Origin of the sequence: Streptomyces sp. NPDC096152 (assembly GCF_044763235.1) — a bacterium.
GTDB lineage: Bacteria > Actinomycetota > Actinomycetes > Streptomycetales > Streptomycetaceae > Streptomyces.
The window spans coordinates 111,589-169,259 of the sequence record NZ_JBIWFW010000002.1; the positions used below are offsets into that span (position 1 = coordinate 111,589).

The 57,671-nt window shown below is 72.4% G+C and carries 42 protein-coding genes (2 of these 42 only partly in view); 19 read left to right on the top strand and 23 right to left on the bottom strand.

The annotated features are described in order from the left end of the window. The 4 genes from ACIQ9G_RS06015 to ACIQ9G_RS06030 all read right to left on the bottom strand — a co-directional run. On the bottom strand, positions 1 to 430 hold the 5' portion of the coding sequence (locus ACIQ9G_RS06015) for a crotonase/enoyl-CoA hydratase family protein (protein WP_403606981.1). Its footprint begins 335 nt before the window's first position; only the first 430 of its 765 coding nucleotides appear in the window; the start codon lies at positions 428 to 430; its stop codon lies beyond the left edge, outside the window. Positions 431 to 511: 81 nt separating this feature from the next. After that, on the bottom strand, positions 512 to 2,899 hold the full coding sequence (locus tag ACIQ9G_RS06020; RefSeq protein ID WP_403606985.1) for a trypsin-like peptidase domain-containing protein: 2,388 nt from the start codon (positions 2,897 to 2,899) through the stop codon (positions 512 to 514). Between the two features lie 69 nt (positions 2,900 to 2,968). Continuing rightward, the gene (locus ACIQ9G_RS06025) at positions 2,969 to 3,319 is read right to left on the bottom strand and encodes a trypco2 family protein (protein ID WP_403606987.1); all 351 of its coding nucleotides are present in this window, start codon (positions 3,317 to 3,319) and stop codon (positions 2,969 to 2,971) included. Positions 3,320 to 3,455: 136 nt separating this feature from the next. Further along, positions 3,456 to 4,430 (bottom strand): YbhN family protein, encoded by a 975-nt coding sequence (locus tag ACIQ9G_RS06030; RefSeq protein WP_403606989.1) that lies wholly within the window; start codon positions 4,428 to 4,430, stop codon positions 3,456 to 3,458. A gap of 156 nt (positions 4,431 to 4,586) precedes the next feature. Here ACIQ9G_RS06030 and ACIQ9G_RS06035 point away from each other — a divergent pair, with 156 nt between their 5' ends. Beyond that, positions 4,587 to 6,518 carry an ABC transporter ATP-binding protein gene (locus ACIQ9G_RS06035; RefSeq protein ID WP_403606991.1) on the top strand — a complete coding sequence of 644 codons (1,932 nt, stop codon included), beginning with the start codon at positions 4,587 to 4,589 and terminating at the stop codon, positions 6,516 to 6,518. On the opposite strand, the gene ACIQ9G_RS06040 is transcribed toward ACIQ9G_RS06035, so the two are convergent. The 6 genes from ACIQ9G_RS06040 to ACIQ9G_RS06065 form a co-directional block, all read right to left on the bottom strand. Beyond that, a complete protein-coding gene (locus tag ACIQ9G_RS06040) occupies positions 6,515 to 6,883 on the bottom strand; it encodes a cupin domain-containing protein (RefSeq protein ID WP_403606993.1) in 369 nt (122 codons plus the stop codon). The genes ACIQ9G_RS06035 and ACIQ9G_RS06040 overlap by 4 nt on opposite strands. A gap of 96 nt (positions 6,884 to 6,979) precedes the next feature. Next, positions 6,980 to 7,618: a vitamin K epoxide reductase family protein gene (locus tag ACIQ9G_RS06045; RefSeq protein ID WP_403606995.1), complete on the bottom strand. Its 639-nt coding sequence runs from the start codon at positions 7,616 to 7,618 to the stop codon at positions 6,980 to 6,982. Continuing rightward, positions 7,615 to 8,397 carry a respiratory nitrate reductase subunit gamma gene (gene narI, locus ACIQ9G_RS06050; protein WP_403606997.1) on the bottom strand — a complete coding sequence of 261 codons (783 nt, stop codon included), beginning with the start codon at positions 8,395 to 8,397 and terminating at the stop codon, positions 7,615 to 7,617. Before narI (ACIQ9G_RS06050) ends, ACIQ9G_RS06045 begins: the two co-directional genes overlap by 4 nt. Beyond that, entirely contained in the window at positions 8,394 to 9,200 is an 807-nt protein-coding gene (gene narJ / locus ACIQ9G_RS06055) for a nitrate reductase molybdenum cofactor assembly chaperone (protein WP_403606999.1), read from the bottom strand. Before narJ (ACIQ9G_RS06055) ends, narI (ACIQ9G_RS06050) begins: the two co-directional genes overlap by 4 nt. Next, positions 9,197 to 10,732 carry a nitrate reductase subunit beta gene (gene narH, locus ACIQ9G_RS06060; protein WP_403607001.1) on the bottom strand — a complete coding sequence of 512 codons (1,536 nt, stop codon included), beginning with the start codon at positions 10,730 to 10,732 and terminating at the stop codon, positions 9,197 to 9,199. Before narH (ACIQ9G_RS06060) ends, narJ (ACIQ9G_RS06055) begins: the two co-directional genes overlap by 4 nt. 1 nt (position 10,733) lies before the next feature. Further along, complete coding sequence (locus ACIQ9G_RS06065) at positions 10,734 to 14,480, bottom strand: nitrate reductase subunit alpha (RefSeq protein ID WP_403607003.1); 3,747 nt, start codon at positions 14,478 to 14,480, stop codon at positions 10,734 to 10,736. A 431-nt stretch (positions 14,481 to 14,911) separates the two neighbouring features. Here ACIQ9G_RS06065 and ACIQ9G_RS06070 point away from each other — a divergent pair, with 431 nt between their 5' ends. The 8 genes from ACIQ9G_RS06070 (at position 14,912) to narI (ACIQ9G_RS06105) (ending at position 25,123) form a co-directional block, all read left to right on the top strand. After that, entirely contained in the window at positions 14,912 to 15,796 is an 885-nt protein-coding gene (locus tag ACIQ9G_RS06070; RefSeq protein ID WP_403607005.1) for a DUF2249 domain-containing protein, read from the top strand. A gap of 52 nt (positions 15,797 to 15,848) precedes the next feature. Then, positions 15,849 to 16,151, top strand: coding sequence for a hypothetical protein (locus ACIQ9G_RS06075; protein ID WP_403607007.1), 303 nt, complete (start codon positions 15,849 to 15,851; stop codon positions 16,149 to 16,151). Positions 16,152 to 16,281: 130 nt separating this feature from the next. Beyond that, on the top strand, positions 16,282 to 17,529 hold the full coding sequence (locus tag ACIQ9G_RS06080) for a nitrate/nitrite transporter (protein WP_403607009.1): 1,248 nt from the start codon (positions 16,282 to 16,284) through the stop codon (positions 17,527 to 17,529). Positions 17,530 to 17,548: 19 nt separating this feature from the next. After that, positions 17,549 to 18,025, top strand: a complete 477-nt coding sequence (locus ACIQ9G_RS06085; protein ID WP_403607011.1) for a hemerythrin domain-containing protein — start codon at positions 17,549 to 17,551, stop codon at positions 18,023 to 18,025. Positions 18,026 to 18,241: 216 nt separating this feature from the next. Continuing rightward, positions 18,242 to 22,039, top strand: a complete 3,798-nt coding sequence (locus tag ACIQ9G_RS06090) for a nitrate reductase subunit alpha (RefSeq protein WP_403607013.1) — start codon at positions 18,242 to 18,244, stop codon at positions 22,037 to 22,039. A gap of 2 nt (positions 22,040 to 22,041) precedes the next feature. Continuing rightward, positions 22,042 to 23,715 (top strand): nitrate reductase subunit beta, encoded by a 1,674-nt coding sequence (narH, locus tag ACIQ9G_RS06095; protein ID WP_403607015.1) that lies wholly within the window; start codon positions 22,042 to 22,044, stop codon positions 23,713 to 23,715. Beyond that, positions 23,712 to 24,356: a nitrate reductase molybdenum cofactor assembly chaperone gene (narJ, locus tag ACIQ9G_RS06100; protein WP_403607017.1), complete on the top strand. Its 645-nt coding sequence runs from the start codon at positions 23,712 to 23,714 to the stop codon at positions 24,354 to 24,356. Before narH (ACIQ9G_RS06095) ends, narJ (ACIQ9G_RS06100) begins: the two co-directional genes overlap by 4 nt. Then, positions 24,353 to 25,123 carry a respiratory nitrate reductase subunit gamma gene (gene narI, locus ACIQ9G_RS06105; RefSeq protein WP_403607019.1) on the top strand — a complete coding sequence of 257 codons (771 nt, stop codon included), beginning with the start codon at positions 24,353 to 24,355 and terminating at the stop codon, positions 25,121 to 25,123. The genes narJ (ACIQ9G_RS06100) and narI (ACIQ9G_RS06105) overlap by 4 nt, the downstream gene beginning before the upstream one ends. A 120-nt stretch (positions 25,124 to 25,243) precedes the next feature. On the opposite strand, the gene ACIQ9G_RS06110 is transcribed toward narI (ACIQ9G_RS06105), so the two are convergent. The 10 genes from ACIQ9G_RS06110 to ACIQ9G_RS06155 all read right to left on the bottom strand — a co-directional run bounded on the left by ACIQ9G_RS06110 (position 25,244) and on the right by ACIQ9G_RS06155 (position 40,867). After that, positions 25,244 to 27,769 (bottom strand): SpoIIE family protein phosphatase, encoded by a 2,526-nt coding sequence (locus ACIQ9G_RS06110; protein ID WP_403607021.1) that lies wholly within the window; start codon positions 27,767 to 27,769, stop codon positions 25,244 to 25,246. Positions 27,770 to 27,793: 24 nt separating this feature from the next. Further along, positions 27,794 to 28,840 carry a histidinol-phosphate transaminase gene (locus tag ACIQ9G_RS06115; protein WP_403607023.1) on the bottom strand — a complete coding sequence of 349 codons (1,047 nt, stop codon included), beginning with the start codon at positions 28,838 to 28,840 and terminating at the stop codon, positions 27,794 to 27,796. Between the two features lie 3 nt (positions 28,841 to 28,843). Continuing rightward, positions 28,844 to 29,863 (bottom strand): 3-oxoacyl-ACP synthase III family protein, encoded by a 1,020-nt coding sequence (locus ACIQ9G_RS06120; RefSeq protein ID WP_403607025.1) that lies wholly within the window; start codon positions 29,861 to 29,863, stop codon positions 28,844 to 28,846. Further along, positions 29,860 to 30,513 carry an SRPBCC family protein gene (locus ACIQ9G_RS06125; protein ID WP_403607027.1) on the bottom strand — a complete coding sequence of 218 codons (654 nt, stop codon included), beginning with the start codon at positions 30,511 to 30,513 and terminating at the stop codon, positions 29,860 to 29,862. Before ACIQ9G_RS06125 ends, ACIQ9G_RS06120 begins: the two co-directional genes overlap by 4 nt. Further along, the gene (locus ACIQ9G_RS06130; RefSeq protein ID WP_403607029.1) at positions 30,485 to 32,236 is read right to left on the bottom strand and encodes a thiamine pyrophosphate-binding protein; all 1,752 of its coding nucleotides are present in this window, start codon (positions 32,234 to 32,236) and stop codon (positions 30,485 to 30,487) included. The genes ACIQ9G_RS06125 and ACIQ9G_RS06130 overlap by 29 nt, the downstream gene beginning before the upstream one ends. Then, positions 32,233 to 33,249 (bottom strand): GlxA family transcriptional regulator, encoded by a 1,017-nt coding sequence (locus ACIQ9G_RS06135; protein WP_403607031.1) that lies wholly within the window; start codon positions 33,247 to 33,249, stop codon positions 32,233 to 32,235. The genes ACIQ9G_RS06130 and ACIQ9G_RS06135 overlap by 4 nt, the downstream gene beginning before the upstream one ends. A 256-nt stretch (positions 33,250 to 33,505) precedes the next feature. Further along, positions 33,506 to 34,645 carry an ABC transporter substrate-binding protein gene (locus ACIQ9G_RS06140; protein WP_403607033.1) on the bottom strand — a complete coding sequence of 380 codons (1,140 nt, stop codon included), beginning with the start codon at positions 34,643 to 34,645 and terminating at the stop codon, positions 33,506 to 33,508. Between the two features lie 238 nt (positions 34,646 to 34,883). After that, the gene (locus ACIQ9G_RS06145) at positions 34,884 to 37,667 is read right to left on the bottom strand and encodes a SpoIIE family protein phosphatase (protein WP_403607035.1); all 2,784 of its coding nucleotides are present in this window, start codon (positions 37,665 to 37,667) and stop codon (positions 34,884 to 34,886) included. A gap of 466 nt (positions 37,668 to 38,133) precedes the next feature. Continuing rightward, a complete protein-coding gene (locus ACIQ9G_RS06150; protein ID WP_403607037.1) occupies positions 38,134 to 39,519 on the bottom strand; it encodes a rhodanese-like domain-containing protein in 1,386 nt (461 codons plus the stop codon). 118 nt (positions 39,520 to 39,637) lie between these two features. Next, on the bottom strand, positions 39,638 to 40,867 hold the full coding sequence (locus ACIQ9G_RS06155) for an FAD-dependent oxidoreductase (RefSeq protein WP_403607039.1): 1,230 nt from the start codon (positions 40,865 to 40,867) through the stop codon (positions 39,638 to 39,640). 487 nt (positions 40,868 to 41,354) lie between these two features. Between ACIQ9G_RS06155 and ACIQ9G_RS06160 the strand changes: the two genes are divergently transcribed. Together ACIQ9G_RS06160 and ACIQ9G_RS06165 are read left to right on the top strand one after the other, a co-directional pair. Then, entirely contained in the window at positions 41,355 to 42,770 is a 1,416-nt protein-coding gene (locus tag ACIQ9G_RS06160; protein WP_403607041.1) for a DEAD/DEAH box helicase, read from the top strand. A 213-nt stretch (positions 42,771 to 42,983) separates the two neighbouring features. After that, on the top strand, positions 42,984 to 43,226 hold the full coding sequence (locus ACIQ9G_RS06165) for a DUF5302 domain-containing protein (RefSeq protein WP_403607043.1): 243 nt from the start codon (positions 42,984 to 42,986) through the stop codon (positions 43,224 to 43,226). A gap of 148 nt (positions 43,227 to 43,374) precedes the next feature. Here the strand turns inward: ACIQ9G_RS06165 and ACIQ9G_RS06170 are convergent, their stop codons facing one another. Continuing rightward, a complete protein-coding gene (locus tag ACIQ9G_RS06170) occupies positions 43,375 to 43,806 on the bottom strand; it encodes a peptidoglycan-binding protein (protein ID WP_403607905.1) in 432 nt (143 codons plus the stop codon). An 11-nt stretch (positions 43,807 to 43,817) separates the two neighbouring features. On the opposite strand from ACIQ9G_RS06170, the gene ACIQ9G_RS06175 reads away from it, so the two are divergent. Both ACIQ9G_RS06175 and ACIQ9G_RS06180 read left to right on the top strand, forming a co-directional pair. Then, positions 43,818 to 44,042 carry a hypothetical protein gene (locus tag ACIQ9G_RS06175; RefSeq protein ID WP_403607045.1) on the top strand — a complete coding sequence of 75 codons (225 nt, stop codon included), beginning with the start codon at positions 43,818 to 43,820 and terminating at the stop codon, positions 44,040 to 44,042. Between the two features lie 172 nt (positions 44,043 to 44,214). After that, positions 44,215 to 46,884 carry a WD40/YVTN/BNR-like repeat-containing protein gene (locus ACIQ9G_RS06180; protein ID WP_403607047.1) on the top strand — a complete coding sequence of 890 codons (2,670 nt, stop codon included), beginning with the start codon at positions 44,215 to 44,217 and terminating at the stop codon, positions 46,882 to 46,884. A gap of 82 nt (positions 46,885 to 46,966) precedes the next feature. On the opposite strand, the gene ACIQ9G_RS06185 is transcribed toward ACIQ9G_RS06180, so the two are convergent. After that, complete coding sequence (locus ACIQ9G_RS06185) at positions 46,967 to 47,182, bottom strand: hypothetical protein (protein WP_403607049.1); 216 nt, start codon at positions 47,180 to 47,182, stop codon at positions 46,967 to 46,969. Between the two features lie 743 nt (positions 47,183 to 47,925). Between ACIQ9G_RS06185 and ACIQ9G_RS06190 the strand changes: the two genes are divergently transcribed. The 6 genes from ACIQ9G_RS06190 to ACIQ9G_RS06215 all read left to right on the top strand — a co-directional run bounded on the left by ACIQ9G_RS06190 (position 47,926) and on the right by ACIQ9G_RS06215 (position 55,823). Then, positions 47,926 to 48,111, top strand: a complete 186-nt coding sequence (locus tag ACIQ9G_RS06190; protein WP_403607051.1) for a hypothetical protein — start codon at positions 47,926 to 47,928, stop codon at positions 48,109 to 48,111. A 225-nt stretch (positions 48,112 to 48,336) separates the two neighbouring features. Then, the gene (locus ACIQ9G_RS06195) at positions 48,337 to 51,192 is read left to right on the top strand and encodes a peroxidase family protein (protein WP_403607053.1); all 2,856 of its coding nucleotides are present in this window, start codon (positions 48,337 to 48,339) and stop codon (positions 51,190 to 51,192) included. Between the two features lie 13 nt (positions 51,193 to 51,205). Beyond that, positions 51,206 to 52,579 (top strand): hypothetical protein, encoded by a 1,374-nt coding sequence (locus ACIQ9G_RS06200; protein ID WP_403607055.1) that lies wholly within the window; start codon positions 51,206 to 51,208, stop codon positions 52,577 to 52,579. 92 nt (positions 52,580 to 52,671) lie between these two features. Continuing rightward, positions 52,672 to 54,381: a thiamine pyrophosphate-binding protein gene (locus tag ACIQ9G_RS06205; protein ID WP_403607057.1), complete on the top strand. Its 1,710-nt coding sequence runs from the start codon at positions 52,672 to 52,674 to the stop codon at positions 54,379 to 54,381. Between the two features lie 327 nt (positions 54,382 to 54,708). After that, positions 54,709 to 55,131, top strand: coding sequence for an aspartate 1-decarboxylase (panD, locus tag ACIQ9G_RS06210; RefSeq protein WP_403607059.1), 423 nt, complete (start codon positions 54,709 to 54,711; stop codon positions 55,129 to 55,131). Positions 55,132 to 55,133: 2 nt separating this feature from the next. Further along, the gene (locus ACIQ9G_RS06215; RefSeq protein WP_403607061.1) at positions 55,134 to 55,823 is read left to right on the top strand and encodes an aspartate/glutamate racemase family protein; all 690 of its coding nucleotides are present in this window, start codon (positions 55,134 to 55,136) and stop codon (positions 55,821 to 55,823) included. 646 nt (positions 55,824 to 56,469) lie between these two features. Here the strand turns inward: ACIQ9G_RS06215 and gndA are convergent. Next, positions 56,470 to 57,671, bottom strand: the 3' portion of a protein-coding gene (gene gndA, locus ACIQ9G_RS06220) for an NADP-dependent phosphogluconate dehydrogenase (protein WP_403607063.1). Its footprint extends 238 nt past the window's final position; the window shows 1,202 of its 1,440 coding nt (coding positions 239-1,440); its start codon lies off the right edge, out of view; its stop codon occupies positions 56,470 to 56,472.

Sequence of the window (57,671 nt, forward strand, 5' to 3'; positions counted from 1 at the left end):
GCAGCCGTACCGTGCCGCCGTCGATCAGGGGCACGCCCCAGCGGCGGCAGAACACGCCGAACACGGCGTCCTCCTCCGCGACCCGCAGATCGCACCAGAGCGCCAGCTCCAGCCCCCCGGCCACGGCGTGCCCCGCCACCGCCGCGATCACCGGCTTCGACAGCCGCATCCGCGTCGGCCCCATCGGCCCGTCCCCGTCCTCCGCGACCCGGTTGCCCCGATCGGTCCCGATCGCCTTCAGGTCCGCCCCCGCGCAGAACGTGCCGCCCTCGCCCCACAGCACCGCCACCCGGGCCTCGGCGTCGGCCTCGAACGCCCTGAAGGCGTCGGCGAGTTCGGCGGCGGTCGGCCCGTCCACGGCATTGCGGGCGGCGGGCCGGGAGAGGACGACCGTGGTGACAGGGCCCTGACGCTCGATGCGCACCGGCATGGGGAGTCCCTTTCGTCGGGTGGGGGCAGCACGCTACCCCCGTGCCCGCCGTGATTCCCCGCGCGGGCCCCGCGTGCGGGCTCAGAGGCCGCCCAGGTCGGGGAATCCGGGGCCCTCCCTCGGCCTGGTGGGGTGCGGGTCGAGGTGGGGCTCGGGGTCGGGGTCGGGGCCGGTCCAGTGGGTGGTGCGGGGAGGCGCGGAGGTGTGGAGGCCGTCGAAGGCGTCGTCCTCGAACTCGTCCACTTGCCAAGCAGTGCCCGGCGTGCCGCCCGGCCGTGGGCCGGGCGGCCTGCCGCCGGGCGGGAGCGGGTCGTCCGGGTCGCCGGGTCCACCCGGGCCATCCGGATCGCCGGGGCTTACAAAGGCGTCCGGCGCCTCCGGTTCGTCCGGGGGCGGCCAGTCCCCCAGCAGGTCGTCCAGGCGGTCGGCCACCTCCCACCGGTCGGCCCGTTCCTCTGGCGACAGGGTCGTCCCCGCCCCGCGAATCGCGTCCCGGACCCCGCCCAGCCACGCGACCGGGTCTTCGGCCGCGGGTGCCGCCAAGGCGGCGGCGAGACCCAGGCCGACAGGCGAGTCCGCCACCGAGTCCCTTGCGACATCGGCCAGATGGGGGCGGCGGGAGGCGCCCAGCAGCAGCGTCTCCAGACCGCGCCTGCGCTGATGGAGGTTCAGCTCCGGGGCGGTGAGGACCGAGCGGGTCAGGCCCCGGTCCTGAAGCTCGGCCGTTCCGATCAGATGGGCGGACAGGGCGTGCGGGCCGAGGCGGCCCCACTCGGCGTCGTGGGAGGGGTACAGGCTCTTCAGCAGATGGTGCAGCAGGCTCAGCCGCTCGGGGTCCGCCTGGTCCGTTCCCCAGTGCCGGTAGTGCGCCTGCCGTCCCGCCGCGACCGCGGCCGCGGCCTCCCGGACGTCCCGCCCGCCGACCAGCGCCTGCGTGACGACGAGCGACCGGACGAGGCGGCGGGTCTCGGGAGTGACCGGCAGCCCGAACACCTCCGCGCCACGCATCCAGTAGCGCGCCTCGCGGTCCAGGACCACCTGGTACGGCCGGATCGCACGCTGCTCGTCACTTCGCTCGAACGCGCTGATCGCGGCCGCGCACGCCGTCAGGCCGAGGGAGAACGGGTCCCGGTCGCCGGTGGGGGGCAACGCGTCAAGGGTCGGGGCGATCAGGTCGTAGAACGGGCTGCCGCCGTACAGCCGTTCCGCGAAGGCGCGCGCCGCTTCGCCCAGAAAACGGCCCTCCGGCTCGGTGCCGCCCGGCTCAAGTTCCCCTAGGGCGAGCACATTTCCGTCGTCCGAGAGGAGCCCCTTGTTGCGGCACTGACCGACCACCTCCTCCCGCCACACCGCCCCGTTCCGGCACAGCAGGAGGAGCCTCACCCGGACACGGCGCCGGTAACCCGCAAGTTCCGCCAGGAGCAGTTTTCGCCAGGCCGGTCGCGTCTCCGCGTAGTCGACGACCAGCAGGAGGTGGCGGGCGCTGGTGGTGAGAGGGTGCAGGGCGGGGGCCGGCGAGGCGTCCGGGGGTTCGGTGCGCAGGAACGCCGTCACCCACCCGTGGCCGAGGCGCCGTCCGATCTCGACGGCGAGCCGCGTCTTGCCGGCGCCCATCGGGCCCGTGACCATCATGACGTCGACGGCGCAGTCCGAAGTGGCCCACCCGGTGAGCCGTTCGAGGGCCGCCTCGCGTCCCCGGAACGGCACCGTGCGGGTGCGGGGGTGAAGGAGGTGGGAGACCGACGGCGCGTTGTCGTTCGCCGCCGTGAGAGAGCGCGGCGCGGGACACGGCGGGGCCTCCGCCAGCGGTTCGAGCTCGACCGATTCGAGCTCTGGCACCGTCCCGCCGGCCGTTCGCAGCGCGTCCTGGAAACCCTCGTCCCGCAGCAGCAGGCAGACCGGTACGGCGTTGACCCGCGAGGCGTGGAACCCGTCGGGGACGCTGCGCAGGACGGCGGTGAGGAGCGGTCCGCAGAACACGGCCGCGCCGGACATTCCGCTCCAGTCCCGGCGGCGTTGCAACGGCGTCAGGTTGATCTGGTAGCGGCGACTGAACCTCAGGGTGCAGGCGTCGACGGTTCCGGCCACGCCCATCGAGTCCCGGCCGCGCGGCGTCGCCTGCACCTGAGGAAAGCCCAAGACCCCGCACCGGACGGGGTGTTGTGGATCCGCGCCGGTGAGTTCCCCGAAGCGGACCGGGCCGCCCGGCGGGGGATCGGCCGCCACGGCGAGCAGCGCGGCGTCCAGGTCGCCGTCGTACCAGACCACGCGGGCCGCGGTCCAGTCGGCACCCTCCCGCATGTACCGGACCTCGACCGACGGCGGACCACCGCCTGCGTCACGCTCCGCCAGGATGTGCCCCGCGGTGAGCACCAGCCCCGTGGCGATCTCGTACCCCGATCCGTAGGATCCCCCGCCCTCACCGGTGTCGTTCCAGACCTCCACGACGCAGGTCGCGTCGAACGCCATGACGTTCCCCCTCGGCCTCGATCCGCCCTGGGCCGCGACCCCGGCGGCCTCACCCCCCGGCGGGTCCGCTCAGTCGCCGCCCGGCCGCCCCGGCCGGCCGTGGGGCAGGTGATCGGCCACCGGCAGTTCCCGCCCCGCCTCGTCCGTCACCCGGAACCGGATGGTGACGTGCTGGGCGACGGTCCCCGCCGACTCGCCCCCGGCCTCGGCCGACAGCACGTAGGCCTTCACCGCGCCCCCGCGCTTCTTGCTGCGCCGCAACTCGACCGTGAAGTCGAGCACCACCTCGTCCGGGACGAACCTGACCTCGCTGCCGGCGCCCGTGCTCCGCGCGGCGACGAGCCCCGCGCGCACCGCCGCGATCGCCTCCGACAGTTCCGTGCCGTCCGGTTCCATGCCGGCCCCCTCGTGAACTGCCATGCCTCTGCGCTCCATTGTGGGGAAACGGGACAAGGCCACCAGAGGGCGAAACCCGCCATGCCGGACGAGCCGGACGAGCCGGACGAGCCGGACGAGCCGGACGAGCCGGATGAGCCGGATGAGCCGGACGAGCCGGTCAAATGACTTTCAGTCGCACCAGTGCCCCGAGCGTCAGGGCCCCCGGCAGCAGTGGCAGCCAGACGGTGATGAGGCGGAAGGCCAGGACGACCGCCGTGGTGAGCGCGGCCGGTCCGCCCGCGGCCACCAGGGCCACGACCAGGGCGGCGTCGACCGAGCCGAGACCGCCCGGCGTGGGCACCAGGGCGACGGCCACCGTCGCCGCCAGGTACGCCAGCGCTATGTGCGCGGGCGGTACCGGCAGGCCCAACGCCCGCCCCACCAGGGCCAGTCCGGCCGCCTGCAGCGCCGGAAAGGCGAAGGAGCCGCCCCACAGGGCCAGCGCGCGGGCCGGCCGGGCGTGCACCGAGCGGGCCTCGCCCAGCGCGGTGCGCAGGAACCCGGACACCGCCCCGCGCAGCCGCCGTACGCAGACCAGCGCGCCGGACGCGACCAGCAGGACCGCGCCCGCGGTGAGCAGCAGCGGCCCCCTCGCGCCCGTCGGCAGCAGCGAGCCGAGCCGCAGCGCGTCCGGGAAGGCCGCGAACAGCACGGCCAGCAGGGTCAGCCGGCCGATGGTCTCCGCGAGCAGGTACAGGGCGAGCGCGGCGGAGGAGCGGGCGAGCGGCACCCCGCACACCGCCAGGAAGCGCAGGTTCACCGCGCTCGCGCCGAGGCCGGTGGGCAGCAGGTGGTTGGCGGCTCCCGCGGCGAACTGGGTGGCGAGCAGCCGCCGTCTGGGCAGCCGTTCGACGACGGCGCCCTGCCGGGTGAACGCGGCGGCGACCCAGGTCAGGCAGGTGGCACCGGCCGCGGCCAGCAGCCACGGCCACTCGGCGCTCCTCAGATGACCGAAGCCCTCGGCGAGGACGGAGCGGTGCCGCGCCGCGACCAGCAGCACGAGCAGGAGCGGGACCAGGCACAGGACCTGGCGGACGGGGAGGCGCCGGGGCGCGCGTCCCGGCGGGAGTTCGGGGAGCTGGAGCGCTGTCACGTCCGCATAGGTTCTCCGGGCCGCGCCAACGGCGGGTGGCGGGGGCACGGACGGCGGTTTACCGGGGGACAGCGGGTGGGGGAGTGGAGGCATCGGGTGGTCCTTCGCGGCACACACGTTGACCTCAACGATGCTTGAGGTCCTAGGTTCTCTCCCATGAGCATGGAAACCACCGCATGGACGCAGCTGCACAGCGTCATGACCGCCCAGCAGGAGCGCCGCCCCCTCGCCCGCGCGACGCTGCGCCGCATCGGCGCGTTCGCCCGCCCGCACCGCCGCCGGATCGCCCACTTCGTCCTCCTCGGGGTGGTGACCGCGCTGCTCGCCGTGGCGACCCCCGTGCTCGCCGGCCGCGTCGTCGACGCGATCGTGTCGGGGGGCGACCGCGGCACGGTCGTACGCCTGGCGCTGCTCATCGCGCTGATCGCGGTGGCGGAGGCCGCGCTCGGCATCCTCGGCAGACGCCTGTCGGCGACGCTCGGGGAGGGGCTCATCCTCGATCTGCGGACGGCAGTCTTCGATCATGTGCAGCGCATGCCGGTCGCGTTCTTCACACGCACTCGTACGGGAGCGCTCGTCTCCCGTCTCAACAACGACGTCATCGGCGCCCAGCGCGCGTTCAGCAACACCCTGTCCGGGGTGGTGAGCAACGTGGTCACGCTGCTGCTCACCCTCGCCGTCATGCTCACCCTGTCCTGGCAGATCACCCTGCTCGCGCTGGTGCTGCTGCCGGTGTTCGTGGTGCCGGCCCGGCGGATGGGCAGCCGTATGGCGCGGATGCAGCGGGAGGCGGCCACCCTCAACGCGGCGATGGGCACCCGGATGACCGAGCGTTTCTCCGCTCCCGGCGCCACCCTGGTCAAGCTCTTCGGCCGCCCCGAGGAGGAGTCGGCGGAGTTCGCCGCCCGCGCCCGCCGGGTACGGGACATCGGCATTCGCACGGCCACGGCCCAGTCGGCGTTCATCACCGCGCTCACCCTGGTGTCCTCCCTGGCGCTGGCCCTCGTCTACGGCCTCGGCGGCTGGTTCGCGCTGCGCGGCACCCTGGAGCCGGGCGCCGTGGTGTCGCTGGCGCTGCTGCTGACCCGGCTGTACGCGCCGCTGACCTCGCTCGCCGGAGCGCGCGTGGAGGTGATGAGCGCCCTGGTGAGCTTCGAGCGGGTCTTCGAGGTGCTCGACCTGAAGCCGCTGATCGAGGAGCGGCCGGACGCCCGCGCGGTGCCGGACGGCCCGGTGGCGGTCGAGTTCGACGACGTCCGCTTCGGCTACCCGTCCGCCGACAAGGTCTCCCTGGCCTCTCTGGAGGAGGTGGCGAGCCTCGACGGCCGCAGTGGAGCCGAGGTCCTGCACGGCCTGTCCTTCCGCGCCGAACCCGGGCAGACGGTCGCCCTCGTGGGCTCCTCCGGCGCCGGCAAGTCGACGATCGCGCAGCTGCTGCCCCGGCTCTACGACGTCGACGAGGGCGCCGTGCGCATCGGCGGCGTCGACGTGCGCGACCTGAGCGCGGCCTCCCTGCGGGCGACCCTCGGCATGGTCACCCAGGACGGCCACCTCTTCCACGACTCCGTGCGCGCCAACCTGCTGCTGGCCCGCCCCTCGGCGACCGACGAGGAACTGTGGGACGCCCTGTGCCGCTCCCGCCTCGACGACCTCGTCCGCTCCCTGCCGGACGGCCTCGACACCGTCGTCGGCGAGCGGGGCTACCGGCTGTCCGGCGGTGAACGGCAGCGGATGACCATCGCCCGGCTGCTGCTCGCCCGGCAGCGGGTGGTGATCCTCGACGAGGCGACCGCGCACCTGGACAACACCTCGGAGGCGGCGGTGCAGGAGGCCCTCGCCGAGGCGCTGGCCGACCGCACCGCGGTGGTGATCGCGCACCGGCTGTCCACCGTGCGCGCCGCGGACCTGATCCTGGTGGTCGAGGCCGGCCGGATCGTCGAACGCGGCACGCACGAGGAACTCCTGGTGGCGGACGGCCGGTACGCGGAGCTGTACCGCACGCAGTTCGAGCAGCACCCGGACGGGGCGGCGGGCGTCGCCGTGGCCGGGGATGCGGATGTCGCCGTGGCCGGGGAGGCGGTGGCCTAGAGCGCTTCGGTGTCGGCGTCGGGGTCGGCGTCGCCGGGCGCGGAGGGCTCCGGGACGGGCAGCATGGTCAGGAGCATGACGCTGGGCTCGACGGCGCGCACGGAGTGCGGCAGCCGCGCGGGCAGACGGATCCAGCTCCCGGGCCCGGCCTCGGTCCTCTCCCCGCCCAGGTCGAGCGCGAGACGCCCTCGCACGACCTGGATCACCACGGGCAGGGCGGAGGTGTGCTCGGTCAGCTCCTGGCCCTCCGCGAAGGAGAAACCGACCACGCGCAGCCGGTCGTCGCGGTACAGGACGCGGCTGAGGGTGCGGTCCCCGGCCGGGGACCGCTCGGCGGCCAGGTCGTGGATCACGGTGGCGGACATGCGGGTCCCTCCTCACTCCTCAGGCGACCGTAGTGCGTGGCCCCGCCGGCGCGCTGGGGCCGAAGGTCCCGGCGGAAGGACCGCCGGCGGCGCCGATCACCCCGGGCCACCGCTCCAGTACGGCCAGAAGCGGGTCAGGACCAGCAGCGCCGGCACCGCGTACCAGCCGCCGAGCAGCATCCAGTGCGTGTCCCGGACGAAGGTGAGCGCGCCCCGCGGCACCGGGACGACACCGTGGTTCAGGCAGTGCAGGGTCACGGCCCAGAACAGGGCGATGGTGACGGCCCAGACGACGACGCAGTAGGGGCAGAGCTTGTTCAGCTCGTACAGCGACTGCCCGAGCAGCCAGTGCACGAACACCACCCCCGCCAGCGCCCCGGCGTCCAGCGCCCACCACAGCCGCCGGTGCAGGCGCGCCCCGGCCAGCACCGCCACGCCCAGGGCGGCCACCGCGGCGAAGGCGCCCAGCCCGAGCAGCATGTTGGGGAAGCCGAACAGGCTGCCCTGCCGGCTGGACATGACGCTGCCGCAGCTCACCACGGGGCTGATGTCGCAGGGCGGACGGTAGGCCGGGTCCTTGAGCAGCCGCCAGTCGTCCACCGCGAGCCGGAACGAGGCGAGCCAGCCGACGACCCCCGTGGCCAGCAGCACCAGGCCCGTGCCGCGGCCCGCCGCCACGCCGTCGGCGCGCCCGGCCCGCGTGGCGCCGGGGGCGACCCCCTGCCGGTGGATCATGCCGCGCGCCGGGACGAACGGGCGGGGCGAGCCGGAGGACGGCGGCCCGGCGTCCGCCCCGGGACCGCCCGCCCGCGGTAGACCAGATACGGCCGGACGAGATAGCCGACCGGGGCACTCCACACGTGCACCAGCCGCGTGAACGGCCAGGCCGCGAAGAGCAGACAGGCCGTCAGGGCGTGCAGGCGGAACAGAAGGGGCGCACCGGCGATCGCCTCCGGCTGCGGCTGGAGGGCGAACAGGCCGCGGAACCAGACGGAGACGGTGGCACGGTAGTCGTAGCCGGGGCCGAAGACGTTGTGGGCGGCGGTGGCGGTGATGCCGAGCAGGACGGTGGCGGACAGCAGCGGGAACAGCACCTTGTCGCTGCGGTCGGTACCGAGCCGGATGCGGCGGGCCAGCAGCCGCCGTGCGCACAACATTCCCAGCCCGGTGACCATGGCGGCACCGGCCACGGAGCCCGCCCACACGGCCGTGGTGTGATACGCGTGCTCGCCGATCCCGGCGGCCGCGGTCCACGCGGCGGGCACGGCCAGCCCCACCACGTGCCCGGCGATCACCATGAAGGCGCCCAGGTGGAACAGCGGGCTGCCCCAGCGCAGCCAGCGGTGCTCCAGCAGCTGGCTGGTGCGGGAGGTCCAGCCGAACTGGTCCTGCCGGTAGCGCCAGACGTGCCCGACGGCGAACACGGCGAGGCAGAGGTAAGGCACGGCGACCCACAGCGCGAGGTCGGCGGCGCTCGTGGTCGCGGCGGCCAGGGGGGAGACTGCGGTGCTCATCGGGAACCCTCCGGAGGCGACGCGGGGCGGGTGGGGCCGGGCGGGGCCTGCTCGGGCGGCATGAAGGTGTCCGGCGGAGCGAACTCGCCCCACCCGTAGGGGGCCAGGCCGACCTCCTCGGCCGGCGGGCCCTGCGCGGCCAGCTCGGCCACGGCCCGCAGGTCGGCGTCGGTGGCCGGCGGCATCAGGGTGAGCAGCGCCGCCGACACGTGTCGGTAGGGGGAGTCCGCGTCGTTCAGCGCCCGGTGGATCAGCTCCAGGCCCCGCCGGTGCTGCCGCAGCGGCGCCTCGCCCGCGCGCGGACCGGCGAGCGCGGCGAACTCCAGCACGACCGGCAGGTGGTCGGGCAGTTCACCGCCGCCGATCTCCCAGCCCGCGGCCCGGTAGCGCCGGGCCAGGGTGAGCAGGGCCATGCCGCGGCGGCGGGTGTCGCCGTGCAGGTAGTAGGTGAGGTAGAGGCTGCTCTTGCGGCGCAGGTCGAACATCTCGACGTAGTGCCGCTCCAGCGCATCCGGCTCCTGCGCGGTGCACCACTCGCTGAAGGCGGCCAGTTCGGCGGCGGCCGGGGACGGGGGCAGCGCCTGGACGGCGGCGGCCACGGTGGGCCGCGCGGCGGTCAGCTCCGCGTCGGGGTACTGCAGCAGCAGCGACAGCAGCCGCAGCAGCAGGGCCCGGTCCTGAACCTCCTCGGGCGTCAGCGAGGACGGCCGGCGCACGGCCGCCCGCAGCCGGGTGCGCACGAGGGCGGGGACGGATGGGGGTCCCCCCAGGCGGCCGGCACTGGGGGAGGGCAGCGGGCTCACGGGCGGCCTCCGGCGGGGGCTTCGGGGTTACGGCAGCGCAGGGTGGGGATGCCGAGCATGACCTTCCGCCCGTCCGGCTCACCGGAGCTCTCCACCGGGCAGCGGTTCTCCATGGCGGTGAGTGCGGCCGCGTCCTCCTTGTGGGCGGCCGGGACGACGTACCGGTCCTTGTACTTGGCCACCGCCAGCAGCCGGTGCAGGTCCTCCGCCTCCCGGGCGGTCAGCCCGACGGCCTGGACCGTGGCCCCGTCGTCGGCCTCCCCCAGGGTCTTCCGGCGCATGTACGAGCGCAGCGCGGTCAGCTTCATCAGCACCCCGGCGACCACGTCGGTGTCCCCGGCGGTGAACAGGCTCGCCAGGTACTCCAGCGGTATGCGCAGCCGGGTGACGGCGGCGAAGACGTGGTCGGGGTCGTCCTGGTCGCCGCCCGCCACGGTCACCGCGTCCAGGACGGGCGAGAGCGGCGGCACGTACCAGACCATCGGCAGCGTGCGGTACTCCGGGTGCAGCGGGAGCGCCACCTTGTACTTCGACACCAGCGCGTACACCGGGGAGCGGCGCGCGGCGTCCAGCCAGTCCTCGGGGATGCCGGACTCCCGGGCCGCCGCGATCACCTCGGGGTCGTGCGGGTCGAGGAAGACCTCGCGCTGGGCGTCCAGCAGGTCCCGCTCGTCGGGGGTCGCCGCCGCCTCGCCCACCTTGTCGGCGTCGTACAGCAGCAGTCCCAGGTAGCGCAGCCGGCCCACGCACGTCTCCGAGCAGACCGTGGGCTGCCCGGCCTCGATGCGCGGGAAGCAGAACGTGCACTTCTCCGCCTTGCCGGTGGCGTGGTTGACGTACACCTTCTTGTACGGGCACGCCGTCACGCACATCCGCCAGCCACGGCAGCGGTCCTGGTCGACCAGGACGATGCCGTCCTCGACCCGCTTGTACATCGCCCCGGACGGACAGGCCGACACGCAGGCCGGGTTCAGGCAGTGCTCGCACAGCCGGGGCAGATGGAAGAGGAAGGTCTGCTCGAACTCGAACTTGACCTTCTCGGCCCACTCGCCGCTCAGGTTCGGGTCGCCGCCGGCGTGCTCGGGCGCGCCGCCCAGGCCGTCCTCCCAGTTGGCGCCCCAGGTGATGGAGGTCGGTCTGCCGGTGAGGACCGAGCGGGGGCGGGCGACCGGCATGTCCGGGCCCGCGGGGGCGCTGACCAGGTTGTCGTAGTCGTACGTCACCGGCTCGTAGTAGTCCTCGATGGCCGGCAGGTCCGGGTTGGAGAACAGCGACAGCAGCCGCCTGACCCGGCCGCCGGAGCGCAGCACCAGCCGGCCCCTGCGGTCCAGCGTCCAGCCGCCCTTCCACTGGTCCTGGTCCTCGTAGCGGCGTGGATAGCCGACGCCCGGCTTGGTCTCGACGTTGTTGAACCAGGCGTACTCCACGCCGGTCCGGTTGGTCCAGGTCTGCTTGCAGGTGACCGAACAGGTGTGACACCCGATGCACTTGTCGAGGTTCATCACCATCGCGATCTGTGCCATCACGCGCATCTCAGTACTCCACTTGCTGGCTGCGGCGGCGGATCACGGTGACCTCGTCACGCTGGTTGCCGGTCGGGCCGTAGTAGTTGAAGGCGTAGGTGAACTGGGCGTAGCCGCCAGCCAGATGGGTCGGTTTGAGCAGCAGCCGGGTCAGCGAGTTGTGGATGCCGCCGCGCCTGCCGCTGACCTCGGTCTTCGGCACGTTCACCGTGCGGTCCTTGGCGTGGTACATGTACACCGTGCCCTCGGGCATCCGGTGGGTGACCACGGCACGGGCGGCCACGACGCCGTTGCGGTTGTACGCCTCGATCCACTCGTTGTCCTTCACGCCGATCTTCTCGGCGTCCGCGGTGGACATCCAGATCACCGGGCCGCCGCGGGACAGGGCGAGCATGTAGGCGTTGTCCTGGTACTCGGAGTGGATGGACCACTTGGAGTGCGGGGTCAGGTAGCGCACGGTCACCTCGGCCCGGCCGTCCTCGTGCAGGTGCTCGTCGCCGTAGTGCCGGATCGCGTTCAACGGCGGCCGGTAGACCGGGAGTTGTTCGCCGAGCTCGGCCATCCAGTCGTGCTGGACGAAGAAGTGCTGGCGCCCGGTGAGGGTGTGCCAGGGCTTCTTGTGCTCGACGTTGATCACGAAGGGGGAGTAGCGGCGCCCGCCGGCCTCCGAACCCGACCACTCGTACGAGGTCAGCACGGCGCGGGGCTGGGTACGGGTGTCGGCGAACGTGATCCGCTCGGCCTCGCGTTCGGAGGCCAGCTCCACCAGGCCCTCGCTGCCGGTCTGCCGCTCCAGCTCCCGGAAACCCTCCGTCGCCAGGCGGCCGTTGGTGGTGCCGGACAGCGCGAGGATCGCCTCGCACATGTCGGTGGCGGTGGCCAGGGTGGGACGTCCGGCGGCGAGCCCGTCGCGCACGGTGCCGCAGCGCCGGCGCAGCTCGTCGATCTCCCGGTCCGGGTGGACGGTGACGCCCTTGGTGGTCGTCCCCAGGGTGTCCAGCAGAGGTCCGACCGCCCGGATCTTCTGTGCCACGGCCGCGTAGTCCCGCTCGACCACGACCAGCTTGGGCATGGTCCGGCCCGGAACCGGCTCGCACTCCCCGGTCCTCCAGTCCCGTACCACCCCGCCCGGCTGGGCGAGTTCGTCCGGGGTGTCGTGCGCCAGCGGCACGGCCAGTACGTCGGTGCGGGTGCCGAGGTGCTCGGCCGCGAGTTCGCTGAACCGGTCGGCGATGGTCAGGAAGGTGTCGTAGTCGGTGCGGGCCTGCCACGGCGGGGCGATGGCCGGGGTGAAGGCGTGCACGAAGGGGTGCATGTCCGTGCTGGACAGGTCGTCCTTCTCGTACCAGGTCGCGGCCGGCAGGACCACGTCGGAGAGCAGGCCGGTGGAGGTCATCCGGAAGTCCATGGAGACCAGCAGGTCGAGCTTGCCCTCGGGGGCCTCCTCGTGCCACACCACCTCCTCGGGCCGTTCCCCGGGCGGGGTCTCCGGGGAGCGGACCGCCGCGTCCGTGCCCAGCAGATGGCGCAGGAAGTACTCGTTGCCCTTGCCGGAGGAGCCCAGCAGGTTCGCCCGCCACACGGTCAGGACGCGGGGGAAGTTGGCCGGGTCGTCCGGGTCCTCGGCGGCGAACCCGAGCCGCCCGGACTTCAGCTCGTCCACGATGTGCTCGGCGACCCCGCGCCCCCGGGCCGCCGCCTCGTCGGCCAGGTCCAGCGGGTTGCGGCTGAAGCCGGGGTGGCCCGGCGTCCAGCCCAGCCGCACGGCCTGCGCCAGGCAGTCCGCGAACGCCTTGCCCTTGAACCGGCCCGCGCCGAGCGGCGAGGCCAGCTCCTCGGGGCCGAAGGCCTCGTAGCGCCACTGGTCGGTGTTCAGGTACCAGTAGGAGGTGCCCGCCATGTGCCGGGTGGGGCGCTGCCAGTCGAAGGCGAACGCCAGGTGCTGGAAGCCGGTCAGCGGACGGACCTTCTCCTGCCCCACGTAGTGCGCCCAGCCGCCGCCGTTGACGCCCTGGCAGCCGGTCATCGTGGTCAGCGCGAGGAAGGACCGGTAGATCGTGTCGGAGTGGAACCAGTGGTTGGTGCCCGCCCCCATCGCGATCATCGACCGGCCGTTCGTACGCTCGGCGTTGCGGGCGAACTCCCGGGCGATCCGGGCCGCCTGCCCGGCCGGCACGGAGGTGATGGTCTCCTGCCAGGCCGGCGTGTACGGCTCGCTCGCGTCCTCGTACGAGGCGGGCCAGCTGCCCGGCAGACCGGGCCGGGCCACGCCGTACTGGGCGAGCATGAGATCGAAGACGGTGGTGACGAGGTGCCCGCCGAGCCGCAGGGCGGGCACTCCGCGCACCATCACCGAGCCGCCCTCGGTGGCCCCTTCGTCGAACCGGGGCAGTGCGACCTCGACCGTCTCGTCGGCCCGCTCCAGCAGGCTCAACTCGGGTTCCACGCCGCCCAGGTCGAGGTTCCAGCGGCCCTGCCCGGCTTCCCCCCACCGGAAGCCGAGCGAGCCGCCCGGGACCACCGGCTCGCCGGTGGCCCGGTCCAGCAGCACCGTCTTGAACTCGGCGTTCTCGGCGCTCGCCGTGTTCGCCGCGTTCTCCGGGCGCGCCGCGTTCTCTGCGTTCTCGCCGCCGAGGTCGGCGGCGGTCAGGAACCCGTCCGGGACGAGCCCGTGGGCACTCTCGCGCAGGGTTATCAGGAACGGTGCGTCCGTGTAGGTCCGCAGGTAGTCGCGGAAGTAGGGCACTTCGCGGTCGACCAGGAACTCCCGCAGGATCACGTGCCCCATGGCCATCGCCAGCGCCCCGTCCGTGCCCGGATGCGGGGCCAGCCACTCGTCGGCGAACTTGACGTTGTCCGCGTAGTCGGGGCTGACGGCGACGACCTTGGTGCCGTTGTAGCGGGTCTCGGTGAGGAAGTGGGCGTCCGGGGTGCGGGTGACGGGGATGTTGGAACCCCACATGACCAGATAGCCCGCGTTCCACCAGTCCGCCGCCTCGGGCACGTCGGTCTGGTCGCCGAACACCTGCGGCGAGGCGACCGGCAGGTCGGCGTACCAGTCGTAGAACGACAGCAGCGTGCCGCCGATCAGCGACATGAACCGGGAGCCGGCGGCGAAGGACGCCATGGACATCGCCGGTATCGGCGAGAAGCCCGCCACTCGGTCGGGGCCGTAGGCCTTGATGGTGTGGACGTGGGCGGCGGCCACCAGCTCGGCCACCTCGTCCCAGTCCGCGCGCACCAGGCCGCCCTTGCCGCGCGCCCGCTTGTACGCCCGCGCCTTCGCCGGATCGGAGGTGATCTCCGCCCAGGCCGCAACCGGGTCGCCCAGCCGCCGCCGCGCCTCCCGCCACAACTTCAGCAACGCGCCGCGCACATACGGGTAGCGGACCCGGCTGGGGGAGTACGTGTACCAGGAGAACGACGCTCCGCGCGGGCAGCCCCGCGGCTCGTACTCGGGGCAGTCGGCGCCGATCGAGGGGTAGTCCGTGGCCTGGTGCTCCCAGGTGATGATGCCGTCCTTGACGTACACCATCCACGAGCAGGAACCGGTGCAGTTGACGCCGTGGGTGGAGCGGACGACCTTGTCGTGCGCCCAGCGGTCCCGGTAGAAGCCCTCCCACGCGCCGTCGTTGGTGCCGAACACGGCGCGCCCGTCGGCCGACACCTCACCGCGCGTCAGCAGCCGCCGCCCCGCGAGCGGCCAGTCCTGAGCGCCGCGCGGCGTGCGGCGCCGCCCGTTCTGATCGTTCTCCATGGCCAGGAACCTAGGCCCCGGGAAGCCCCGCGCACCTGGGCCCGGCGGTCCCCGCGCACGGCCCTCCCGGCCCTGTCCCAGGGGTCCCGACCGGGCCCAATGGTCCCGAGGACCGGGACCGGTCGGACGGGTGGACGGCCGGGTCCGGCGGTGCATGCTGACAGTGATCGAACCGCAGATGCCCATCTGTCCGGTACGACCGCATGTCATGACCGCCGGGGCGGGCCCTCCCCGGTACCGGCTCCGGCGGCCCTGGCGCGTACGGCGCGTGTCACCCGGTTCGGTCGTGCGTCCGGCCGCCCACCGCGGCCGGACGCGGCATCCGCCCGTCCGGTGCAGGCGCCCGCGGCACCGCGCCCGCCCCGCTCCGGACGAGCCCACGCACCCGCACCGGCCGGCCATGCCGGCCGCGACCCGTTGGAGACACCGCCATGAGCGCGCTCACCCTCGCCTCCACCCCCGAGGACGCCACGGCCCTGCAGACCGCCGAGGCGCATCACGCCCGCCTGGCCGGGGAGCTGACCGGACGGGTGACGATGCTGCTCACCGCCGTGGACCGGGACCCGGGCGCCGCCGAACGGATCCGCGCCGGCCTGGTCGCCTTCTGCGACCGCTCACTCCTGCCGCACGCGGCCGCCGAGGAGGCCGCGCTCTACCCCGCCGCGCACGCCCTGCCCGAGGCACGCCTGCTCGTCGAGTTCCTGATCGCCGAACACCGCTGTCTCACCGAGCTCGTCGACGCGCTGCGCACCTCGACCCGGCCCTCGGGGGCGGTGGCCGACGCACGGGCCCTGCAGGTCCTCTTCGCCGAACACCTCGCCAAGGAGAACGGGCTGGTGCTGCCGCTGCTCGCCGTGGCACCGGACGTCTCCCTGGCGACGCTGCTCTCGGACATGCACCAGCGGCTCGCGACGGGACCGCACACCGCGCCGGGACCCATCCACGCGCCGGGACCCATCCCCGCGCCGGGACCCATCCCCGCGCCGGGTCCGGAGGCCGACCACGGACACGGCCCGCGGGACCGCGACGACGAGGAGGCCGGCGCGTGCGGCGGAGACTGCGGCTGCGGTGGCGCGGAGGAGACGGCCGAGCCCGAACCCGAGCTCGACGTGCGCGGCGTGCCGCACGCCCTGCGCCACGCCACCGTGTTCGGCGCGCTCGACGCCGTCCCGGTGGGGCACGCCATGGTGCTGGTCGCCCCGCACGACCCCAAGCCGCTGCTCGCCCAGATCGAGCAGCGCAGCCCCGGGGCGTTCTCCGTGGAGTACCTGGAACGCGGGCCCGAAGCCTGGCGGCTGCGCCTCGACCACCACTGACGTGACGTCACCTCCCCTGCACAACCGGCGCGATGAAAGAAGGGAAGACCTGATGGACGGTACGCACCGCCGGGCCCGGGCGCTGCTCAAGGCGGCCGGGACGGCTCTGGCCGTGGCCGGGCCGGTGATGATGCTGCGCGGCCGCGGCGGCCGGAAGGAGATCCGCGGCGAACCGGCCTCGCAGCGCATCACCTTCCCGGACGGCGGGCTCGGTGAGGAACTCGCGCCCTACGCGGGCCGGCGCCCTGCCCGCCACCTGACCGCACGAAAACCGGCGGGACTTCGGCCCCGGTCCCCGGCAGCGGGCCCGGACGGCACCCCGCCCAGGGACCGTCTGCCCGGCGGCAAGGACTGATTGGCCCATGCCGTTGCGGGGCCTCGCGCAAGGACAGTGGCTGTGGGGTTCCGGGACGCGGGCACGAGACCCGCGGTGCCGGTGTGACAGCGGTGGCGCGTACCACCGTACGAGGAAGGGAACGGACAGCATGGTCCACATGCCGAGAACGCAGAGCGACGGAGTGTCGTCGAGGACACCGGTGCCCGGCCGGGCGTGGCTGATGCTGGCCCTGGCCACGGTCGGCTTCGCCGTGAACTTCTGGGCGTGGGCGCTGCTGAGCCCGCTCGGCCCCCGGTTCCGGGACACCCTGGACCTGACGTCGTTCGAACAGTCGCTGCTGGTCGCCGTGCCGGTCGTGGTCGGCTCCCTCGGCCGTATCCCGGTGGGCGCGCTGACCGACCGCTTCGGCGGCCGGGTGATGTTCCCGATCGTGTCCGCGGCCACCATCGTGCCGGTGCTCTACCTCGGCCTGGCCGGCCACTCCTCGCTCGCCGCGCTGCTGGCCGGCGGGTTCTTCCTCGGCATCGGCGGCACCGCCTTCGCCGTCGGTGTGCCCTTCGTCAGCGCCTGGTTCCCGCCCGAGCGGCGGGGCCTGGCGATAGGCGTCTTCGGCATGGGCATGGGCGGCACCGCGATCAGCGCCCTGACGACGGTGAAGCTGGTGGACGCGAACGGCATGGCCAACCCCTTCCTGATCACCGCGGCGGTCCTCGGGGCCTACGCCCTGCTGGCCGCGCTGGTGCTGCGGGACGCCCCCGGGCGCACGGTCCCGACCGAACCCCTCACCCACCGCCTCGCCGCCGCCCTGCGGCTGGGCGTCACCTGGCAGGCGTCCGCCCTGTACGCCGTGGCCTTCGGCGGCTACGTGGCCTTCTCCGTCTACCTGCCCACCTACCTCAAGACGGGCTACGGCCTCACCCAGGCCGACGCGGCGAACCGGATGGCCGGCTTCGTCCTGCTCGCGGTCGCCATGCGCCCGGTCGGCGGCTGGCTGTCGGACCGCGTCGGACCCGTGCGCATCCTGGCCGGCACGCTGTCCGTGGTGCTGGCCGCGGCGCTGGTGCAGTCGCTCACCCCGGCCCTGGCACCGGTGGGCACCATCGCCTTCCTGTCCATGGCCGCCGCGCTGGGCGCGGCCAGCGGGGCGACCTTCGCGCTGGTGGCGCTGCTGGCCCCGCCCGCGCAGGTCGGCTCGGTCACCGGAGTCGTCGGCGCAGCGGGCGGCCTGGGCGGCTTCGTCCCGCCGCTGGTGATGGGCTCCCTGTACGGCGCCTACGGCTCGTACGCGGTCGGCCTGCTGCTGCTCGGCGTGGTCGCGGCGGCGGCACTGACCTTCACCGGCACCGGCGTGCGCCACGCGGTGACCCGCCGTACGGCGCCCGCCCAGACCCACTGAATTCCTCCGGAGCCCCGCGATGTGCGAGTACTGCGGCTGCCAGTCACTGGCGGCCATCGACGAACTGACCCGCGAGCACGACGAGGTCGTCCGCCTGATCAGCCATCTCCGTACCGCCCACCGGGAGGGTGACGTGGCCCGGGCCGCGCACCTCGCCCGCCGGGTGGCGACCGTGCTCGGCCCGCACACCCGGGTGGAGGAGCACGGGCTGTTCCCCGCCCTGGCCGGGGACTTCCCCGACCAGATCGCCGCCCTGGAGGCCGAGCACCGTGCTGTCGAGGCGGTGCTGGCGGAGGCCGCCGACGGCGTCACGCCCGCGGATCCCTCGTGGCCGGACCGGTTGATGGCGGCCATGGCCGTGCTGCGCGACCACATCCTCAAGGAGCAGGACGGCGTCTTCCCGGCGGCGCTCGCCACCCTCGGCCCCGAGGAGTGGGAAGCGGTCGAGGCCGTACGCGCGGCGGCGGGCGGCACGCTCCCCGAGCCGGCCGCCTGACCGACGCGGCCTTCTCCGGCGCACCGGGCGGCGGGCCGCCCGCCGCCGCGGTCCGGTCCCCGGTCCCGGGGGTCCGGTGTGCGCGTGGCCGTCCGCGCGCGTCGGCCGTGTTCCGGGCGTGGCTGTTGACCATCGGGGGGACGATGGTCGTACAGTCGGACCCGGCCGGACCGATCACGACGGAACGGGTCGCGTGCCCGGGAGCGGAGTGCCGCGGTGAGCACGGGAAGGAGCCCGGAGCGGTCGCGGGCGGCCCTGGACGGTGAACTGACGGAGGCCCTGGTGCGCAGCCGCCGGTTCTTCACCCGGGCGGAGATCTCCGAGGACCTGCGCACCCTGCACAAGGTGGGCGGACGTCAGGCGGACGAGTTCTACCGGGACCGGTGGTCGCACGACAAGGTGGTGCGCTCCACGCACGGCGTGAACTGCACGGGCTCCTGCTCGTGGAAGGTGTTCGTCAAGGACGGCATCATCACCTGGGAGGCGCAGCAGACGGACTACCCGTCGGTGGGACCGGACCGGCCGGAGTACGAACCGCGGGGCTGCCCCCGCGGGGCCGCCTTCTCCTGGTACACCTACTCGCCGACCCGGGTCCGCTACCCCTACGTGCGCGGTGTGCTGCTGACGATGTACCGGGAGGCCAGAGCCCGGCTCGGCGATCCGGTCGCGGCCTGGGCCGACATCGTCTCCGACCCCGAGCGCGCCCGCCGCTACAAGACGGCCCGCGGCAAGGGCGGCCTGGTTAGGGCGAGTTGGGCCGAGGCGGTGGAGATGGTCGCCGCCGCGCACGTCCACACCATCAAGGAGCACGGCCCCGACCGGCTGGCCGGGTTCTCGCCGATCCCGGCGATGTCGATGGTCTCGCACGCCGCCGGGTCCCGCTTCTACTCGCTGCTCGGCGGCGTGATGCTGTCCTTCTACGACTGGTACGCGGACCTTCCGGTGGCCTCCCCGCAGGTGTTCGGCGACCAGACGGACGTACCCGAGTCGGGGGACTGGTGGGACGCCGGCTACCTGATCATGTGGGGGTCGAACCTGCCGGTGACCCGCACCCCGGACGCCCACTGGATGGCCGAGGCGCGCTACCGCGGCCAGAAGGTCGTGGCGGTCTCCCCGGACTACGCGGACAACGTGAAGTTCGCCGACGAGTGGCTGGCCCCGCAGCCCGGCACCGACGGGGCCCTGGCGATGGCCATGGGGCACGTGGTCCTCAAGGAGTTCTTCGTCGACCGGCCCACGCCGTACTTCACCCACTACGTCAAGCGGTACACGGACCTGCCGTTCCTGGTCGTCCTCGACGAGATCACGGACGGCCAGGACGGACCGGAGGAGACAGGCGGCCAGGACCGTCCGGGTGCGGCGGCCGGGGCCGGCGGCCCCGGCGGGCGGCCGCCCGCGTACCGGCCCGGCAAGTTCCTGACCGCGGCCGACCTCGGCGGCGAGCACGCCGCGAGCGAGCACGCCGCGTTCCGCACGGTGCTGCTGGACGCGGCCACCGGGCGGCCGGTGGTGCCGGGCGGCACCCTCGGCGACCGGTACGGCGAGTCCGGCACCGGGAAGTGGAATCTGGACCTCGGCGACCTCGACCCCCTGCTGTCCGCCGAGGGCGGAGGACAGGCCCCGGTCGCCGTCGAACTGCCCCGGTTCGACGCCCCGGACGGGAGCGCGGGGAGCCTGCTGCGCGGAGTCCCGGTGCGCCGGATCGCCGGCCGTACCGTGACCACGGTGTACGACCTGCTCCTCGCCCAGTACGGCGTGGCCCGCGCGGGCCTGCCGGGCCGGTGGCCGGCCGGATACGACGACGCGGGCGAACCGTACACCCCGGCCTGGCAGGCCGCGATCACGGGCGTGGACGCCGGACGCGCGGCCCGGATCGCCCGCGAGTTCGCGGCCAACGCCGAGGATTCCGGCGGCCGTTCGATGATCGTGATGGGCGCGGGCACCAACCACTGGTTCCACTCGGACACCATCTACCGCGCCTTCCTGACCCTGACCACGCTGACCGGCTGCCAGGGCGTCAACGGCGGCGGCTGGGCCCACTACGTGGGGCAGGAGAAGGTCCGCCCCATCACCGGCTACCAGTCGATCGCCACCGCAGCCGACTGGCACCGCCCGGCCCGGCAGATGATCCAGACCGCCTACTGGTACCTGCACAGCGACCAGTTCCGCTACGACCCGTTCTCCGCCGGCACCCTCGCGGCGGCCGGCGCGGGCGGCCCCTTCGCGGACCGGACCACGGCCGACGTGATCGCCGCCTCCGCGCGGATGGGCTGGATGCCGTCGTACCCGACCTTCGACCGCAACCCGCTGGACCTGGCGGACGAGGCCGACCGGGCGGGACGGGACGTCGCGGAGCACGTGGTCGGTGAACTGCGCTCGGGGCGGCTGCGGTTCGCGGGCGAGGACCCGGACGCGCCGGAGAACTTCCCCCGCGTCCTGACCGTGTGGCGGGCCAACCTGCTGGGCTCCTCGGCCAAGGGCAACGAGTACTTCCTCAAGCACCTGCTGGGCGCCGACTCCTCGGTGCGCGCCACCGAGGCCCCGCCCGGGGCGCGCCCGCGGGACGTGGTGTGGCGGGAGCAGGCCCCGGAGGGCAAGCTCGACCTGCTGCTGACCCTCGACTTCCGCATGACCAGCACCACGCTGTTCTCCGACGTGGTCCTGCCGGCCGCGACCTGGTACGAGAAGCACGACCTGTCGAGCACGGACATGCACCCGTTCGTGCACGCCTTCAACCCGGCCATCGCCCCGCCCTGGCAGACCCGCACCGACTGGGACGCCTTCCACACCCTGGCCCGCGAGTTCAGCCGCCAGGCCGCCACGCACCTCGGGGCGCGCCGGGACGTGGTGGCCGCGCCGCTGCTGCACGACACCCCCGACGAACTGGCCAACCCGCACGGCACGGTCCGCGACTGGAAGGCGGGCGAGTGCGACCCCGTGCCCGGCCGGACCATGCCGAAACTGATCACCGTGGAGCGCGACTACGGCGCCGTGGCGGAGAAGATGGCCGCGCTCGGCCCGCTGCTCGACAGCCTCGGCGCGACCACCAAGGGTGTCACCTTCCACGTGGAGCGTGAACTGGACTACCTGCGGCACAAGAACGGCACCGTGCGCGGGGGAGCGGCCGACGGGCGCCCGTCGATCGCCCGGGACGCCCAGGCCTGCGAGGCCATCCTCGCCCTGTCCGGCACCACCAACGGCCACCTCGCCACCCAGGGCTTCCGCACCCTGGAGGCCCGCACCGGCCGGCCGCTGGCCGACCTGGCCGCCGAGCACGAGGGCAAGCGGATCACCTTCGCCGACACCCAGGCAGCGCCCGTCCCGGTCATCACCAGCCCCGAGTGGTCCGGTTCGGAGACCGGCGGACGCCGCTACTCGCCGTTCACCGTCAACGTCGAACGACTCAAGCCCTGGCACACCCTCACCGGACGCCAGCACTTCTACCTCGACCACGACTGGATCACCGCGCTGGGCGAGCAACTCCCCGTCTACCGGCCACCACTGGACATGCACGCCCTGTTCGGCGAGCCACACCTCGGCGAGCGGGGCGAACTCGGCGTGACCCTGCGCTACCTGACCCCGCACAACAAGTGGTCCATCCACTCCGAGTACCAGGACAACCTGTTCATGCTCTCGCTGTCCCGGGGCGGGCCGACCCTGTGGATGTCCACCGCCGACGCGGCGAAGATCGGCGTACGGGACAACGACTGGATCGAGGCGGTCAACCGCAACGGCGTGGTCGCCGCACGAGCGGTCGTCTCGCACCGGATGCCCGAGGGCACCGTCTACATGCACCACGCCCAGGACCGGCTGATCGACGTCCCGCGCACCGAGACCACCGGCAGGCGCGGCGGCATCCACAACTCCCTGACCCGCCTGCTGATCAAACCGAGCCATCTGATCGGCGGCTACGCCCAGCTGTCGTACGCCTTCAACTACCTGGGACCGACCGGCAACCAGCGCGACGAGGTCACGGTCGTCCGCCGGCGATCCTCGCAGGACGTGGAGTACTGATCATGCGCGTGATGGCCCAGATGGCGATGGTGATGAACCTCGACAAGTGCATCGGCTGCCACACCTGCTCGGTCACCTGCAAACAGGCGTGGACCAACCGCACCGGAGTCGAGTACGTCTGGTTCAACAACGTCGAGACCCGCCCCGGCCAGGGCTACCCGCGCCGCTACGAGGACCAGGACAGGTGGCGCGGCGGCTGGGAGCTCAACAAGCGCGGGCGGCTCACCCTGAAGGCGGGCGGCCGGTTCAAGAAACTGGTCACGATCTTCTCCAACCCCGTGCTGCCGAGCCTCGACGACTACTACCAGCCCTGGACGTACGACTACGAGAACCTGACCAACGCCCCCCTGCAGGAGCACACCCCCGTCGCCCGGCCCAAGTCTTTGATCACCGGCAAGGACATGAAGATCACCTGGTCGGCCAACTGGGACGACGACCTCGGTGGTTCGGCCGACCACGGCGAGAAGGACGTCCTGCTGAACGAGGTCTCCCAGAAGATCAGATTCGAGTTCGAGCAGACCTTCATGTTCTACCTGCCGCGGATCTGCGAGCACTGCCTCAACCCGTCCTGCGCCGCCTCCTGCCCCTCCGGCGCGATCTACAAGCGCACCGAGGACGGCATCGTCCTCGTCGACCAGGACCGCTGCCGCGGCTGGCGGATGTGCGTGACCGGATGCCCGTACAAGAAGGTCTACTTCAACCACCGCACCGGCAAGGCGGAGAAGTGCACCTTCTGCTTCCCGCGCGTCGAGGTGGGCCTGCCCACCGTCTGCTCCGAGACCTGCGTCGGCCGGCTGCGCTACATCGGCCTGGTCCTCTACGACGCCGACCGGGTCCTGGCGGCCGCCTCCACCCCGGACGACACCGGCCTGTACGAGGCACAGCGCGAGGTCTTCCTCGACCCGGCCGACCCGCGGGTCGCCGCGGAGGCGGAGCGCGCGGGCATCCCCCGCGACTGGATCGAGGCGGCCCGGCGCTCCCCGGTGTACGCCCTGATCAACACCTACCGCGTCGCCCTGCCGCTGCACCCCGAGTACCGCACCCTGCCCATGGTCTGGTACATCCCGCCGCTCTCACCGGTCGTCGACGCCGTCCGCGGCACCGGCCACGACGCCGAGGACCACCGCACCCTCTTCGCCGCCGTCGACGCCCTGCGCATCCCCGTCGACTACCTCGCCCAGCTGTTCACCGCCGGCGACCCGGCCCCGGTCGACGCGGTACTGCGCCGCCTGGCCGCCATGCGCTCCTACATGCGCGACATCAACCTCGGCCGCGAACCGGACGCCGCCATCCCCGCGCGGGTCGGCATGCGCGAGGAGGAGATGTACGACATGTACCGGCTGCTGGCGCTCGCCAAGTACGACGAGCGGTACGTCATCCCGCCCGCCCACGCCGAACAGGCCCACCGCCTGGAGGAACTGGCCACCGAGTGCAGCCTCGACTACGAGGGCGGCCCCGGCATGGGGGGCTCCGGCCCGTTCGGCGAGACCTCCGGCGGCGCCGCCCCGATCGCGGTGGAGACCTACCGGGCCCTGCGCGACCGGCAGACCTCCGACACCCCCGCCGCCCCCGAGGACAAGGGCGACCGCGTCAACCTCCTGAACTGGGACGGCAAGGGACACCCGCCCGGTCTCTTCCCGCCCGCCGACGACGACCGGAAGGACGGCACGACATGAGGCCGCCCGCCGCCGGCGCCCGCGAAGCCCTCGCCTGGCAGGCCCAGTCGCTGCTGCTGGCCTACCCCGACGAGCGGCTGCCCGAGCGCCTCACCCTCGCCCGCCGCGTCGCCGCCACCCAGCCCGAGGCGGTCGCCGGCCCCCTCCGCGGCTTCGCCGAACAGGCCGAGCGCACCCCGCCGCACGACCTCGCCGCCGAGTACGTCGCCACCTTCGACCACCGCCGGCGCTGCTGCCCCTACCTCACCTACTACGCCCACGGCGACACCCGGAAACGGGGGATCGCCCTGCTGCGGCTGAAGCAGACCTACGCCGCCGCCGGCTGGCGCCTGGGCGAGGACGAACTGCCCGACCACCTCGCCGTCGTCCTGGAGTTCGCCGCCGCCGAACCCGCCATCGGCGCGCGCCTGCTCACCGACCACCGCGCGGGCCTGGAACTGCTGCGCCTGGCCCTGCGCGACACCGGCTCGCCCTGGGCGCACGTGCTCACCTCCGTTTCCGCGACCCTGCCCGCGCTCGGCGGCGACGAACACGCGGCCATCGGCCGGCTCGCCGCCCAGGGGCCGCCCGAGGAACAGGTCGGCCTGGCCCCCTACACACCCGCCTCGTTCATGCCCGGCCCCGCGGGAGGCCCCCGATGAACCCACCCGCGCACTCCCCGGTCCTGGCGGCGGAGCCCGGCACCGGCGGCATCCTGCTGTGGGTCGTCCTGCCGTACGTCAGTCTCGCGGTGTTCGTTCTCGGCCACATCTGGCGCTACCGCTACGACAAGTTCGGCTGGACCACCCGCTCCTCCCAGCTGTACGAGAGGCGGCTGCTGCGCATCGGCAGCCCGATGTTCCACTTCGGCATCCTGATCGTGCTCCTCGGACACATCGGGGGCCTGCTCGTCCCGAAGAGCTGGACCGAGGCTCTCGGCATCGGCGAGCACGCCTACCACGTCTCCGCGGTCCTCCTCGGCACCGTCGCCGGGGTCGCCACCGTGGGCGGCCTCGCGATCCTCGTCTACCGGCGCCGCACCGTCGGCCCGGTCTTCTCCGCCACCACCCGCAACGACAAGGCCATGTACGTCGCGCTGAGCGTCACCATCGCGCTCGGACTGTCCGCCACCGTGGCCGCGAACCTCGTCGGCGGGGGCTACGACTACCGCGAGACCATCTCGCCCTGGTTCCGCTCCCTCTTCTCCTTCACGCCCGACCCGGCCCTGATGGCCGGCGCCCCGCTCCTCTTCCGGTTGCACGCCCTCAGTGCCCTGCTCCTCTTCGCCTTCTGGCCCTTCACCCGGCTCGTGCACATGCTCACCGCGCCCCTCGGCTACCTGACCCGCCCGTACATCGTCTACCGCAGCCGGGACACCCGCCTCGGCGCCCGCCCCCCGCGCCGCGGCTGGGAACGCGTGGGCTCCTGACCACCGCCCGCACCGTGGGCGGCCTCGGCGCCGGTCGGTGCGGCGCGGGTCGGCTCCAGATGAAGGGTGCCGGGCGGCGGCCCGGGACGCCGGGCCGGACACGGCCCCGCGGGAACGTCGCTACGGTATGGACGCCGCGAACGCGTCCAGGCCGGGTACGACGGCCGACCGTCCTCCGCCCGTCTCCGGGCCGGGGCGGGGCAGTTCCGCCCAGATGGTCTTGCCGTCTCCGACGTAGCGGGTCCCCCAGCGCAGGGCGAACTGGGCCACGAGGAACAGGCCCCGGCCGCCTTCCTCGACGGCCTGGGCCCGGCGCAGGTGGGGAGAGGTGCTGCTGTGGTCGGAGACCGCGCAGATCAGCCGGTTCGGGGTGCGGATCAGGCGGAGCCCGATGGGGCCGCGGGCGTGCCGGATCGCGTTGGTGACCAGTTCGCTGACGATCAGCTCGACGGAGAACGTCAGATCCTCCATCTCCCACTGCGCGAGGCGGGCGTCGGTCAGCTTGCGGGCCTGTCCCACCGCGGCCGGCTCGAAGGCCAGATCCCAGGAGACGACGTCCTCGCTCGGCAGCGGGCGGGGGCGGGCGACGAGGAAGGCGACGTCGTCCGGGGGGCGGTCCGGCAGCAGGGCCCGCTCCATGATGTCGCAGATCTCCTCCAGGGGGCGGTCGGGATGGGCGAGCGCGAAGGTCAGCCGTTCCAGGCCGGTGTCCGGGTCGCCGTCGGCGGCCGTGACCAGGCCGTCGGTGTAGAGGGCCAGCAGGGAGCCCTCCGGAACGTCGAACTCGGCCGACTCGAACGGCAGCCCGCCGATGCCCAGCGGCGGCCCCGCCGGAATCTCGGGGAACTCCACCACCTTTTCCAGGTGGGCGAGCGCGGGCGGGGGATGGCCCGCGCGAGCGAAGGTGGCGCGGCAGGTGACGGGATCGTAGATGCCGTACAGGCAGCTGGCACCGACCACGCCCTCGACTTCGCCGGGGTGCGCCGCCTCCGCCTCCTGTGCCAGCCGGCCGACCAGGTCGTCGAGGTGGGAGAGCAGCTCGTCGGGTGGCAGATCCAGGTCGGCCAGCGTGTGCACCGCGGTGCGCAGCCGTCCCATCGTCGCCGTGGCGTGGATGCCGTGCCCCACGACGTCTCCGACGACCAGGCCTACCCGGGCGCAGGCCAGGGGCAGCACGTCGAACCAGTCACCGCCCACTCCCGCCTCGGTGTCGGCGGGCAGATAGCGGTAGGCGGCCTCCACGGCCGCGTCGGTGGGCAGCTCGTGCGGCAGAAGGCTGCGCTGCAGGGTGAGCGCCGACTGGTGCTCGCGGGTGTACCGGCGTGCGTTGTCGATGCACACGGCGGCGCGGGCGGCGAGTTCCTCTACGAGCAGCAGATCCTCGGCGGCGAAGGACTCCGGGGTGCGCCAGCGCATGAGGGTGGCCACCCCCATGGTGATTCCGCGGGCCCGCAGCGGAACCACCAGGTGGGAATGTATGCCCAGCTTGCGCGCGAGTGCGCTGCGCACGGCGTCCTGAAGCAGCCAGGGGCTGGACGGGTCCATGACGGCGTTCAGGATGGGATGCCCGTCCGCGAGGCACTGCCACTGCGGGGACCCCTCCGGATAGACGACCGTCTGGCCGGGCGTCACGACGGCCTCGGGCAGGTCCTCGCGGACGGAGCGGTGGACGACCCGGCGCATGGCGTCCGTCCGGCCGGCGGAGCGGGCGTCGGGCTCCCGGCCGGACAGCACGTCGCCGAGCAGGTCGATTGCGGTGAAGTCGGCGACCCGGGGCACCAGGACCTCGGCCAGCTCCTGCACCGTGCGGCCGAGGTCGAGGGTGCTGCCGATCAGCACACTCGCCTCGTTGAGCAGAGCCAGCCGCCGCTGCGCGTGGTGGAGGTCGGTGACGTCCACCGACTCCTCGCACACTCCCAGGGGCCGGCCCTCCGGGTCCTGGAGCCGGTAGTAGGACAGTGACCACACGTGGTCACGGCTGGGGTCCGACGGCGGGCGGCCGCGGTACTGGAGGCCCACGACGGTCTGCCCGGAGTCGAGGACCCGGCTCATGAGCTGGGTGACCGTGGACGGGTACCGGGCGGACAGCACCTGGCTGCCCGGATACAGCTCGTCCTCGGTGCGCCCCAGGTACTGGGTGAACGGCCCGGGCAGTTCCAGCCGGGCCGCCGCGTTCGCCCACGCCACACGCAGGTCGGGGCCGTAGATCGTCAGGCCCACGGGGGACTGGGTGGTGATGCCGTACAGCATGGCCTGCCGCATCTGCCAGTCCCGGAACTCCGCGGCGTCCGCGAGGAGCAGCAGGAGGGCCGGGCCCGCGGCCGTGTCGGGCAGCCGGCGGCAGACCGCCGCCACCGGCAGCAGGCGACCGGAACGGTGACGGAGCGTGCTGCAGTGGTGGCACTCGGGGAGCTGCGGCTGCTGCCACCACCTCGCGGCGGCGCCGTCCTCCCCCTCCGCCTGGGCCGACAGGGTGTCGATCGACTGCCCGAGGACCTCCTGCGCCTCGTAGCCGAGCAGTTCTTCGGCCTCCGGACTCCATCCGGTGACCCGTCCCCGGCCGTCCAGCACGACGGTGGCGGCCCGTGTGACCCGGAGGGGGTCGCCGTTCCCGGTCGCCTCGAGTCCATTCGATGGTGTGATCATCGCATGTCCGTTCTCGCTTCCTCCTCAAGGATCGGCCCGCCGCAGGTGCAGCACAAACGCCCGGTCCGAGCCCCGTGCGCGCAGTCCCCCCAGCGCGGTCAGCACGGTGTCGTTGGCCTTCCGGTCGCCGACGGTGAGCCGCAGACCCTCGCCGGGGTAGTGGCGCGTCTGGACACCGGCCTCGGTGAGTGCCGCGGCGCCCTCGTCGATCGGATCGGGCGCGGCGAGCCAGACGCAATTGGCGTGGCCGGGGCGTACGCGCCAGCCGAGGGACACCAGCTCACGCCGGAGCCGTTCGCGTTCGGCGACGACGGTGTCCACGCGGCGGCGCAGCTCGCCCTCGGCCCGCAGCGACGCCTTCACCGCCGCTGTCGCCACCGCGTTGATCCCGAACGGCAGCTGTTGCCGGCGGATCCGCGCCACGAGGTCGCAGGCGCCGAGTCCGTAGCCCACCCGCAGGGCGGCGAGGCCGTAGGCCTTGGAGAAGGTGCGCAGGACCAGCAGGTTGGGGTGGGCGTCCAGGAGCGCGAGTGAATCCGGCAGATCGACGCCGCGGGCGAACTCCACGTACGCCTCGTCGAGGAGCACGGTGACGTGCCGGGGGACCTGACGCAGGAACGCCGACAGCGCGTCGGCGGTGACGAGGCTACCCGTGGGGTTGTGGGGATTGCACAGCACCACGACGCGGGTGCGGTGGTCGAGCGCCGCGAGCAGGGCGCCCAGATCCTGGTGCCCGTCCGGCGACAGGGGTACGGGGGCGGATCGAGCGCCGACCATGGCGGCCAGGAGGGGGTACGCGTCGAAGGTGCGCCAGGCGTAGGCCACTGTGTCGCCGGGCCGGACCACCGCCTGGAGCAGCTGCAGGGCCACGCCGACCGATCCGCTGCCGACCGCGACGCGGTCGGGGGTCACCCGGCACCAGGCGGCGATCCGCTCGGTGAGGTCGTCGGGGTGGAACTGGGGGTAGCGGTGGGCCTGTGCCACGGCCCGCCGCATCGCCTCGCGTACCGAGGGCAGCGGGGGATACGGGCTCTCGTTAAGGGCGAGTCGGTGCAGCACGGGGGTGTCCATGGATCAGTCCCGTCCGCCGTGCCAGCGAACCGCGACGGCACCGGCGAAGTCGCCCGCGTGGGCGAAACCCCCGAGCACCACCAGGTCCCCGTCCGCCACCTTCCCGGAGCCGATCGCGCGGTCCAGGGTGACCGGGATCGCCGCTCCGAACAGATTCCCGCATTCGTCGAAGGTGTTCAGGTGCCGTTCGGCAGGCAGGCGCAGCGCCTCCCGCCAGTTCCGCAGGAAGGTGCGGTTGGGCTGGTTGGTGACGAGGGCGTCGATGTCGGAACTCGCCACGCCGAGCCGCCGGCACAGCTCCGTGACCACCTCGGGGACGAGGCGGTTACCGCGTGCCAGGACCTTGGCGACACTGGCGTCGGTGAACCCGATCCGCAGCTGGGACTCGCCCGGCTCCCAGTACTTGCGGCCGTCGTCGACCGCCACGGTCATGTCGCCGGCGTACTCGCCGAGGTGCCGGGTCTCCACGTCGAGGACCGGCGACTGTGCCGAGGTCGTCACGTACCCCACGCCGCACCCGTCGCCCGGGATCGCCGCCTGGGCGAGTCTGCGCACCTCGGACTGGGTGAACCACTGCCCCGCGGCGCTCTGCGCGTTGCAGATCAGCGCGGTCTTCGCGTCGGTGGTGGTGAGGATCTGCCGGGCCAGCTTCATCATGTACACAAAGGAGGCGCAGCCCGCGTTGCCCACGTCGACGAGCCACTCCGGGTTCAGGCCCAGCCGGCGCGCCACCTCGGTCCCGGCGCCCACGAACGGCAGGTCCGGCAACTGGCTGTGCACCAGCAGCACGTCCACGCCCCGGATCTCCGCCGCGCCGTGCCGTTCGATCAGGGGCTGTACGGCGCGCTCCACCATGTCCGCGTTGGTCTCGTCCCTGGCCACGTGGTGCCGTAACGGCGGGACCTTGAACATGGGGTGGTCGCGGAGCTTGTCCTCGGCTCCGGGGAAGTCCGTGTAGAACTCCGCGGGGACCGGCTCGCCGGGCAGGTAGCTCGCGACGTCGGTGAGGCTGACCGGGGTCACCGCGCCACCGTCCTCGCGGGAGCCGAACCGACCGGCATACCGCTCCGGTGGCGGTGCTCCAGGATGGTCTTGAGGTTGCGCATCTCCACGGTGTGCCCGGCGTAGAAGAGGTCCCAGTAGTCACCCACCCAGGGCCGGTCCGGGCGGGGGGCCAGATCGGGGTGCGGGTTGTCGTCGTAGTAGGGGTGCCGGCAGTTGGTCCAGGTGATCACCGAGCCCGGCTTGTCGAGTACCAGTCGTGCCGGGACGACACGCATCAGGTAGATCATCCACAGCTTCTCGCCCTGGTCCCAGGAGCAGTGGTAGTCCACGGTCATGGCCTCGGGGTTCGCGAGCACCTCGCAGTAGATCCGGGTGTCGTCCTCCAGCCGGTCGCGACCGGCCCACAGCCCGGGTGTGCCGGTGGGCGCGAAGTCCCGCAGGCTGCAGGTCCACTCCTCCAGGTGGTGTCCCTGGCGCAGGTAGTCGTAGGCCTGCTCCGGGGGGCAGTCGACGTATTCGTGGATGGTGCAGTACTGCCCGTAGACCTGGTGGTGGGGGTAGACCGCGTGGGTGAGCTCCACGCAGCGGGCGGTCAGTTCCGCCCTGCCGGTGTTCTCGATCCGGACCAGGCCGGGGATGTCAGCCAACGCGGACGGCTTCTGGCTCATCTGAACCCTTCTTGCTCTTGGTGGCTTCGGTGAAGGACTGGAAGGGAAGGAACGGGGGGATCTCCCGCGGGTCACAGGCCACCGCGACCAGCGCCGGGCCGCTGCCCGCGTTGCCGCGCAGCAGTGCCGTGCGCAGTCGCGCGGCGTCCGTGACCTCCGTGGCCCGCAGGGACGGGAAGGCGGCCGCCACTCCGGCGGCGAGGTCGGTCCGGGCGAACAGGTCGTCGTCGCGGACCCCGCCCTGGAGGAACTCCTCCCGCAACGCGCACATGGCATGGGCGTTGTTGTTGAAGATCACGAACGTCACGGGTGCGTCGTACTCCACGGCGGTGTGCACTTCCATCCCGTGCATGAAGAAGGACCCGTCGCCGGCGAGGACGTAGGTGCGTCGCCCGGTGGCGAGCGCGGCACCGATGCCGGCACCGAAGGTGTAGCCCATGCCGCCCATGCCGGCCGCCACCACGAAGCGGCCGTGGCGCGGTGCAGGAAGGAGATGGATCGCGCTGGCCCCCGCGTTGCCGGCGTCCACGAAGACGTGTGCGTCCTGGGGGAGTGCCGCCTGCACCGCGGCGAGCGCCTGGGCATGGGGGACGGTTCGCTCCCGGGCCCGGACGAGCGGACCCGGCGCGGGTGTGGGAAGGGGACCGGAGTGCGGTGGGCAGGGACGTGGGCGGGACGGCAGCCGGGCGGTGACCGCGCGCAGTGCGTCCCGCAGGTTCCCACCGAGTGCGGTGCCTGCCACGAACGGTGGTTCCGGGCCGAGGCAGACGACGTCGGTGGCGGCCAGGGCCCGCTCGAGACCGCCGCGTGCCAGGAGCGGCAGTCGGGTGCCGACCAGCAGGCACAGGTCGGCTTGCCGCAGACACTCCTCGACGTTGGCGTGGCCCATCACCCCGGCCACGCCCGCGAACCGGGGATCACGGTTGTCGAAGACGTCCTTGGCGTCCGGGGTGACCGCCACCCATGCCCCGAGGCGCCGGGCCAGTTCGGCCAGGTCCTCACGTGCGTCGGCGGCGGCGACGTCCTCACCGGCGACGACGAGGACGCGACCGGCCTCGCGAAGGGCGTCCGACGCGGCGGCGACGGCGGCCGTGTCGAGCCGCGCCGCGGATGCCCTCGCGGGGCCGCCCGGTGGCGGGACCGCGTCGCGGGCGGGCACCTGGATCCGCGCCTGCTGCACGTCCTTGGGCAGCAACAGCACGGCCGGCCCGCGTGGATCGGTCTGTGCCGCCGCGACTGCCCGGGGCAGCAACTCCGTGAGCGAGTCCGCGTCCTCGACCCGGGCGCAGAACCGGGAGACGGGTGCGAAGACCTCCCGTGCGTCGAAGGAGCCCGCCTTGCCGCTGGAGTCCTGGAACGCCCCGTGCCCTTCCTGACCGGTCGGCGGCTGGCCCACCAGGGCCAGCACGGGAACCCGGGAGGCGTAGGCCTCCGCCAGACCCGGTACGAGGTTCATCGCCCCGCCGCCCGAGGTGGCGGCGACGACGCCGAGGCGCCGGGTGGTGCGCGCGTATCCGTCGGCCATGGTGACGGCGGAGAACTCGTGTTTGGCGACGACGCCGCGGACGGCTCCGCCGCGGTGCACGGCGTCGTACAGGTCCTCGATGTTCGCGCCGCCGACGCCGAACACGTGGGTGACGCCGGCCCGGGCGAGCTCCCCGGTCAGATGGTCGACCAGGCGTACCGTTTCCGCCGCGCGTATTTCCGGGGTCCTGGTGGTCATGCGGGGCTCCCCTCCCTCTCGTGGTGCCCGTCGATGAGGCCGGACGGCGAGACGACCTGAAAGCGGTGCCGGTATTCCCTGGGGGTGAGTCCGAGGGTTCGTCCGAAGGAGCGGAAGAACGTCTCGGTGGCGGGGAATCCGCAGCGGCCGGCTATCTGGCCGATCGTCAGGTCCGTGGTTTCCAGCAGGTCGCGTGCGCGGGCGATACGCGTCCGCTCGACGTACTGGCCGGGCGTCATGCCCACCTCGCGCCGGAAGACCCGGGCGAAGTTGCGCTGACTCATGTTGGCCTGCCGCGCGATCTCGGCCACGGGCAGTGGGCTGTCCAGGTGGTCCTGGATCCACTCCTGTGCTGCCCGGATCGGCGGATGGTCGGCCAACTGGGCGTCGAGGACCGCGCTGTACTGCGACTGTCCTCCGTGCCGCTTGAGGAACAGCACCAGAAACCGTGCCGTCTCCAGCGCGAGCGCCGCTCCGTGGTCGGCCTCCACCAGGGCCAGCGCCATGTCGATGCCCGTCGAGACCCCCGCGGAGGTCACGAAGGGCCCGTCCCAGACGAAGATCGGCTCGGCGTCCACCGTGACATCCGGATAGCGGCACGCCATCGCCTCGCTGTAGGCCCAGTGCGTGGTGGCGCGTCTGCCGTCGAGGAGGCCCGCCTCGGCCAGCAGGAAGGATCCGCCGCATACGGAGGCGACTCTGCGCGACCGGGCCGCCGCCCGGCCGATCCAGGACACGAGCGCCTGGTTCCGGAGCGCGTTGTCGAGACTCCATCCGCCCGGCACGAGGAGCGTGTCGATCGGGCCCTGCCCCGACTCCAGGGGCGAGGCCTCCACCACCACCCCCGAACTCATGCGCACCAGTGGTGCGTCGGCGGACACGAAGTCGGTCCGGTAGGGGGTGCCCGAGGGTCCCAGAAGCCGGTTCGCGGTATCGAACACTTCAATCGGTCCGGTGATGTCCAGGGCCATCGCGCCCGCGTACACCACCACAACAACACGTCGCTCCAACACGGTCACAGCCTGTATCGGATGCCGCACTGGCTGCAATGACAGATTGCTGACGTATCCGGCCACCGAGCGGCGGCGGACGGGCGGGAAGGGCGCTGGCAAGGCACTTCGTGTGCCGAGCCGGTAGCGCTGGGTGAGGCAGCTCACAGGGCGCCGGTGCCGTGGGGAGCAGGCTGCGGCCGCCCGCCGCCCGCCGCCACGGTTCCGCACGGACGACGGTGGCCAGGGCGCGACGGACGGGCGGGGGCGAGCGTCCCGGCTAGCCGGAGACGGCCTTCGCCCAGCCCCGGGAGACCGTCTCCCTCGCCTTCTCCAGTTGCGCGTCCGTCGGGAACTGGGGTGTTCCCTCAACCGACGGCAGGCGTGCGGCGGCGGCCTTGTCGAGGGTGCCGTCCTGCCGCATGGCGTCCATGAGCACCGGGCGGGCATAGGCGCGCAGCCGGAGGTTCTGGCCCTCCGGACTGAAGAGGTATTCCTGCCAGAGGCGGGCAACCGCCGGGTGCGGGGCGTTCTTGTTGATCGCCAGCGCGAAGTACTGGGCGAAGGTGCCGTCGAAGGGGATCGCGACCTGCCAGTTCACGCCCTTGCCGCGGAGCTGGTCGGCGTAGTGGAGGTTGATGTAGTCCCAGTTGATGCTGATGGGGGTCCGGCCGTCCGCGACCGTCGCCGAGTTGGAATTGAGGGGGTTGAAGTTGCCGTTCCCAGCGAGCTCGGCGAAGAAGTCGAGACCGGGCTGGATGTTCCCGAACGACCCGTTGTTCGCCAGCGCGGCCGCGTAGACCCCGGCGAAGGCGGTGGCCGACCGGGGCGGGTCGCCTTCGAGCGCGACCTTGCCCTGGTAACCGGGCTTCAGCAGATCGGTGAAGGTCTCCGGACAGGGCCTGACCCGGTTTGCGTCGCAGCCGATGGAGATGTAGCCCCCGTAGTTGTTGTACCAGCGGGCCTTCGAATCCTTCTGACTACCGGGGATCGAGTCGTAATCGGCCACCCTGTACGGCGCGAGCAGATTCCGCGCCGCGGCTTTCCGCGCGAACGTGTCGCCGACGTCGATCACGTCGGGTGCCGTCGGCCGGGTCCCCCTCTTCGTCAGGGCGTCGATCTCGTCCTCGCTGTGGCCGAGCGGATTCTCGTCCGTGACCTTGATCCCGTACTTCTTCTCGAAGCCGTTGATCAGGGCGCCGTAGTTGGCCCAGTCGGCGGGCAGCGCGATCGTTCTGAGCGCGCCCTCCCGCTTCGCCGCGGCGATCAGAGCGGGCATGCCGCCCATGTCCTCGGCGGACGTGGCCACCGACGGCTTCGCGGGTCCGGGGGGCGGTGCGTTCTCGCAGGCGCCCAGGCCCAGTGCCACGAGAGCGAAGCAGCCGAAGGCCGCCGCTGTTCGGGCACGCGCTGTAGTCAAGACTGCTCCCGGGCGTGGGGGGAACGAGCACCTCGACCGGCTGCCGGCCGAACCCCCGGGGCCGGAGACGCGGGCCTTCCGCTGCGCCTCCCGGTTTCCTCGGGTCCACCGCGCCGACGAAGTGGTCATCGAGGCCAGGGTACCCGGCCGCCTCGACGGCGGAATGTCGCTCGGGAAGCCTGCGATCAGCGTCTTTCCCCGGCTGAACGCGGCTCCCGTACGTCCGCGCACGCCCATCTCACATGCCCGTGTCGTCCCATTGGCCCAGCAGGATGTCGCCGAGGTCTTCCGCCTCCGGAGTGGCGGCGTGGTGCAGGGACAGCTGGGCCCAGATGACTTTGCCGGTGGGCGTGTAACGGGTCCCCCAGCGTTCGGCGAAGCGGGCGACCATGAAGAGCCCGCGGCCGCCTTCGTCGGTGACCTTCGCCCGGCGCAGCCGCGGCGAGGTGCTGCTGCCGTCGGAGACCTCGAAGATCAGGGTGCCCGCGGCGGGGTCGCGCGGTGTCGTGCGCAGCAGCCGGACGGCGATGGGCTCGGCGCCGTAGCGGACGGCGTTGGTGATCAGCTCACTGAGGATGACTTCGGCGGTGAAGGCGACCTCCTCCAGCCCCCACTCCGTCAGCCGGCGGGCGCAGGCGGTGCGCGCCGGGGCCACCGCCGCCGGGTCACGGGGGACGTCCCACTCGGCGACCTCCTCGGGTCCGAGCCGGCACGTGCGGGCCACCAGCAGCGCGATGTCGTCCCTGGGACGGTCGGACAGCATGGCCTCCATCACCGTCGCGCAGATGGCCTCCGGCGTGCGGCCGGGCGGCCCTGTCAGCGCATCGCGCAGTGCCTCCAGGCCGACGTCCAGGTCCCGGGTGCGGTCCTCGATCAGTCCGTCGGTGTAGAGCACCAGCCGGGAATCCTCGGGCACGGTGAACTCGGCGGTCTCGACCGGTAGACCGGCGCCGAGTCCCAGTGGCGGGGAGACGGGCAGCTGAGGGAAGTCCACGGTCCCGTCGGGCCGGACCACCGCCGGTCCCGGATGCCCGGCGGTCGCGATGGCCAGCCGCCCGGTGATGGGGTCGTAGACGGCGTACTGGCAGGTCGCCCCGCTGATCATCGCCTCCCCGTCCTTCGCGGCGGCGACCTCCTCGGCGTCGATCTGCGCCACCAGCTCGTCCAGCCGGGCCAGGAGCTCCTCCACGGGCAGGTCGAGGCCGGCGAAGTTGCGCACGGCGGTGCGCAGCCGGCCCATGGTCGCCGCGGCGTGCAGACCGTGGCCCACGACATCGCCCACGACCAGTGCCACTCGGGTGCCGGACAGCGGGATGACGTCGAACCAGTCCCCGCCCACCCCGGCCTGGGCCGGCAGGTAGCGGTAGGCCACGTCGAGGGCGGACTGCTCGGGCAGCGCGCGGGGGAGCAGGCTGTGCTGCAGGGTGACGGCCATGGCGTGTTCGCGGGTGTAGCGGCGGGCGTTGTCGACACAGACCGCTGCCCGGGCGGCCAGCTCCTCGGCGAAGGACACGTCCTCGTCCTCGAACGGCGGGGAGCCATTCGCGCGCCAGAACTCGACCACTCCCAGCACCACACCGCGGGCTCGCAGGGGAACCACGAGCAGGGAGTGGATGCCCTGGTCGAGGATTCGCCGGGCACGTTCGGGTTGCTGGGTCTGCCAGACGGGGGAGGCGCTCAGGTCCCCGACCATGACCGGTCGGCCCTCGGCCATCGCCGTGGAGACGGGGTGGGCCGGGACGAACCGGATCAGGTCGCGGACGGGGTGGAAGGGATGGTCCACGTCGAGACCGGAGACGGCGGTGCGGCGCAGCTCCGTGATCCCGGCGGCCGTGGCGGAGGACTCTTCGCCGCGCAGGACCGGGTCCAGGAGGTCGACGGTGACGATGTCGGCGAACCGGGTCACCGCCACCTCGGCCAGTTCCTCGGCCGTGCGCTTCACATCGAGCGTGGTGCCGATCCGCAGCCCGGCGTCGTAGAGCGACTGCAGCCGTTCGCGTGCCACCTCCGCCCGGCCGGCGAGAGCCCGCAGCTCGGTGGTGTCCCGGAGCGTCACCACGCTGCCGACCGGGCCGTGCGGTGCGGTGAGCCGCTTGCTGACCGCGAGCAGCCGGTCGGCCGCCAGGTGCACCTCGTCCGTGGCGGGGCGGTCGGAGGCCAGCAGCCCGCCGAGGCCCTCCTCCAGGCCGAGATCGGTGATGTGTCGCCCTTCCGCGTCCGCCGGCAGGTCCAGGAGCCGTCGGGCCTCGTCGTTGGCCAGCAGCAGCCGGCCGTCACCGCCGACGATGAGCACGCCCTCCCGCACCGCGTGCAGCACCGCGTCGTGGTGCTCGTACATCCGGGTCATCTCCGTCGGGCCCAGGCCATGGGTCTGCCGCCGCAACCGCCGGCTCACCAGGCCCGACCCGCCCGCGGCGACCACCAGGGCCGCGGCGGCGCTGCCGAGGAGGACCGGCAGCTGCTGGTTCACCCTGTGCTGCACCGTCTCGACCGTGACGGGCACGGAGACGATGGCGATGACCGAGCCGTCGGGCCCCCTGACCGGCACCGCCGAGATCACGGAGAGTCCCAGTGAGCCCTTGAAGGTGCTCGTGAACGGCTTGCCGGTCGCCGCCGCGGCGTAAGGCCCGATGACGCGCTTCCCGATCTGCCGCGGGTCGCTGTGGGTGAGGGTGATCCCGTTCAGCCCGTACACGATGATGGCGTCGACGCCTGCCTCCTTCCGGGCCGCCTCGGCGTGCGGCTGGAGCTGCGCGGTCGGGTTCGCGCTCTTCAGCGCCGCCACGATTCCCGGGGAGTTCGCGAACGTCTGCGCCGCGGTGAGTGTCCGGTGGCGGGCGTCCGCCATGATGTCGCGTCGAGCCTGCACCACGAGCGCCACCAGGGCGGCGGCCACGAGCAGCATCACGACCGCCAGCTGGAGCAGGAAGACCTGGCCGGCGAGGCTGTGCACGCTCAGCAGTGAGCCCGACCGCCTTGCGTCTTCCCTCTGACGAGGCCGACCGGGCCGATGAGTCCTCATGGATGCATCAGGCACATCATGCCCGGATCGATCTGAAACTCCGCCCATATCACCCTTTCTATCGTTCTGGGTGGCCGACCACGAAGCGACCGGACGGACTGGGCCGCTCGGGAACGGCGACGAGTGCCTGTTCGCACGGCGCCACGTCAGAGCCCGCACGACCGAAGGCGGAGACCGGTCCGGCTCGTCGGCTGGACGGCGATCGGCGTCCGTGTTCGGCCGCCGGCGGGCGCGACCGGGCCCAGAAGGATCGCGTCACCTTCGCCCCGTGGCTCGAAACCGTGGCCCTCCAGCGGGTCCGTCAGGCTGGTGGCTCCCTGCGCGCCCAGCTGCTCGCCCAGTTCCGTCGCCGTGCGGTGGAGCACCGACTCGGTCTCGTATACCCACGGGGTATACGGCGGCTCGGTGGCGCATTTGTTCCCTGAGCTCGCAGGGCGCACGCTGCGCACGACCGAGGCCGGCCGGATCAGCCGCAGGTGGCTGCGGGACGGGCCGACCAGGCGGCGTAGCCGCCGAGCAGATCGGAGACGTCCGCCCGCCCCTTGTGCCGGAGCAGGCTCGCGGCGATGGAGGAGCGGTGGCCGCCCGCGCAGTGCACGACCAGGGGCCGGCCGGCGGGGATCTCGTCGATACGGCGGGCAAGTTCGGCCAGCGGGATGTGCAGGGAGCCGTCGATGAAGCCGGCTTCGCGTTCGCCGGCGTTGCGCACGTCCAGGACCAGCGGGGGCTCGTCGCTCTCCAGCAGCCGGCGCAGTTCGTCCACGGTCAGGCGGCTCGCCGGCAGCATGTCGTCGGCCAGGGTGAGGAAGGCGCCCTCGGGCTCGCGCAGGTAACCCCCCACCCTGTCGAAGCCGATCCGGGCCAGCCGGGTGACGATCTCCTCCTCGCGGTCCTGCGGCGCGACGACCACGACCTCCGCGTCGGGGCCGACGACCATGCCGGCCTGTTCGGCGAAGCGGCCGTCGGCGGGCACGTTGACCGAGCCGCACAGGTGCCCGGCGGCGAACTCCTGCGGGTCGCGGGCGTCGACGACGATCGCGTCGGCGGCCCGCCGCTGCCCGAACTCCCCGGCCGACAGGGGCCGTACGGCGACGCCCGCGTCGAACAGTCCGTGTTCCTTGCGGTTGAGGACCGCGTCATAGGCGAAGTAGGCGGGCGCGGAGGGCTGTCCGGCGGTCACCAGAGCGACGAACTGCTCCTGGCTCATCGGCCGGCAGGCGTAGTTGGTGGCGCGCTGCTCGCCGATGGTGGACTGCCGCTGGGTGGAGAGGTTCTTGCCGCAGGCCGATCCCGCGCCGTGCGCGGGGAAGACCCGTACCTCGTCGGGCAGGGCCATCAGCTTGTGCTGGACGCTGTCGTACAGCATCCGGCCGAGTTCGTCGGCGGTCGCGCCGAGCGAGGCCAGCAGGTCGGGGCGTCCCACGTCGCCGATGAACAGCGCGTCGCCCGTGAGCACGCCGTAGGGGACGGCGTCGTCCGCGTGCTCGTACACGAGGACGCTGACCGACTCGGGGGTGTGGCCGGGCGTCTCGAGGATCTGCAGGGTGACCCCGCCCAGGCTGATCCGCTCGCCGTCGCTCAGCTTCCGGATGGGGTACTCCGCCTCGGCGCGGCGCCCGTAGCCGATCCAGGCGCCGGTACGGTTCGCCATCTCCAGGTGGCCGGCCAGGAAGTCGGCGTGGAAGTGGGTGTTGATGACGCCCTGGATGGTGAAACCGTGGGCGTCGGCGTCGGCGAGGTACTCGGAGATGTCGCGGCGGGGGTCGACGACGACGGCCCTTCCCGTGGTCTCGTCGGCGATCATGTAGGACGCCTGGGAGAGGCAGTCCAGGTAGTACTGGGCGAAGAACATGGGGTGGGCCTCCAGTCGGGCAGGAAGGGCTGGTGTGGCTGGTGTGTCGCGTCGCGGGATCCCGTCCACGCGGGTGGGCGGAGGGCCGGCCCGGGTCGGGGGAAGCCCGGGCGGCCGGTCAGAGGCGGCCGGTGAGCATGCCGTGCCAGTACACCGGCGGCAGCACGTACCGCTTGAACACCCACATGTCGCGGCGTGCCTTGAAGGTGTCGATCAGGGGGAAGCTGGGCGCGGGCTTGAGGTCGTAGTCGAACTCGGCGAGCAGCATCCGGTCCCGGGCGGTCACCAGCGGACAGGAGGTGTAGCCGTCGTACCGGCGCGTCGGCGTCCGGCCGTTCATCACGTCGAGCAGGTTGCCGGCCACGACCGGTGCCTGCTTGCGCACGGCCGCGCCGGTCTTGGAGGTGGGCAGGTTCGCCACGTCCCCCAGCGCGAAGACCTCGGGGTACCGCGGGTGCTGCAGCGTGTGCTTGTCGGCGGCGACGAATCCCGGGGGACTGGCCGGATCGGCGAGGGGGCTCGCCTTCACCCAGTCGGGCGCGCTCTGCGGCGGCACCGCGTGCAGCATGTCGTAGGGGACGGTCTCCCGCGTGCCGTTCGCGTGGTCGGTGAGAACGACCTCACGGCGCTCGCCGTCCACGGCGGTCATCTCGGAACGCAGCCGCACCTCGATGCCGTACCCGTCGGCCACCCGCTCCAGGGTGCGGTTCCACTCGGGCACCTTGAACAGGGCGGCGTCGGGGATGACGAGAATGATCCGGATCCGGTCGAGGACCTTGTGCCTGCGCCAGTAGTCGGCGGCCAGGTAGGCGATCTTCTGCGGGGCGCCGCCGCACTTGAGAGGCGTGGCCGGGTGCGTGAAGATCGCGGTGCCCGAGGCCATGCCCTTGATCAGCTCCCAGGTGCGCGGGGCGTACTCGGGTGCGTAGTTGCTGCTCACCCGGTCGTGTCCCACCGCCTCGGCGAGCCCGGGCACCGCTCCCCAGTCCAGTTGCAGTCCGGGGGCCATCACGAGGTGCTCGTAGGCGAGCTCGTCGCCGCCGGAGAGCCGGACGGTACGGGCCTCGGGGTCGACGGCCACGGCGTGCCGGCGTATCCAGCGCACCCCGTCGGGAATGACGGAGGCCTCGGCGCGGCGGGTGCTGCGCAGGGTGGCCTGACCCCCGCCGACCAGGGTCCACAGCGGCTGGTACCAGTGCGAGTCGGACGGTTCGACGAGGGTGATGTCGGTGACGCCGGCGCGGCGCAGGCGTGCCGAGACGCTGATCCCGGCGCTTCCGCCGCCGATCACGACGACGCGGTGCCGTCCGGCGATCGTCTCGTTACCGGGTGGGGGGCTGGCGACCATGCTGGAAGTCCTTTCCGTCTGGCCCTGTATCCGGGGAGGCGGGTTCCGGGACCCGTTCGTTGCCTCCTCAAATACCCCGGGGGGTTTCTTGTGGAGAGAGTACGGCGGCTTCGTGAAGGGGGTCAAATACCCGGCGGGGTATTTGACTGGGAGGTAAAAAGTCGGATTTTGCCGGGCCGGGCGGGCTGAGCGAGCCGGTTTCCGGTCGACCCGCGGGGATGTCACGGCGGGCTCGGGCTCCGGTCTTGATGCGTGGCGCGACAGTCCGCCGGCTGGATGGGGCCGGGTCGGCACGTCGACAGCTCCGGACCGCAGGCGCATGTGTGGGACGGTCAAGATCGGTATCACGGGCGCGAAGTCGTGCCTTGTGTTACTGTCATGCGTTTGCGTGGTCGTCGCGGTGGGCGATTCTGCCTGTTCGGTCCCTGCTTGGGCTGTTCGATCCTGCCGGGCCTTCCTCGGTACGTTCCCCTGCGGAAGGCTGTTCATGAAGCATCCCGACGACTCCGGCATCGCTCACGGCGGTTCCGCCCAGCCCGAGGCCACGACCCCGGCGCTGCCCCCGGCCGTCTCCTTCGCCGGTCTGGAACTGCCGGTGGAGGTGCTGCGGACACTGAGCGGGCTCGGGGTGCGCGAACCCTTTCCGATCCAGGCCGCCACACTGCCCGATGCCCTGGAGGGGCGCGACGTCCTGGGACGCGGGCGCACCGGATCGGGCAAGACGCTCGCCTTCGGCCTGCCGCTGCTGACACGTACGGCCGGGCGGCGCGCCGAACCGAAGCAGCCCCTCGCCCTGATCCTGGTGCCCACCCGGGAGCTGGCCCAGCAGGTCACCCAGGCGCTGGCGCCGTACGCCGAGGCACTGCGGCTGCGGATGGCCACGGTCGTCGGCGGCATGTCGATCGGCCGGCAGGTCGCCGAGCTGCGCCAGGGAGCGGAGGTGGTCGTCGCCACCCCCGGACGCCTGCACGACCTGATCGAGCGCAAGGCCTGCCGCCTGGGGCGGGTCAGGGTCACCGTGCTCGACGAGGCCGACCAGATGTGCGACCTGGGATTCCTGCCGCAGGTTGTCGACGTCCTCGACCAGGTACACCCCGACGGTCAGCGGATGCTGTTCTCGGCCACTCTGGATCGCGACGTCGATCAGCTGGTCCGCCGCTACCTGCACGACCCGGTCGTCCACTCGGTCGACCCGCCCGCGGGCACGGTCACGACGATGGAGCACCACGTTCTGGTCGTCCACGGCCCTGACCGCTACGCCGTCACCACGGAGATCGCCGCCCGCGACGGCCGCGTACTGCTGTTCCTCGACACCAAGCACGCCGTCGACCAGCTCACCCGGCATCTGCGGGCCAGCGGGGTGCACGCCGGGGCCCTGCACAGCGGCAAGTCCCAGCCGCAGCGCACACGGACCCTGGCGCAGTTCAAGAACGGCCACATCACCGTTCTGGTGGCGACCAATGTCGCGGCCCGTGGCCTGCACGTCGACGACCTCGATCTCGTGGTCAACGTCGACCCGCCCACCGACCCCAAGGACTACGTGCACCGGGCGGGCCGCACGGCCCGCGCCGGTGAGTCCGGCAGCGTGGTCACGCTCGTGCTGGCGGGCCAGCGCCGCGAGACGAGCCGAATGATGGCCGGGGCCGGCATCGAGGCAACCGTCACCAAGGTGCGCTCGGGCGAGGCGGAGCTGAGCCGGATCACCGGCGCCAAGGCTCCCTCCGGCGTCCCGCTCGACGGCGGGCCCGCCGCCCCCCGGCCCAAGAACACCAACGCTCCCTTCCGCGGCCTCGGAACCAGCAAGGACACCTCCCGCGGCGCCGGCGGCAAGTCCCGAAAGGCCGGCGAGGCCCGCAAGCTCGCCGAGGCCCGCAAGGCCGCCCTCGTGCGTCGCAACGGCTGAGAGGCGCCGCCCCCGGCAGTGAGCGTCCTGGCCACGGGATCGACAACCCTCGGCCCGGCCCGAAGCCGTCCTGTCCGCCTCGCCCACGAGGCGAACGTCCTTGGCCGCGAGAGGGATTACCCGCCGAACGGAGCGGGATGACGTCGCCGGCGCCCCGCACCGCGCCCGGCATGACAAGCTGTGGTTGCCCACCCCCGAATGCAGGAGGTCACCATGACCGCAGAGCCCGTATCCACGGAAGGTTCGGAGCCGGCCGACCCCGCGACGTCCCCTCTGGCGCCGGACAGCGACGGCAACTACGACCTCAAGCGCAAGTTCCGCGAAGCCCTGGCGCGCAAGCGCGGTGCGCAGGCGGACGCGGCCGATGCCGCCGCCAACCCCGATGCGTCGAAAGTGCGTGCGGCGCACGGCCCGGCTGCGAGCCAGCGGTCGTTCAGGCGCAAGAGCGGCGGCTGAGCCGATCAGTTCCGCGATCTGGCCGCTTCACCGGCGCTCTGCGCGCCATCCACTCGCGCGCCCCGTCCAGCGGCCCGCAACGTGCCCATGCCCGTGGTCTTTCCAGGCCGGGCTTGGTGCCTGTCCATGACCGATGGACGGGGTCGGGTCAGGACGGGTAGGGGTCGTAGCAGTCCAGCGCCGGGTGATAGAGCACCTGCCAGGTGCGGCCCTCGACGACACCGCTCCGCGGCAGGCCGTGGCAGCCCTGGATCCACTCGACCTTCTTCAGCATGACCGGGTCGAACACGCCATCAAGGGCCAGCTGGGGCGGTTGGCCACCCCAGATGTTGCTCAGGCACTGCGCCTGCTTGACCGCCTCACCTGTGTCACCATACGTGAGCGTAGGGTGATACGTCGGTGACGCGTAGGAACAGTGGGCGGAAGCGGCCGAAGCGGGATGCGGTGCCACCAGGCCGAGTGCGGCGGTTGCGCACAGTCCCGCCGCCAAGATGAGCGATCTCTGCTGTCGCATGCCTCTCCTTCCGGTCCGGTCATGTGCCGGCCGGACCCGGCGTCGGGCGACGCACACCCTCATCATGGCCACAGCCGATGACGACCGCGAGCCACGAACCGCACGAGGGCCTCGCCACGGACGGCCGCTCCGCCGTCCGGCCGCTGTTCGTCGAGGCCAATGCCAACGCGCCGCAGGACTCCACGGACGCCTACAGCGGGTTGCTCCCCACCGGCAGGGGCGAGGGCGCCTTTGCTGTGGTCGTCACCGCGCCGCACGCGACGGGAGCTCTGGAAGCGCGGCCGCACCGGCTCGTCAGGTGATCGAGGGCCCGCTCGAAGTGCGTTGTGGCGGCCGCGACTTCGGTTTCGACTGAGGCGCAAGGTAAACAGCCCACCATTTTTCCTGTGAGCCCTTTCTGTGACTGTTGTGGTCACGCCAAGATCCCCTCTGTGCCGGGACACCCCCATATGCCCGGTGCAGGGAGGAGAGGGCATGTTGCCCCCGAAGCACCAACGACGGTTCATGACCTGCACCGTCGTAGTGGCCGCGTTCGGACTGGTGAGCACCCAGTCGTTCGCGGCGTCGCACGACGCAAGACCCCGCCCCTGGCAGGCGCGCCACCAGGCCGCCGTGGGCCGGCAGCACGTCAAGGCGGTGCACGCGGGCCATGGAATGTCCGCCTTCGCCGCAGAGGGCGACGACGGAGCCGACGAGGCGGAGAACTCCGCCGAGGCCACGGCCCAGTTCACCGAGGCCCGCACCGCGCCCGGCGTGGTTGCGCCCGGCGCCTACGGGGCGGCCTGGCAGCAGCTCCAGTCGATGAAACACGCGACCGGCAGCTGGGATCACGTCACCAAGAGGGCGTACAACTCCGACGACCCCCGCTACCGCGATGTGAACTCCAACTCCAGCGGCGGCGCGGGCGACGTCACAGGCCGGATCACCGGTATCGCCGCCGACGACCACGGCTATGTGTACGCGGGAGGCGCCAACGGCGGTGTGTTCCGCTCCACGACCGGCGGTGGACACTGGAAGCCGATCTCCGACAAGCTGCCGTCCCTTTCGACAGGCACTCTGGCCTTGGACGGCCAGAAGCGGCTCTGGTACGCCACGGGGGAGTCCAACACCGGGGCGACGTCCTTCGTGGGCACGGGCGTGTATGTGCTGAGGGACCCGCGCCACGGGCAGTTCCAGCCCGGCGATCGCGTCGGCGGCGCCGAACTGGAGTCCACCGTCATCCACGCCCTGCGCTTCGCCGGCACCAAGGTGTGGGCGGCGACCGGCACCGGTGTGTGGTCGCACCCCACGACCACCCTGTCCGGGCCGTGGAAGCACGAGTTCGCCCCCAACCCGGACTACCTTCCGGGTGGTTCGAAGGCGGACGACCCGAGCGCGCCGTACAAGAACATCGCCAACGACATCGCCGTGGATCCGAAGGACCCCTCCAAGGTGCTTCTCGCGGTCGGCTGGCGCGGTGGCGACACCTACAACGGGCTGTACGGCCAGCAGGGCGACGGCAGCTGGAAGCCGGTCAGCGGGCTCGGGGACCTGCCCACCAGCAGCGACGACATCGGCAACATGACGTTCGCCGCCGCGGCCGACGGCTCACGCCTGTACGCCATCGACCAGTCGCCGGCACAGATGGCCACCAATCCGGACAGCGGGCTGAAGGGCGTGTACGTCTCGAAGAACGGCTCGCCGTTCGGGCCGTGGACGCTGATCGCGGCCTACACCAAGCTGAAGGCATCCGGCTCCGCCCTGCAGAGCGCGGGCTACATGCCCGGCATCCAGTCCTGGTACAACCAGTTCCTCCAGGTCGACCCGGCCGACGCCGACCACGTCTACCTCGGTCTGGAGGAGGTCTTCGAGACCAAGAACGGCGGCTCGACCTGGACGGCCCCGGGTCCGTACTGGAACTTCACCTTCCCCTGCTGGAGCATCGACCCGGCCAAGCAGACCGGCGACTGCTCGCCCACCACGCACTCCGACCAGCACGCGGTCGCGATCGGCAGCTACAAGGGCAAGACCTGGGCGTACGTCGGCAACGACGGCGGTATCTACCGGCGCCCGCTGAACGGCGCGGTCGACTCCGGCGGACATGCCAAGGACTGGCAGTCCCTGAGCGACGGCACCCTTGACACCCTCCAGTACTACTCGGTGGGCGTCGGTAAGGACCTCACCAACGGCGGCGTCTCGGTGACCGGTGGCCTGCAGGACAACGGCCAGTCGATCCTGCGCGGCCACGACAAGGTCATGGGCTCCGACTTCGGCGGTGACGGCGGCGACACCATCACCGACCCCGCCAACGGCTGCAACATCGCCGCCGAGTACGTCTACCTCGACATGTGGGTCACCCAGAACTGCGGTGTCAACGACGGATCCTGGGCGACGGACCCGGCCAAGGCCACCGAGTACGAGGTCGCGCCGCCGGACAAGGACCAGGGTGGCGCCGGCGCCCGCTTCATCGCGCCGGTCACCGCCGACGCCAAGCACACCAGCACCTGGGTCGCCGCTGGCCGGCACGTGTGGGTGAACAGCAAGGGCTTCGCGATCCGCTCCGGCAAGGAGTGGACCAACGCCTACGACCTCGGAGAGGGCCACACGGCTACGGCCGTGGCGTCCTCCGGCGGCACGGTCTACGTCGGCTGGTGCGGCCCCTGCAACAACCAGGGCTTCACCCGCGGCATCGCCGTCGGCAACGCCGACGGCACCGGCTGGCACCAGCTGAACCTCCCGGTCGACGGCACCATCCCGAACCGCTACGTCTCCGGCTTCGAGATCGACCCGGCCAACGCCCGGCACGTCTATGTGGCGATCAACGGCTTCTCCCGCCGGTTCACCGAGGGCCCGGGCGCCGGGTTCGGCCACGCCTTCGAGTCCAAGGACGGCGGCGCGAGCTGGAGGGACATCTCCGCCAACCTGCCCGACGTCCCCGCCGACACGGTCAAGCTCCTCCCGAACGGCAGCCTCGCCCTCGGTACCGACCTGGCAACCTTCTACCGGCCCGCCGGGGCCACCAAGTGGCTGGTCCTCGGCCACGGCCTGCCCACCACGGCCGTGATGCAGCTCCGCCTCGGCCCCGACGGCAAGCTGTACGCCGCCACGCACGGACGCGGCGTCTGGTCCTTCGACGTACGGCGCCCCAAGGGCCGCAAGGACTGATCACCGCCCCTATGCCCGCCGTACGACGACGGCCGGTGCGAATCCCGCTTCTTGGGGCGCACCGGCCGTCCGGCGTTCGGGTTCACTGCACCGGATACGCCGCGACACTCAGCCGAAGCGTGAAGAGCGGCGCGCTCTCGGGCCCCCAGGTCACGGTCACACTTCCCATGCGCGCAGCACGCACCGCGACCCGGGTGACGCCCTCGCGGTCGGTGGCGGAGGAGGTCACCAGAGCCAGCATCGGGTTGCTGCTGCGCGGCTGTGGCCAGGAGCCCTGGACCCTTGGCTCCAGGGCCACGGTCACCGTCGTACCGGATCGCACGCACAGCGAATGGACGGAGGTGTCGCCAGGGCCGTGCACGACGGTGGCGGAGCCCGCGACGCATCCCGGGGACGTGGAGGCCGTCCCGTGAGGGGACGGGGTTGGTGTCGATGGCGATGACGGTGATGTCGCCGGCCTTGTTGCGGAGGGCGAGCCGGGGGCTCCCGAAGCACTCGGGCCGCCTTCCGACGGGGTAGCGGTGGGTGGACTCGCGGAAGGACGCGGCGGTGCCGAGTCCGCCTCCGAGCCGCCGCCGCTGCCGCCGCAGGCGGTCAGGAGACAGGCGAGGGCAACCAGGGCGGCCGCGAGCGAGGGCCAGGGCCCTCGACCCCGCCCGCAGTCCTCCATCATCACCACCACTCCTTCGTGCCACCCGACGTCACTGCGATGTCCTCGGCCGACGTTCGGTTCCCGTCGCGGACGAGGAGATACCGAGAGCCTCAGCGGATGTCCGAGTCGCGGTCAAGACCACAGCGGCGAGTGCCAGGGCGGCGAGTGCGGTCGGGATGCGGCCATTCATTGACCACCAGCGCCGGGATCAGCCGGGCAGGGCCGGTGTGCGCGCCGCTCGCCGCGAGGGTGGCCGGCAGCAGGAACAAAGGAGGCGCAGTGTCAATATTCTGACGGTCAGTCATCTTCTTGTTTCGTGCTGGCACACTTCATCCATGTCTCGTGACCGACGGTCCCCGGTTGCCGAAGGCCCACCCGATCCACCGCGAGTGGCCTGGCGCAGGCGGATGCGTGAGCGGGTGCTCTCCGAGGCCAGGGAGCGTGCCGAAGCGGCCGACCCGGCGGTGCGGCTGACGCTGAGCCACGTGCTGCTGCCCGCGACCCGACCCGAGGCGACCCCGGCGCAGGTGTCCCGCGCCGTGTGGGCAGTACTCGGCGTGCCGGCCAGGGGATGAGTCCGTCCTCCTGGCCGGCCCCGCCTCGTCTCGACCCGTCCGGGTTCCGGCCACGGCCCGGACCACAGGGGGTCCGGCCGATTCGGCTTCACGCCTGGCGCGCGGGACCCCGGATTCGAGGCCGATCTCGCGATCTCCCCGACCGCCGGCAGCCGACCGGCTCGGCATCCCCCGTATGCCCCGCTCCACGCGACAGCGCCTCCGGTGTCCGCGAGTGTTTCGGACATGCGTGAGAACCAGCAGTACGAGCGGTATGTCGGCGGCAGCCCGGAGGCCGAGCGTCTGATCTTCGAGCGGCTCGCGGCCGACCTGCTGCGCGTGCAGCTGAAGGCGAAGAAGCGCAGCGGCTCCGCCGCCCTCCAGCGGACGTTCCACGCCAAGGCGGTCCTCGGCGTGGAGAACGCCCGGCTGAGGTTCCACGACGACCTGCCCGCCGAACTGAGCTCGGGTTTCGCCAGGCCCGGAGCCGAGTATCCGGTCACCGTCCGGCTGTCCAACGCCGGCGGCGTCCCCCAGCCCGACGCCGCACCCGACCTGCGGGGTGCGGCGCTGCGCGTCGAAGTCGGTCCCGACGAGATCCACGATCTGCTGATGACGAGCTTCCCGGTCTCGCATGCCCGCAACGCGCGCGAGTTCGTCCTCTTCGCGAAGGCCATGGCAGGCGCGGACACCCGGCTCCGCAAGGCGTTCGCGTTCTTCGTGAAGCTGCCCCTGTCCGTCGGCTGGTCCACGGCGACGCGTATGCGACGCAACGTTTCGGCCGGGGCCCGGCGTCCGGTGCGGAGCCTGGCACTGGAGACGTACTGGAGCCGTGGCGCGATCCTGTGGGGCGAGGCCGGACCGGTGCGCTATCAGCTGCGCCCCGCCGCCGGCGCCCCCGAGGCCCCGGATCCGTCCCGCACCGACCCCGACTACCTGCGGCGTGAACTCGCGCTCCGGCTGCGTCGGGCGGACGTCGTCTTCGACGTGTGCGTACAGCGCTACGTGGACGGCAGGCGCACGCCCATCGAGGACGGCGCCGTCGAGTGGCGGGAAGAGGATGCGCCCGCCGTGCCGGTGGCCACTCTGACGATCCCGCGCCAGGAGCTGGACACCGCCGCGGCACGTGCCGTCGGCTCACGCATCGACCAGCTGGCGTTCAACCCGTGGAACACCACCGGAGCCTTCCGCCCCCTGGGCAACCTCAACCGGGCACGCAAGGCGGCGTACGAGGCGAGCAGCGCCCACCGCCTGGGCCTGCGCTTCGTCACGGTCGAACCGCGGCGCAACACCCTGCTCGGCTACCCGCTGCGAGCCTTCTTCCACGCCGTCAACCGCGTCGTCCCGTGGCACCGGCTGCCCACCGGGCCCGGACTGCTCAACCTCATGGCGTTCCGGCAGACGCTGCGCCGTCACAACCTCATCGACACCGAACCCCACGAGGCCCCGCCCGCCGCCCGGCCCGCACCGGTCCAGGTCGACGAGGACCTGCGGACCCGGCGCAGCTACGACGGCTCCTGGAACGACCTCTCCGCACCGGCGATGGGCGCCGTCGGCGCCACCTTCGGCCGCAACATGCGGCCGGTCCACCGGCCGGACCTGTTCGACACGCCCAACCCGGTCACCGTCAGCGAAAAGCTGCTGCGCCGCGACGGGTTCATTCCCGCCACGTCCCTGAACATCCTCGCTGCCGCGTGGATCCAGTTCCAGGTGCACGACTGGGTCGACCACAAGCGCCACCCCGTCGGCGAGAAGTCGGTCGAGGTGCCCCTGCCTCCCGGCATGACCTGGCACAACACCCCCGGCGGTCCACCGGAGAAGGTGATGCGCTTCGCCGAGAACGAGGCCCTGTACCAGCCCGGCGGCGGACAGCCGCCGACCTTCGCCAGTGCCGTCTCGCACTGGTGGGACGGCTCGGAGATCTACGGCGGCACCGCCTCGGTCGCGAAGTCCCTGCGCGAGCCCGACGGCCGCGCCGAACTGCGGCTGGAGGAGGGGCACCTCCCGCTCGGCAACGGCCTTCCGGTCACCGGCTTCCGCGACAGCTGGTGGCTCGGCCTCAGCGCGATGACGACCCTGTTCGCCCGTGAGCACAACGCCGTCTGCCGGGCGCTGCGCGACGAGTATCCGCACATGGACGAGGACCGCATCCACCACACGGCACGCCTCGTCGTGGCGGCGCTGATCGCCAAGATCCACACGGTCGAGTGGACGCCGGCGATCCTCGCCACCAAGGCGATCGACATCGCCCTGAAGACCAACTGGCAGGGCCCGCCCAAGACCTGGCTCGACCAACTGGGCACCTGGCTGTTCGAGGCGCACGACCTCGGCGGCATTCCCCGCACCATGCCCGACCACCACGGTGCGCCGTACTCCCTCACGGAGGAGTTCACCACCGTCTACCGGCTGCACCCGCTCATCCCGGACGACTACGAGATCGTCGACCACCGGTTCGGCCACCGCCTCGACACCCTGACGTTCAACGACGTCCAGGGCGCCGCCACGGAGCCGCTCATCCGCAAGACCGGTCTGGCGGACACGCTGTACTCCCTGGGCATCGCCCATCCCGGGGCGATCACCCTGAACAACTTCCCCCGCTCCCTGCAGACGTTCGAGCGCGACGGGGAGGTGATCGACCTGTCGGTCGTCGACCTGGTGCGCACCCGGCGCCGTGGCGTCCCGCGCTACAACGACTTCCTGGCAGGCCTGCACAAGCCGCGCATCCGGCGGTTCGAGGACCTCTCCTCCGACCCGGAGACGGTCGCCCGGCTGAAGGACGTGTACCGCTCGGTCGACGAGATCGACACTGTGGTGGGGCTCTTCGCCGAGAACCCGCCCACCGGCTTCGGATTCAGCGACACCGCCTTCCGCGTCTTCATCCTGATGGCCAGCCGCCGCCTGCAGAGCGACCGCTTCCTCACCGTCGACTTCAGGCCCGAGGTCTACACCCCGCTGGGCATGGACTGGATCGACCGCAGTGGCATGACGAGCGTCATCCAGCGGCACTGCCCCGAGCTGGCGAGCCTCCTGCCGCGCACGACCAGCGCGTTCGCGCCGTGGCGTGCCGTCCAGCCCGTGCGCAATCACGGCGACGCGGACTGACCGGGAGAAGGACATGTCGGTACAGCAGCGAGCCACGCACACCGGCCTCGAAGACCTCCTGGCCCGGCCCCTGTGGGAGAGCGTCTTCCGGCGGCGCACCCACCGGGTCAGCAGGGGCGCGTCCGTCGCGGCCAGGTCGATGAGCTATGACTCGCCCCACCGGCCGCAGCCCCTGGGCGAGCTGGAGGAGGCCGTGCTCATCGCCCTCACCGGCTGCTCCGGCCTCAGCATGCCCGACCGGCCCTTCGAGGACCCGCGCGACCACAAGCCCATCATGGCCAAGCCGAACCTGAACATGGTGGGGCGTACGGCGGGCAGCCCCGACAACGCCCAGGGCACCCACTTCTTCATGATCAACGACAGCGGGACGTACTACCTGAGGAAGCTGCCCCCGTCGCCCGGGGCGGGATTCGACCCCGACACACTGCTCGAACGGGCCGGCCGGGCGAAGGTGAAGGTGCTGGACCGCCGCCTGGACGTGGCCGAGGGCATGCGCGACTTCCCCGCCTACCTCGACTCCAACCGCTTCCTGTCCAACCTCGCGGGCACGACGGTCTTCCTGCCGGTCGTCGACCTCTCCCACCAGTACGTCAACGCGCTGATGTACCTGCTGACCCAGCCCGACGGAGCCCGGCCCACCTTCGTCGACGACCGGAACTTCTACCGCCCGGCCGGGGTGCGCAAGTGGGTGCGCAACGGCTTCCTCAACCCCGACCTCAAGCTGCCGCTCGGCGCCCTGGGGCCGATGCGCACCCAGGTGGAAGCCGACCTGCTGCTGCAGAACATGATGCTGGTCGCCGACGCCATGGGACTCGGCGCCTGGATCCACGCGTCGATCAACCCCCAGATCATGCTGGGCGACCCGAAGTTCTCCCGCACCTACGGCCGCATGCTCGGCTTCGACTTCGTCACCCCGCGCTTCAAGCCCGCCGACCTCCTGCGCTGGCAGGTGCCGCTGCCGAAGTACGCGACCCTGCGCGCCCACCCGGTGGGGCTGCGGGCCGCCGGCGAACACCTCATCAAAGGCGCCTGCCCGCCCAACTACCCCTCGATGGAGGCCGCCGTGGACGCGGTGGTGCAGAGCAAGTTCGGCAAGGGCGGCGTCTACGAGGACAAGGACGTCTTCGGCCGCATCTACAGGGACGGGTACGCGCCCCGCTACCTCGAGGAGGCGGGCGAGTACGACCAGCGGGTGATCGACTGCGCACGCGACGTCTGCGTGTACATCCACGCCACCCACGGGCGCTTCCCGGCCCACACCGACGCCATCCACGTGCCCGGCATCTGGCTTCAGACGCACCACGTCGAAACCGAGTACTACGAGCGGTTCTTCCGGAACGGCCTGACCGACGCGCACCGCGCCCACGCCGCGCGCTGGAAGGAGTAGACATCACCGGAAGGCGTCGTCCCCGGCATGTGGGAGGCGCTGGAGGACCGGCTCCGCCAGGGCGGACGGGCCGCGCGATGAGGGAGAAACCGATGAGAGTCTACGAGGCCATCGTCAAGGGGCTGGAAGGCGTCGGCGTGCGGGCCGCGTTCGGCGGCGCGGGAGAGAACGCCGCCGGTCTGATGCTGGCTCTGAAGCATTCCCGGCAGATCCGGCCGATCATCGCGCGGCACGAGCAGGCAGCGTCCTTCATGGCCTGCGGCTACGCCATGTACACCAACCGGCTGGGCTTCTGCTTCGCGACCGCCGGGCCCGGCGCGTTCAACCTGTTCTCCGGGCTGGCGGTGGCGATGTCCGACTCCTACCCGGTCCTCGCCGTCTCCGGGTACGCGTCACGGGAGTGGCAGGGATGGGGGTCGCTCAACGAAACGTCGGGCCTGAACCGCACGCCCGACTCCCGGGCGATGTTCGCGGCCACCACCAAGAAGTCCTTCCTGCTCACCGACGCCGACGACACCTGCGACGTCCTCGAGGAAGCGGTCAACATCGCCTTCGAGGGTCGGCCCGGGCCCGTGCACATCCACGTCCCCGAGGACCTCACCCACCATGGTGTCGAGGTCACGAACTTCCGGCCGATCCGGCTCGACGTCGCCCCGGTCCCGCCCGACCCGGCGCGCGTGGACGAGATCGCGTCGGTGCTGGCCGACGCCCTGGCCCGGCGGAAACGGATCGTGGCCCTTGCCGGCTTCGGCGCGATCCGCAGCGGGGCGGGACCGCAGGTCAAGCGACTGATCGAGCGGTTCCAGATCCCCTTGCTCACCACGCTGGACGGCAAGGGCATCGTGTCCGAGGGACATCCGCTCGCCGTGGGCGTCTTCGCGGACAGCGGCCATTCCAGTGCCTGGAAGGCCTTCCGCGAGGCCGACATCGTGCTGTGCATCGGGAACTCCCTCAACCAGCACGCGACGTTCAACTACCGCGAGGACCTGTTCAAGGACAAGCTCCTCATCCACGTGAACATCTCCGAGACGGAGTTCCACAAGGCATACCCGCCCGACCACGCGTTGCTGAGCGACGCCCGCCCGGCGGTGGAGGCCCTCGTCGACGCGCTGGAGAAGAAGGTGTCCGGCGATGTGCCGGCGGCCGATGTCAAGGGCCGGGACTACGAGGCCCGGCACATCACCCACCTCACCGGGAAGATCCACCCCGGTCAGCTCGCGCAGTCGATCGGCCGGATGCTGCCGCCGCACGCCGTCCTCCTCGCGGACGCGGGCGCCCATCTGGCCTGGCTCGGCTACTACGTCGAACTGGAGGAGGGACAGAACTTCCGCAAGGCCGGCTCCTTCGGGCCGATGGCCGGGCACGTCAACGGCGCCATCGGCCTGAAGGTCGCGCACCCGGAACGGACCGTCGTCGTCGGCTGCGGCGACGGCTGCTACTCCCTGGCCGGATTCGAGCTGATGACCGCCGTCGAGAACGACATCCCCGTCATCTGGGTCATCTTCGACGACGAGGAGTTCAAGCTGATCAAACTCTTCCAGCTCGCCACCTACCGGGAGAGCGCCCTGGTCGAGTTCCAGAACCCGGACTTCGCGGCGTACGCGCGCGCGTGCGGCGCCGACGGCTACCGCGTGGAGACGCTCGACGAGTTCGAGGAGGCCTTCCGCGCGGCCCTCGCCTCCGGCCGGCCCACCGTCATCGACGCAAAGATCACCCGCTGGGCCGTCCCCCACTACAGCCCCTCACCCGACGGCGTGATCGGCGCCCTCGTGGAAGCCGTCGAAAAACGCCTCCGCGACTGATCGACCGCGCCCCGACACCGTTTCACCCAGGCCCCCCGGCCGGCACCGGCGCACCGTCCGCCTGATGCCGGGCAGCGGGCGGCCAGGCCGCTCGGCAAGGGCTCGCCGGCCGGCAGCAGGCGCAGGCGGGAGCCGGGCAGATGCCCCAACCCCTCCGGGAGCGGCCAGTTCCTCCGCCCACTCCCCGACGTGCTCCGTCAGCAAGGGTCAGCGTGAGGCCTCAAACACTTGGCTACAGCTGACCGAACATGCGAAACGATGTAGCCTCCGAAGGACGCCCTTGACCTGCAGAAGCAGGCAGGGAGCAGACGAATCGGGAGTTTCTTCGTGTTTCGTACCATGTTCAAGTCCAAGATCCACCGCGCCACCGTCACCCAGGCCGACCTGCACTACGTGGGATCCGTGACCATAGACGCGGATCTGCTGGACGCCGCCGATCTGCTGCCCGGTGAGCTGGTCCACATCGTCGACATCACCAACGGGGCCCGGCTCGAGACGTACGTCATCGAGGGCGAGCGCGGGTCCGGGGTCATCGGTATCAACGGGGCCGCCGCCCACCTCGTGCACCCCGGTGACCTGGTGATCCTCATCAGCTACGCCCAGGTGACGGACGCCGAGGCGAGGGCGCTGAAGCCCCGGGTCGTGCACGTGGACGGCGACAACCGGATCGTGGAGCTGGGTGCCGACCCGTCGGCGCCGGTGCCGGGCTCCGACCAGGAGCGCAGCCCCCAGGCCGTACCGGCCGGCTGACGGTGCTCGCCCTGCTGCACACCTCCCCGGTGCACGTGCCCGTCTTCGACGCCCTGCGCGACGAGACCCATCCGGCTCTGGAACTGCGGCACCTCGTCGACGAGGACCTGCTCGCGAGGGCCCGCCGGGACGGTCCCGACGCGGTGGCGGGCGAGGTCCGCGAGCTGATCGGCCGCGCCGTCGCCGACGGGGCGCGGGCGGTGCTGTGCACCTGCTCGACCCTCGGCGGCGTCGCGGAGGCGGTCGGCGCCGGGGCGGGTGTTCCCGTGCTCCGCGTGGACCGTCCGATGGCGACCGCGGCGGTGGCGGCGGGCTCGCGGGTCGTGGTCGTCGCCACGCTGGCGAGCACCCTCGCTCCGACCGTCGCGCTGATCGAGGAGGAGGCCCGCCGCGCCGGGCGTCCCGTCACGGTCCGGACCCGTCTCGCCGAGGACGCCTGGGCCCGCTTCGAGGCGGGCGACGGCGACGGGTACGTCCGTGAGGTGACCGCGGCGGTGGACGCCGTCACGGGGGCGGATGCCGACGTGATCGTCCTCGCCCAGGTCTCCATGGCCGCGGCACGGCAGGCGGCGACGACGCCGGTCCCGGTCCTCGCCGCACCCGGCCCGGGACTCGCGGCGGCGGCGCGGGCGGCGCACGGCGGGCGGGCCGGTTGCGGCCACCCGGGTCCCGGCGGTCGCGCCGCCGGGTGACTGGTGGCGCGGGTGTCGGGTAGGCGGGGGATAGTCCAGAGCCGACGTCGACCGACTGCCGGAGGACGACATGACGAACCCGTACCCCGACCCCGTACCGCCCGGGCCCACTCCGGGGCCCGCACCCGGCCCGGAGCCGGAGCCCCCGCACCCGGTCCCGCCCCCGGAGCCGTCTCCGGTGCCGGAACCCCCTCCCGGTCCGCCCCCGGGCCCCGTACCGACGCCACCCCCGGGCCCCCACCCCGGCCCGCCGCCGGAGCCCTCCCCGTCCCCGATCCCGCCGGGACCGGAACCGGTGCCCAATCCGGAGCCGGGCCCGCCCCTCACCTGAGGACACGGGCGTGAGACCCACGGGCGGGCAGCCGCACTCCCCCCGGGAGACACGAACAAGCAGACGTACGCACGAATGTGCGGGCCCCTGGCCGCCCGGACACGCGAATCCCCGGTCGCCCGGACACGCGAATCCCCGGCCGCCCGGACTCCCGCGCACCCGGACACGCGAATCCCCGGCCGCCCGGACTCCCGCGCACCCGGACAAGCAGACGGTGGGCACCCCCCTCACGGGCGGGCGCCCACCGTCTCCTCGTTCACCACGGGTGCGAGAGGCCCGGCGCGGGGTGCCTCCGCCCGCGGGCCCGCTCGCCGGCTAGGCCGTCACCTCCGCGCGGTCCCCGCCCCACAGCGTGTGGAAGGAGCCGTCGCGGTCGACGCGGCGGTAGGTGTGGGCGCCGAAGAAGTCGCGCTGGCCCTGGGTGAGGGCGGCGGGCAGGCGCTCGGCGCGCAGGGCGTCGTAGTAGGCGAGGGCGGCCGCGAAACCGGGGGTGGGCACGCCCTGGCGGGTCGCGGCGATCAGCACCTCGCGCCAGTCGTCCTGGGCGTCGGCGATCTCCCGCGCGAACGTCTCGTCGGACAGCAGGCTCGGCAGGTCCGGCCGGGCGTCGTAGGCGGCCCGGATCCGGTCCAGGAAGGCCGCGCGGATGATGCAGCCGCCGCGCCAGATCGCGGACACGGCGCCGAGGTCGATGTCCCAGTCGTACTCCTCGCTGCCCGCGGCGATCTCGTGGAAGCCCTGCGTGTACGACACGATCTTCGAGGCGTACAGCGCCTGCTCCACCCGGTCGGCGAAGGCCCCGGCCTCCGACTCGCTCAGCGCGGACGCCTTCGGTCCGGCCAGCCCGCGCGACGCCTCGCGCAGCGCCGCGTGGCCGGAGAGCGAGCGGGCGAAGACCGCCTCCGCGATGCCGGACACCGGGACGCCCAGGTCCAGCGCGATCTGCACGGTCCAGCGGCCGGTGCCCTTCTGCTCGGCCTGGTCCACCACCACGTCCACGAACGGCTTGCCCGTCGCCGCGTCCACGTGCGACAGCACCTCGGCCGTGATCTCGATCAGGTAGGAGTCGAGGCGGCCCCGGTTCCAGGTGCGGAAGATCTCGGCGATCTGCGCGGGCCCGTAGCCGGCGACATCGCGCAGCAACTGGTACGCCTCGCCGATCAGCTGCATGTCGGCGTACTCGATGCCGTTGTGCACCATCTTCACGAAGTGGCCGGCGCCGTCCGGTCCCACGTGCGTGACGCACGGCGCGCCGTCCGCCGCCTTCGCGGAGATCTTCTCCAGCATCGGGCCCAGCGAGTCGTACGATTCCTTCGGGCCGCCCGGCATGATGCTCGGCCCGTGCAGCGCGCCCTCCTCGCCGCCGGAGACGCCCATGCCGACGAAGTGGATGCCCTGTTCGCGCAGTGCCTTCTCCCGGCGGCGGGTGTCCGCGAAGTGCGCGTTGCCACCGTCGATGATCATGTCGCCGGGCTCCAGCAGCGGTGCGAACTCCTCGATCACCGCGTCCGTCGGAC

Bases quoted from the DNA above. Each gene is read 5' to 3' on its own strand.
- ACIQ9G_RS06020 (WP_403606985.1), bottom strand. From the start codon at position 2,899: ATGGCGTTCGACGCGACCTGCGTCGTGGAGGTCTGGAACGACACCGGT.
- narI (WP_403607019.1), top strand. From the start codon at position 24,353: ATGAACCCACCCGCGCACTCCCCGGTCCTGGCGGCGGAGCCCGGCACC.
- ACIQ9G_RS06165 (WP_403607043.1), top strand. From the start codon at position 42,984: ATGACCGCAGAGCCCGTATCCACGGAAGGTTCGGAGCCGGCCGACCCC.
- ACIQ9G_RS06025 (WP_403606987.1), bottom strand. From the start codon at position 3,319: ATGGCAGTTCACGAGGGGGCCGGCATGGAACCGGACGGCACGGAACTG.
- ACIQ9G_RS06070 (WP_403607005.1), top strand. From the start codon at position 14,912: ATGAGCGCGCTCACCCTCGCCTCCACCCCCGAGGACGCCACGGCCCTG.
- ACIQ9G_RS06035 (WP_403606991.1), top strand. From the start codon at position 4,587: ATGAGCATGGAAACCACCGCATGGACGCAGCTGCACAGCGTCATGACC.
- ACIQ9G_RS06145 (WP_403607035.1), bottom strand. From the start codon at position 37,667: ATGAGGACTCATCGGCCCGGTCGGCCTCGTCAGAGGGAAGACGCAAGG.
- ACIQ9G_RS06125 (WP_403607027.1), bottom strand. From the start codon at position 30,513: ATGAGCCAGAAGCCGTCCGCGTTGGCTGACATCCCCGGCCTGGTCCGG.
- ACIQ9G_RS06205 (WP_403607057.1), top strand. From the start codon at position 52,672: ATGAGAGTCTACGAGGCCATCGTCAAGGGGCTGGAAGGCGTCGGCGTG.
- ACIQ9G_RS06075 (WP_403607007.1), top strand. From the start codon at position 15,849: ATGGACGGTACGCACCGCCGGGCCCGGGCGCTGCTCAAGGCGGCCGGG.
- narI (WP_403606997.1), bottom strand. From the start codon at position 8,397: ATGAGCACCGCAGTCTCCCCCCTGGCCGCCGCGACCACGAGCGCCGCC.
- ACIQ9G_RS06045 (WP_403606995.1), bottom strand. From the start codon at position 7,618: ATGATCCACCGGCAGGGGGTCGCCCCCGGCGCCACGCGGGCCGGGCGC.
- ACIQ9G_RS06130 (WP_403607029.1), bottom strand. From the start codon at position 32,236: ATGACCACCAGGACCCCGGAAATACGCGCGGCGGAAACGGTACGCCTG.
- ACIQ9G_RS06160 (WP_403607041.1), top strand. From the start codon at position 41,355: ATGAAGCATCCCGACGACTCCGGCATCGCTCACGGCGGTTCCGCCCAG.
- ACIQ9G_RS06065 (WP_403607003.1), bottom strand. From the start codon at position 14,480: ATGGAGAACGATCAGAACGGGCGGCGCCGCACGCCGCGCGGCGCTCAG.
- ACIQ9G_RS06085 (WP_403607011.1), top strand. From the start codon at position 17,549: ATGTGCGAGTACTGCGGCTGCCAGTCACTGGCGGCCATCGACGAACTG.
- ACIQ9G_RS06150 (WP_403607037.1), bottom strand. From the start codon at position 39,519: ATGTTCTTCGCCCAGTACTACCTGGACTGCCTCTCCCAGGCGTCCTAC.
- ACIQ9G_RS06170 (WP_403607905.1), bottom strand. From the start codon at position 43,806: ATGATGAGGGTGTGCGTCGCCCGACGCCGGGTCCGGCCGGCACATGAC.
- ACIQ9G_RS06080 (WP_403607009.1), top strand. From the start codon at position 16,282: ATGGTCCACATGCCGAGAACGCAGAGCGACGGAGTGTCGTCGAGGACA.
- narH (WP_403607001.1), bottom strand. From the start codon at position 10,732: ATGCGCGTGATGGCACAGATCGCGATGGTGATGAACCTCGACAAGTGC.
- narJ (WP_403607017.1), top strand. From the start codon at position 23,712: ATGAGGCCGCCCGCCGCCGGCGCCCGCGAAGCCCTCGCCTGGCAGGCC.
- ACIQ9G_RS06195 (WP_403607053.1), top strand. From the start codon at position 48,337: ATGCGTGAGAACCAGCAGTACGAGCGGTATGTCGGCGGCAGCCCGGAG.
- ACIQ9G_RS06175 (WP_403607045.1), top strand. From the start codon at position 43,818: ATGACGACCGCGAGCCACGAACCGCACGAGGGCCTCGCCACGGACGGC.
- ACIQ9G_RS06110 (WP_403607021.1), bottom strand. From the start codon at position 27,769: ATGATCACACCATCGAATGGACTCGAGGCGACCGGGAACGGCGACCCC.
- ACIQ9G_RS06155 (WP_403607039.1), bottom strand. From the start codon at position 40,867: ATGGTCGCCAGCCCCCCACCCGGTAACGAGACGATCGCCGGACGGCAC.
- ACIQ9G_RS06040 (WP_403606993.1), bottom strand. From the start codon at position 6,883: ATGTCCGCCACCGTGATCCACGACCTGGCCGCCGAGCGGTCCCCGGCC.
- ACIQ9G_RS06180 (WP_403607047.1), top strand. From the start codon at position 44,215: ATGTTGCCCCCGAAGCACCAACGACGGTTCATGACCTGCACCGTCGTA.
- narH (WP_403607015.1), top strand. From the start codon at position 22,042: ATGCGCGTGATGGCCCAGATGGCGATGGTGATGAACCTCGACAAGTGC.
- ACIQ9G_RS06115 (WP_403607023.1), bottom strand. From the start codon at position 28,840: ATGGACACCCCCGTGCTGCACCGACTCGCCCTTAACGAGAGCCCGTAT.
- ACIQ9G_RS06200 (WP_403607055.1), top strand. From the start codon at position 51,206: ATGTCGGTACAGCAGCGAGCCACGCACACCGGCCTCGAAGACCTCCTG.